This is a genomic window from Affinirhizobium straminoryzae (genome assembly GCF_007004135.1).
GTDB lineage: Bacteria > Pseudomonadota > Alphaproteobacteria > Rhizobiales > Rhizobiaceae > Neorhizobium > Neorhizobium straminoryzae.
Genome location: NZ_VJMG01000028.1, coordinates 1 through 57,234 on the forward strand (window position 1 = coordinate 1; position 57,234 = coordinate 57,234).

At 64.1% G+C, this 57,234-nt stretch carries 51 protein-coding genes and 1 pseudogene (1 of these 52 only partly in view); 22 read left to right on the plus strand and 30 right to left on the minus strand.

Annotated elements, in window-relative coordinates:
• From FNA46_RS11330 to FNA46_RS11350, 5 genes and pseudogenes are all read right to left on the minus strand, one after another.
• Window positions 1-261: pseudogene (locus tag FNA46_RS11330) on the minus strand (ABC transporter permease); the annotation flags it as partial.
• A 17-nt stretch (window positions 262-278) separates the two neighbouring features.
• Window positions 279-1,919 carry an ABC transporter substrate-binding protein gene (locus FNA46_RS11335; protein WP_143125311.1) on the minus strand — a complete coding sequence of 547 codons (1,641 nt, stop codon included), beginning with the start codon at window positions 1,917-1,919 and terminating at the stop codon, window positions 279-281.
• Between the two features lie 52 nt (window positions 1,920-1,971).
• On the minus strand, window positions 1,972-3,027 hold the full coding sequence (locus FNA46_RS11340; protein WP_143125312.1) for a dipeptidase: 1,056 nt from the start codon (window positions 3,025-3,027) through the stop codon (window positions 1,972-1,974).
• A gap of 115 nt (window positions 3,028-3,142) precedes the next feature.
• A complete protein-coding gene (locus FNA46_RS11345; RefSeq protein WP_143125313.1) occupies window positions 3,143-3,856 on the minus strand; it encodes a phosphoribosyltransferase in 714 nt (237 codons plus the stop codon).
• Between the two features lie 15 nt (window positions 3,857-3,871).
• The gene (locus FNA46_RS11350; protein ID WP_143125314.1) at window positions 3,872-4,789 is read right to left on the minus strand and encodes a LysR family transcriptional regulator; all 918 of its coding nucleotides are present in this window, start codon (window positions 4,787-4,789) and stop codon (window positions 3,872-3,874) included.
• Between the two features lie 86 nt (window positions 4,790-4,875).
• Between FNA46_RS11350 and FNA46_RS11355 the strand changes: the two genes are divergently transcribed.
• Complete coding sequence (locus tag FNA46_RS11355; RefSeq protein WP_185969812.1) at window positions 4,876-6,078, plus strand: acyl-CoA dehydrogenase; 1,203 nt, start codon at window positions 4,876-4,878, stop codon at window positions 6,076-6,078.
• Between the two features lie 193 nt (window positions 6,079-6,271).
• Complete coding sequence (locus FNA46_RS11360; protein ID WP_143125316.1) at window positions 6,272-7,708, plus strand: NAD-dependent succinate-semialdehyde dehydrogenase; 1,437 nt, start codon at window positions 6,272-6,274, stop codon at window positions 7,706-7,708.
• A 282-nt stretch (window positions 7,709-7,990) separates the two neighbouring features.
• Here FNA46_RS11360 and FNA46_RS11365 read toward each other — a convergent pair whose 3' ends face one another.
• The 7 genes from FNA46_RS11365 to FNA46_RS11395 all read right to left on the minus strand — a co-directional run bounded on the left by FNA46_RS11365 (window position 7,991) and on the right by FNA46_RS11395 (window position 17,061).
• Entirely contained in the window at window positions 7,991-9,013 is a 1,023-nt protein-coding gene (locus FNA46_RS11365) for a sulfate/molybdate ABC transporter ATP-binding protein (RefSeq protein WP_143125317.1), read from the minus strand.
• Window positions 9,010-9,897 carry a sulfate ABC transporter permease subunit CysW gene (cysW, locus tag FNA46_RS11370; protein ID WP_143125318.1) on the minus strand — a complete coding sequence of 296 codons (888 nt, stop codon included), beginning with the start codon at window positions 9,895-9,897 and terminating at the stop codon, window positions 9,010-9,012. Before cysW ends, FNA46_RS11365 begins: the two co-directional genes overlap by 4 nt.
• A gap of 3 nt (window positions 9,898-9,900) precedes the next feature.
• Window positions 9,901-10,722 carry a sulfate ABC transporter permease subunit CysT gene (cysT, locus tag FNA46_RS11375; RefSeq protein WP_244617896.1) on the minus strand — a complete coding sequence of 274 codons (822 nt, stop codon included), beginning with the start codon at window positions 10,720-10,722 and terminating at the stop codon, window positions 9,901-9,903.
• A gap of 79 nt (window positions 10,723-10,801) precedes the next feature.
• Entirely contained in the window at window positions 10,802-11,788 is a 987-nt protein-coding gene (cysP, locus tag FNA46_RS11380; RefSeq protein ID WP_143125320.1) for a thiosulfate ABC transporter substrate-binding protein CysP, read from the minus strand.
• A gap of 200 nt (window positions 11,789-11,988) precedes the next feature.
• Window positions 11,989-15,141, minus strand: a complete 3,153-nt coding sequence (locus FNA46_RS11385) for an efflux RND transporter permease subunit (RefSeq protein ID WP_143125321.1) — start codon at window positions 15,139-15,141, stop codon at window positions 11,989-11,991.
• 30 nt (window positions 15,142-15,171) lie between these two features.
• On the minus strand, window positions 15,172-16,308 hold the full coding sequence (locus tag FNA46_RS11390) for an efflux RND transporter periplasmic adaptor subunit (RefSeq protein ID WP_143125322.1): 1,137 nt from the start codon (window positions 16,306-16,308) through the stop codon (window positions 15,172-15,174).
• 147 nt (window positions 16,309-16,455) lie between these two features.
• Complete coding sequence (locus FNA46_RS11395) at window positions 16,456-17,061, minus strand: TetR/AcrR family transcriptional regulator (protein WP_143125323.1); 606 nt, start codon at window positions 17,059-17,061, stop codon at window positions 16,456-16,458.
• A gap of 164 nt (window positions 17,062-17,225) precedes the next feature.
• On the opposite strand from FNA46_RS11395, the gene FNA46_RS11400 reads away from it, so the two are divergent.
• Window positions 17,226-18,782, plus strand: a complete 1,557-nt coding sequence (locus tag FNA46_RS11400; protein ID WP_143125324.1) for a PAS domain-containing sensor histidine kinase — start codon at window positions 17,226-17,228, stop codon at window positions 18,780-18,782.
• Between the two features lie 65 nt (window positions 18,783-18,847).
• The gene (locus tag FNA46_RS11405) at window positions 18,848-19,123 is read left to right on the plus strand and encodes a BON domain-containing protein (protein ID WP_143125325.1); all 276 of its coding nucleotides are present in this window, start codon (window positions 18,848-18,850) and stop codon (window positions 19,121-19,123) included.
• A 138-nt stretch (window positions 19,124-19,261) separates the two neighbouring features.
• On the opposite strand, the gene FNA46_RS11410 is transcribed toward FNA46_RS11405, so the two are convergent.
• Entirely contained in the window at window positions 19,262-21,607 is a 2,346-nt protein-coding gene (locus tag FNA46_RS11410; protein WP_143125326.1) for a glucose/quinate/shikimate family membrane-bound PQQ-dependent dehydrogenase, read from the minus strand.
• 179 nt (window positions 21,608-21,786) lie between these two features.
• Window positions 21,787-22,272: a sigma-70 family RNA polymerase sigma factor gene (locus tag FNA46_RS11415; RefSeq protein WP_244617895.1), complete on the minus strand. Its 486-nt coding sequence runs from the start codon at window positions 22,270-22,272 to the stop codon at window positions 21,787-21,789.
• 207 nt (window positions 22,273-22,479) lie between these two features.
• Here FNA46_RS11415 and FNA46_RS11420 point away from each other — a divergent pair, with 207 nt between their 5' ends.
• From FNA46_RS11420 to FNA46_RS11430, 4 genes are all read left to right on the plus strand, one after another.
• Window positions 22,480-22,857 carry a hypothetical protein gene (locus tag FNA46_RS11420; protein ID WP_143125328.1) on the plus strand — a complete coding sequence of 126 codons (378 nt, stop codon included), beginning with the start codon at window positions 22,480-22,482 and terminating at the stop codon, window positions 22,855-22,857.
• Window positions 22,858-23,043: 186 nt separating this feature from the next.
• Entirely contained in the window at window positions 23,044-23,232 is a 189-nt protein-coding gene (locus FNA46_RS11425) for a hypothetical protein (protein WP_143125329.1), read from the plus strand.
• Window positions 23,233-23,691: 459 nt separating this feature from the next.
• Complete coding sequence (locus FNA46_RS26010) at window positions 23,692-23,862, plus strand: hypothetical protein (RefSeq protein ID WP_185969813.1); 171 nt, start codon at window positions 23,692-23,694, stop codon at window positions 23,860-23,862.
• A gap of 104 nt (window positions 23,863-23,966) precedes the next feature.
• Window positions 23,967-24,464, plus strand: coding sequence for a YciE/YciF ferroxidase family protein (locus FNA46_RS11430; RefSeq protein WP_143125330.1), 498 nt, complete (start codon window positions 23,967-23,969; stop codon window positions 24,462-24,464).
• 138 nt (window positions 24,465-24,602) lie between these two features.
• Here FNA46_RS11430 and FNA46_RS11435 read toward each other — a convergent pair whose 3' ends face one another.
• Window positions 24,603-24,824, minus strand: coding sequence for a hypothetical protein (locus FNA46_RS11435; protein ID WP_143125331.1), 222 nt, complete (start codon window positions 24,822-24,824; stop codon window positions 24,603-24,605).
• Window positions 24,825-25,000: 176 nt separating this feature from the next.
• On the opposite strand from FNA46_RS11435, the gene FNA46_RS11440 reads away from it, so the two are divergent.
• Together FNA46_RS11440 and glgA are read left to right on the plus strand one after the other, a co-directional pair.
• Window positions 25,001-25,351, plus strand: coding sequence for a DUF2934 domain-containing protein (locus FNA46_RS11440; protein ID WP_143125332.1), 351 nt, complete (start codon window positions 25,001-25,003; stop codon window positions 25,349-25,351).
• A gap of 345 nt (window positions 25,352-25,696) precedes the next feature.
• Entirely contained in the window at window positions 25,697-27,148 is a 1,452-nt protein-coding gene (gene glgA, locus FNA46_RS11445) for a glycogen synthase GlgA (RefSeq protein ID WP_185969821.1), read from the plus strand.
• Window positions 27,149-27,359: 211 nt separating this feature from the next.
• Here glgA and glgX read toward each other — a convergent pair whose 3' ends face one another.
• Complete coding sequence (gene glgX, locus FNA46_RS11450) at window positions 27,360-29,441, minus strand: glycogen debranching protein GlgX (RefSeq protein WP_143125334.1); 2,082 nt, start codon at window positions 29,439-29,441, stop codon at window positions 27,360-27,362.
• A gap of 200 nt (window positions 29,442-29,641) precedes the next feature.
• Here glgX and FNA46_RS11455 point away from each other — a divergent pair, with 200 nt between their 5' ends.
• The 3 genes from FNA46_RS11455 to FNA46_RS11465 all read left to right on the plus strand — a co-directional run bounded on the left by FNA46_RS11455 (window position 29,642) and on the right by FNA46_RS11465 (window position 31,444).
• Complete coding sequence (locus tag FNA46_RS11455) at window positions 29,642-29,923, plus strand: hypothetical protein (protein WP_143125335.1); 282 nt, start codon at window positions 29,642-29,644, stop codon at window positions 29,921-29,923.
• A 702-nt stretch (window positions 29,924-30,625) separates the two neighbouring features.
• Window positions 30,626-30,823: a hypothetical protein gene (locus tag FNA46_RS11460; protein WP_143125336.1), complete on the plus strand. Its 198-nt coding sequence runs from the start codon at window positions 30,626-30,628 to the stop codon at window positions 30,821-30,823.
• Between the two features lie 60 nt (window positions 30,824-30,883).
• A complete protein-coding gene (locus FNA46_RS11465) occupies window positions 30,884-31,444 on the plus strand; it encodes a type 1 glutamine amidotransferase domain-containing protein (RefSeq protein WP_143125337.1) in 561 nt (186 codons plus the stop codon).
• A 76-nt stretch (window positions 31,445-31,520) separates the two neighbouring features.
• On the opposite strand, the gene FNA46_RS11470 is transcribed toward FNA46_RS11465, so the two are convergent.
• The 3 genes from FNA46_RS11470 to FNA46_RS11480 form a co-directional block, all read right to left on the minus strand.
• Window positions 31,521-32,576 carry a DNA topoisomerase IB gene (locus tag FNA46_RS11470; protein ID WP_143125338.1) on the minus strand — a complete coding sequence of 352 codons (1,056 nt, stop codon included), beginning with the start codon at window positions 32,574-32,576 and terminating at the stop codon, window positions 31,521-31,523.
• Between the two features lie 119 nt (window positions 32,577-32,695).
• Window positions 32,696-34,384, minus strand: coding sequence for a sensor histidine kinase (locus FNA46_RS11475; protein WP_143125339.1), 1,689 nt, complete (start codon window positions 34,382-34,384; stop codon window positions 32,696-32,698).
• A 168-nt stretch (window positions 34,385-34,552) separates the two neighbouring features.
• A complete protein-coding gene (locus FNA46_RS11480; RefSeq protein ID WP_246103026.1) occupies window positions 34,553-34,786 on the minus strand; it encodes a hypothetical protein in 234 nt (77 codons plus the stop codon).
• Between the two features lie 359 nt (window positions 34,787-35,145).
• On the opposite strand from FNA46_RS11480, the gene FNA46_RS11485 reads away from it, so the two are divergent.
• On the plus strand, window positions 35,146-36,204 hold the full coding sequence (locus FNA46_RS11485) for a LacI family transcriptional regulator (RefSeq protein WP_143125340.1): 1,059 nt from the start codon (window positions 35,146-35,148) through the stop codon (window positions 36,202-36,204).
• 29 nt (window positions 36,205-36,233) lie between these two features.
• On the opposite strand, the gene FNA46_RS11490 is transcribed toward FNA46_RS11485, so the two are convergent.
• The 5 genes from FNA46_RS11490 to FNA46_RS11510 all read right to left on the minus strand — a co-directional run bounded on the left by FNA46_RS11490 (window position 36,234) and on the right by FNA46_RS11510 (window position 42,753).
• Window positions 36,234-37,739, minus strand: a complete 1,506-nt coding sequence (locus FNA46_RS11490; RefSeq protein WP_143125341.1) for a tripartite tricarboxylate transporter permease — start codon at window positions 37,737-37,739, stop codon at window positions 36,234-36,236.
• Window positions 37,740-37,749: 10 nt separating this feature from the next.
• Window positions 37,750-38,211 (minus strand): tripartite tricarboxylate transporter TctB family protein, encoded by a 462-nt coding sequence (locus FNA46_RS11495; protein ID WP_143125342.1) that lies wholly within the window; start codon window positions 38,209-38,211, stop codon window positions 37,750-37,752.
• Between the two features lie 158 nt (window positions 38,212-38,369).
• A complete protein-coding gene (locus FNA46_RS11500; RefSeq protein ID WP_143125343.1) occupies window positions 38,370-39,353 on the minus strand; it encodes a tripartite tricarboxylate transporter substrate-binding protein in 984 nt (327 codons plus the stop codon).
• A gap of 209 nt (window positions 39,354-39,562) precedes the next feature.
• On the minus strand, window positions 39,563-40,924 hold the full coding sequence (locus tag FNA46_RS11505; RefSeq protein WP_143125344.1) for a sigma-54-dependent transcriptional regulator: 1,362 nt from the start codon (window positions 40,922-40,924) through the stop codon (window positions 39,563-39,565).
• 2 nt (window positions 40,925-40,926) lie between these two features.
• Window positions 40,927-42,753, minus strand: coding sequence for a sensor histidine kinase (locus FNA46_RS11510; protein WP_246103028.1), 1,827 nt, complete (start codon window positions 42,751-42,753; stop codon window positions 40,927-40,929).
• A gap of 199 nt (window positions 42,754-42,952) precedes the next feature.
• Between FNA46_RS11510 and FNA46_RS11515 the strand changes: the two genes are divergently transcribed.
• Window positions 42,953-44,539, plus strand: a complete 1,587-nt coding sequence (locus FNA46_RS11515) for a GumC family protein (RefSeq protein ID WP_246103030.1) — start codon at window positions 42,953-42,955, stop codon at window positions 44,537-44,539.
• Window positions 44,540-44,588: 49 nt separating this feature from the next.
• On the opposite strand, the gene FNA46_RS11520 is transcribed toward FNA46_RS11515, so the two are convergent.
• Entirely contained in the window at window positions 44,589-45,095 is a 507-nt protein-coding gene (locus FNA46_RS11520; protein ID WP_143125345.1) for a ferritin-like domain-containing protein, read from the minus strand.
• Window positions 45,096-45,310: 215 nt separating this feature from the next.
• Between FNA46_RS11520 and FNA46_RS26015 the strand changes: the two genes are divergently transcribed.
• Both FNA46_RS26015 and FNA46_RS11525 read left to right on the plus strand, forming a co-directional pair.
• Window positions 45,311-45,478 carry a hypothetical protein gene (locus FNA46_RS26015; protein ID WP_185969814.1) on the plus strand — a complete coding sequence of 56 codons (168 nt, stop codon included), beginning with the start codon at window positions 45,311-45,313 and terminating at the stop codon, window positions 45,476-45,478.
• Between the two features lie 120 nt (window positions 45,479-45,598).
• On the plus strand, window positions 45,599-47,080 hold the full coding sequence (locus FNA46_RS11525) for a phospholipase D-like domain-containing protein (protein ID WP_143125346.1): 1,482 nt from the start codon (window positions 45,599-45,601) through the stop codon (window positions 47,078-47,080).
• On the opposite strand, the gene FNA46_RS11530 is transcribed toward FNA46_RS11525, so the two are convergent.
• Window positions 47,054-48,001: a putative bifunctional lysylphosphatidylglycerol flippase/synthetase gene (locus tag FNA46_RS11530; RefSeq protein WP_143125347.1), complete on the minus strand. Its 948-nt coding sequence runs from the start codon at window positions 47,999-48,001 to the stop codon at window positions 47,054-47,056. The genes FNA46_RS11525 and FNA46_RS11530 overlap by 27 nt on opposite strands.
• Before the next feature lie 93 nt (window positions 48,002-48,094).
• Here FNA46_RS11530 and FNA46_RS11535 point away from each other — a divergent pair, with 93 nt between their 5' ends.
• The 3 genes from FNA46_RS11535 (at window position 48,095) to cydB (ending at window position 51,570) form a co-directional block, all read left to right on the plus strand.
• Window positions 48,095-48,850: an endonuclease/exonuclease/phosphatase family protein gene (locus FNA46_RS11535; RefSeq protein ID WP_143125348.1), complete on the plus strand. Its 756-nt coding sequence runs from the start codon at window positions 48,095-48,097 to the stop codon at window positions 48,848-48,850.
• A gap of 277 nt (window positions 48,851-49,127) precedes the next feature.
• Window positions 49,128-50,576, plus strand: a complete 1,449-nt coding sequence (locus FNA46_RS11540) for a cytochrome ubiquinol oxidase subunit I (protein ID WP_143125349.1) — start codon at window positions 49,128-49,130, stop codon at window positions 50,574-50,576.
• Entirely contained in the window at window positions 50,566-51,570 is a 1,005-nt protein-coding gene (gene cydB / locus FNA46_RS11545) for a cytochrome d ubiquinol oxidase subunit II (protein WP_143125350.1), read from the plus strand. Before FNA46_RS11540 ends, cydB begins: the two co-directional genes overlap by 11 nt.
• Window positions 51,571-51,691: 121 nt before the next feature.
• On the opposite strand, the gene FNA46_RS11550 is transcribed toward cydB, so the two are convergent.
• A complete protein-coding gene (locus FNA46_RS11550) occupies window positions 51,692-52,246 on the minus strand; it encodes a helix-turn-helix domain-containing protein (protein WP_143125351.1) in 555 nt (184 codons plus the stop codon).
• 100 nt (window positions 52,247-52,346) lie between these two features.
• On the opposite strand from FNA46_RS11550, the gene FNA46_RS11555 reads away from it, so the two are divergent.
• Entirely contained in the window at window positions 52,347-53,711 is a 1,365-nt protein-coding gene (locus FNA46_RS11555) for an LLM class flavin-dependent oxidoreductase (RefSeq protein WP_143125352.1), read from the plus strand.
• Between the two features lies 1 nt (window position 53,712).
• A complete protein-coding gene (locus FNA46_RS11560; RefSeq protein ID WP_185969815.1) occupies window positions 53,713-54,912 on the plus strand; it encodes an MFS transporter in 1,200 nt (399 codons plus the stop codon).
• A gap of 24 nt (window positions 54,913-54,936) precedes the next feature.
• Here the strand turns inward: FNA46_RS11560 and FNA46_RS11565 are convergent, their stop codons facing one another.
• From FNA46_RS11565 to FNA46_RS11575, 3 genes are all read right to left on the minus strand, one after another.
• Window positions 54,937-55,749: an ABC transporter permease gene (locus tag FNA46_RS11565; protein ID WP_143125353.1), complete on the minus strand. Its 813-nt coding sequence runs from the start codon at window positions 55,747-55,749 to the stop codon at window positions 54,937-54,939.
• Entirely contained in the window at window positions 55,746-56,468 is a 723-nt protein-coding gene (locus tag FNA46_RS11570; protein WP_143125354.1) for an ABC transporter permease, read from the minus strand. The genes FNA46_RS11565 and FNA46_RS11570 overlap by 4 nt, the downstream gene beginning before the upstream one ends.
• Before the next feature lie 86 nt (window positions 56,469-56,554).
• Window positions 56,555-57,234, minus strand: the 3' portion of a protein-coding gene (locus FNA46_RS11575) for a transporter substrate-binding domain-containing protein (RefSeq protein ID WP_143125355.1). Its footprint extends 103 nt past the window's final position; only the last 680 of its 783 coding nucleotides appear in the window; its start codon lies off the right edge, out of view — the gene reads right to left on this strand; it ends in the stop codon at window positions 56,555-56,557.

Genomic DNA, 57,234 nt, shown 5'->3' on the forward strand with positions numbered 1-57,234 from the left:
GAGCTTGGCCTCAACCTGCCGCTCTGGCAGGTTGAGGCCAAGCTCCTCGCGCACACGCTCCACGACATGCGCAGGCGCGCGGTCGCCGACGATGGCAAGCGCCGGATCGATCGGGATCACGCGGCCGATGAAGAAGGTAACCGCCATCAGCCCCAGAAAGGTGGTGAGGACGGTCACGACGAAACCGAGGGTCGCGCGCAGGCGCGCATGGGCGCGACGTTTGCCGCGCCCTGCCCTCATCTGTGTCTCAAGGGTGCTCACCGGGATACCTGACCCGATCAGTCCTTGGAGATCGTGGAGACGAAGTTGGTGTCGAAGCTCGGACCGAGCTTCAGACCCTTCAGCTTCTTCGAATAGCCGGCCACTTCCGTCTGCTGGAAGATGATCACGAAGGGACCGCTCGACAGAACCTTCTTCTGCAGGTCCTGATAGATCTCGGCGCGCTTGGCGCTATCCTTTTCGAGGAGCGCCGCCTGCGTTTCCTTCGTCAGTTCCGGCACATCCCAGGCATTGCGCCAGGCCAGCGTCTTGTTCTTGCCGGCATCGGAATTGTCGTAGTTGATGGTGAAAGTCTCGGCATTCGAGTTCGGGTCGAAATAGTCCGAACCCCACTGGCCGATATAGATGTCATGCGTGCGGGCGCGGTACTTGGTCAGCGTCTGCTTGCCGTCACCCGGAATGATCTGCAGCTTGATGCCGGCCTGCGCCAGCGTCTGCTGCACGCTTTCGGCAATGCCCGTCACAGGCTGCGTGTTGCGCACGTCCATGGTCACGGTGAAGCCGTCCTTCAGGCCGGCCTTGGCCAGCAGTTCCTTGGCCTTGGCAACATCCAGCTTGTAGGGGTTGGAATCGAGCGCACCGAGCTGGCCCTTGGGCAGGAAGGTCTGGTGAATGTCGCCGATACCCTTGATCAGCGTTGCGCCGATCGCATCGTAATCCACGAGATATTTGAAGGCTTCCACCACTTCCGGCTTGGCGAGGTTCGGGTTCTTCTGGTTGAGGCTGAAGTAATAGACGGTGCCCTTCGGCGCCGAGGTGATGGCAAAGCCATCCTTCTTGGAGACGGCGTCCATATCGCCGGGCTCGAGGTTGCGGGCGATGTCGATATCGCCGTTTTCAAGCGCCAGACGCTGGCCGGAGCTTTCCTTCATATGGCGGTAGACCACGCGCTTCAGCTTCGGCTTTTCGCCGTAATAGTTGGGGTTGGCTTCGAGGATCACCGCCTCGTTGGCCTTCCAGCCGAGGATCTTGTAGGGGCCGGAGCCGGCATAGCCGGTCTTCAGGAACTCGTTGCCGAAATCGGTGTCGTACTTGTAGTCCGCCGTCGGCGTCACCGCCTTGGCCTTGGCCATGACCGCCTTCTTCTCGACCACGGAGGCAACGGTGGCGGTCAGCACGTTGAGCACGAAGCTCGGCGCATAGGGCTTGTCGACCGTCAGCGAGAAGGTTTGGGCATCGACCGCCTTCGCCTTGTCGGCCACATTGTCACCCTTCAGGCCGAACTGCGTCAGCAGGAAGGCCGGCGACTTGTCGAGCTTGACCGCACGCTCGAAGGAGAATGCAACATCCTCGGCGGTTACCGGGCTGCCGGAGGCAAACTTCACGCCCGGCTTCAGCTTGAAGGTGTAGGTCAGGCCGTCGGCGGAGGTCGTCCAGCTCTCGGCGAGGTCGCCGACCACCTTGGAGGTGTCGTTGATATCGATGGAGACCAGCTTGCTGTAGGTGTTGCCGGTCACTTCCGCCGTCGACAGCTCGAAGGCTTCGCCCGGGTCCAGCGAAATGATGTCGTCGATGGCAAAACCTTCCACCAGCGTGTCGGCCGGCGTCGCGGCAAAGGCCTGCGGAGCCGAAATCATCACCAGCGAAAGGGCGGCGCTGGTGGCCAGGATACGAAGGCTGCGATTGAACGCGTTGATCATGATGGTCCCCTGATTATTATCTGTCTGAGAGCAGTTCGGTCGGAAGGATTCGTCAGCTTGCTTCGTGCCAAGTCTGAGAAAGCACTCTCAGCCAGTTTTCCCGGCACAGCTTGGCGAGATCGTCGGGAGCGTATCCCGCGTTTTTGAGGGCCGCAACCAGTTTCTGGTTGCCGGCGGCATCGGCGATATCCTGCGGCACGGTGGCGCCATCGAAGTCGGAGCCGAGCGCCACGCAGTCGATGCCCATACGCTCCACCATATAGTCGATGTGCTTCACCATCAGGTCGAGGCTGGTATTGGCATCGTCGCGCGCATCCGGCCGCAGCATGGTCACGGCATAGTTCAGGCCGACAAGACCCTGCCGCTCGCGGATCGCATCCATCTGCCGGTCGGTGAGATTGCGGGCAACGGCGGTCAGCGCATGCGCGTTGGAATGACTGGCGATCAGCGGCTTGTCGGAGGTCTTCGCCACGTCCCAGAAGCCCTTTTCGGTGATGTGGGCGAGATCGATGGCAATTCCCATCTGGTCGCAGAGCTTCACCAGCTCGAAGCCGAGATCGGTAAGACCAGGCCCCGTATCGGGCGAAACGGGATAGGCGAAGGGCGCGCCGTGGCCAAAACTGTTGTGGCGGCTCCAGACCGGTCCGAGCGAGCGCAGGCCGGCCGCATAAAACACTTCGAGCGCCGAAAAATCGGGATCGATTGCCTCGCAGCCCTCCATGTGCAGCACGGCGGCGAAATCGCCATCCGCAACTGCCTCGCGAATGGCATCGGTGGAGCGGCAGATGCGCCAGGCACCGGCCGCGTCGAGCCTGAGCGCCAGCGCGAGTTTTTCCATCGCGATGTCGAGCGAGGGCGAACGCTCCAGGGGGGCGGCGAGCGGCGTGTAGTAATGGCCGCTGGCATCCGGCTCCTTCAGGATCAGGTCGCCGGAGGGAATGTAGATGGCGCAGAGCCCGCCGACGAGGCCGCCGGCCCGTGCACGCGGCCCGTCGATATGGCCCTCATGCGTCCCCTTGACGAATTCGGTGACGGGATCGGCACCGTTGCGCATGTTGCGCCACAGCCGCAGGAGAACGTCGTTGTGGCCGTCGAAGATGGGTTCCATCAGCAATTTCCGAACTTGCGAATACACATGATCGCGATCCTAGGCCGATCCGGAAAGCGCGGGCAAGACGGAAAGTGCCGCAGCGCACAAGATCCGTGCAGACTACGCAACGGCGCTAGATCCGCCAGCCTTCCTCCCCTGCACGACTGAGCAGAGGGGTTGCGAAAACGCCATGGGTGCGGCCCGGCCACGGCGCGCCAAACGTTTCCAGCGCGGCGCGCCAGCGATCCGATTGCAGCATGGCCGCACCGATCGCCACCGGCTCCACCCCGACGGCCTGCAGGAGCCTCAGCCCCGCCACGATGGAGGCGCCGCTCGAGATCACGTCATCGATCAGCACGACACGTCGTCCGTCGAGCAGCGGCAGCATGCGCGGATCGACATAGAGGCGTTTCACCTGTTCCGGCGTGGTGATCGAGGACATCGGCACCGAAAGCGCCTCGTCGTACCAGAACTTGCGCGAGGTGCCGCAGGGCACATAGCGCGCATGGCCGAGATGGCGGGCAACGGTAGCGGCCAATGTCAGGCCGAGCGTCGGCAGACCGACCACCACATCCGGTTCAAGGGCGCAGAGCCGGGCCGCGAGATCCGCGGCGAGCGCTTCCACGACGGAGAAACTCGCCTGGTTGATGATCAGCGACGCCAGGGCATGCTGCCCGTCCGAGAGCGGCCGGATGGGAAGGCACAGCTGCCGTCCATCGCCAAGCTCTGCCGGATAAAAGCCGGAAAACGGGCCGTTCGTCGAAAAGCTGCCGGGCGGGTGAAGCGCCTGCCAGAACTCATGGGGTCTCAGCTCATGGGAGGGCAGCTCATGCGGGGAAAAGGTCACGCGAAAACTCCGGCATCAGGCATAGAAGGGCTCGTCCCGCCAGCGGCCGACTTCCTCGATCAGCCAGTTGCGGAACAGGGCAACGGGGCGAAACGCCATGCGGGTGATAGGCGCCACGACATAATAGGAGCTGGGGCTTCTCACCTGCATCGGCAGTGCCTGCACCAGATCGCCCGCCTGCAACTCCGCCTCGATGAGGAAGAGCGGCATCAGCGCCACGCCGAGGCCGGCACTGCAGGCCTGCCCGACACTTGCGAACTGTTCGAAGCGCATGCCGGGGGACGGCGTGCCGGCCACGCCCTGTGTCTCGAAGAAATGGTCCCAGGCCCCGGGACGCGAAGCCATGTGCAGCAGGGGCAGCGACAGGAGATCCTGCGGCGCCGCAACCGGGTTCTGCCGCAGGAAGGCGGGGCTCGCCACGGGGGCCACCATCTCGTCCATCAGGAAGGTGCAGTCGGCGCCCGGCCAGTTCGGCTGGCCGATATGGATTGCCACATCCAGCCCGTCCTGCTCGAAATCGAAGATGCCGATGCGGGTGGCGAAGTTCAGTGTGATGTCGGGATGGGCGGCCACGAAGCGCGGGATGCGCGGCAGAAGCCAGCGGGTGCCGAAGGTAGGCAGCATGGCGAGATTGAGCGTATCGCCATGCCGTTTAGTCATGGCCTTCAGCGAGGCGTCGCGGATCTGCGACAGCGCGGCGCCGATCGCCTTTGCATAGGCACGGCCCGGTTCCGTCAGCGAAACACCCCGGCTGCTGCGATCGAAGAGCAACAGGCCAAGCTGTTCTTCCAGCCCTGAAATCTGGCGGCTGATCGCTCCTTGCGTCAGTGACAGCTCGTCGGCCGCAGCCGAAAAACTACCCAACCGCGCCACGGATTCGAAGGCGGCCAGCGCACTGGTGGAGGGAAGAAGTCGGCGGCTCAGATTGCTCATGGCGCATTCCTATAGCTCATATCGCCGTGAGTAAACGGCGCTTTACGCGGGGACCTGCCTGCCCGATAGTCCGCTCTACAGTTCCGATGGAGGATTTCGACGTGAGCGACCGTGCCGCCTTTTCCTGGGAAGACCCTTTCCTGCTCGACGACCAGCTGACCGAGGACGAGCGGATGATCCGCGAGGCGGCGGCCGCCTTCGCCAAGGCCGAGCTTCTGCCGCGCATCAACGAGGCCTATCTTTCGGAAACCAGCGCGCCGGAACTGTTTCCGCTGATGGGCCAGGCCGGCCTTCTCGGCGTGACCCTGCCGGAAGAGTATGGCGCGGCCAACGCTTCCTACGTCGCCTACGGTCTGGTGGCACGCGAGGTGGAGCGTATCGACAGCGGTTATCGCTCGATGATGAGCGTGCAGTCCTCGCTCGTCATCTACCCCATCTTCGCCTATGGCTCCGATGCGCAGAAGCAGAAATACCTGCCGGGCCTCGTTTCGGGCGAACTCATCGGCTGCTTCGGCCTGACCGAGCCGGATGCCGGCTCCGATCCGGGCGGCATGAAGACGCGCGCCGAAAAGATCGAGGGCGGCTATCGCCTGCGCGGCTCGAAGATGTGGATTTCCAATGCACCGATCGCCGATGTCTTCGTCGTCTGGGCGAAATCGGAAGCGCACAACAACGAGATCCGCGGCTTCGTGCTGGAAAAGGGCATGAAGGGCCTTTCCGCCCCGAAGATCGGCGGCAAGCTGTCGCTGCGCGCCTCGATCACCGGCGAAATCGTCATGGATGGCGTGGAGGTATCAGAAGACGCGCTGCTGCCGAACGTCTCGGGCCTCAAAGGGCCGTTCGGCTGCCTCAACCGCGCCCGCTACGGCATTTCCTGGGGCGTGATGGGGGCGGCGGAAGATTGCTGGCTGCGCGCCCGACAGTATGGCCTCGACCGCAAGCAGTTCGGCAAGCCGCTCGCCGGCACGCAGCTCTACCAGAAGAAGCTTGCCGACATGCAGACCGAGATCGCGCTCGGGCTTCAGGGCTCGCTTCGCGTCGGCCGGCTGATGGACGAGCACAGGATGGCGCCGGAAATGATCTCCATCGTCAAGCGCAACAATTGCGGCAAGGCGCTCGACATCGCACGTCAGGCCCGCGACATGCATGGCGGCAACGGCATCCAGATCGAATATCACGTGATGCGCCACGCCCAGAACCTGGAAACGGTCAACACCTACGAGGGCACGCATGATGTGCATGCGCTGATCCTCGGCCGCGCCCAGACCGGCATCCAGGCTTTCTTCTGAGGGCACAGCGAGACTCGCGCCATCTGTGACGGCAGCTCACCCTGCCGTCATATTTATTTAATCATACTTTTTCCGGCTGCCGTTGATTGTCGGTTCCAATTGTCCTACGTCAGGGACCGAACCATCCGTCGCGGCGCTGCCTCTCCCAGGCCATCCTCCCGGTCCGCGACTTTTAGAGCCTAACGAGGTCATCATGCACAGCTATCCCGACGTCCAACTTTTCATCGCAGGCGAATGGCGCGACGCCATCGGCGGCAAGACCATTCCCGTGGAAGATCCCGCGACGCAGGAGATCATCGGCAAGATCGCCCATGCGGAAAAGGCTGACCTCGACCTCGCGCTGGAAGCCGCCGACAAGGGCTTCAAGATCTGGCGTGATACCTCTGCCTTCGAACGCTCGAAGATCATGCGCAAGGCGGCGGACCTGCTGCGCGAGCGCATCGACTACATCGCCTGGCTGATGACCCGTGAACAGGGCAAGCCGATCGCCCAGTCGAAGGGCGAAATCAACAATGCGGCCGACACCATCGACTGGTTCGCCGAAGAAGCTCGCCGCACCTATGGACAGATCATTCCGGCCCGCTTCGGCGGTGTCTCCAACATGGCGATCAAGCTGCCGGTCGGCCCGGTTGCCGCGTTTACGCCGTGGAACTTCCCAATCAACCAGATCGTGCGCAAGCTTTCGGCTGCCGTCTCCGTCGGCTGCTCCATCATCATCAAGGCGCCTGAAGAAACCCCGGCTTCGCCGGCCGAACTCATCCGCGTCTTCGCCGATGCCGGCATCCCGGCCGGCGTCGTCAACCTGGTCTATGGTGTTCCGGCCGAAATTTCCGAGTACCTGATCCCGCATCCGGTCATTCGCAAGATCTCGTTCACCGGCTCGACCCCGGTCGGCAAGCATCTGGCAGCGCTTGCCGGCAAGCACATGAAGCGCGCCACGATGGAACTCGGCGGCCATGCCCCGGTCGTCGTCTTCAACGATGCCGATCTGGACAAGGCGATCGAAGTGTCGGCGGCAGCGAAGTTCCGCAATGCCGGCCAGGTCTGCGTCGCTCCGACCCGCTTCCTGATCCAGGACGGCGTTGCCGACCAGTTCATCGAAGGCATCGTGAAGTATGCCGAGAACATCAAGGTCGGCAACGGCCTCGAGGCTGACGTGACCATGGGCCCGCTCGCCAACGAGCGCCGCATCCCGGCCATGGAAGACATGATCAACGACGCCGTCTCGAAGGGTGCTGTTCTCCGGACCGGCGGCAAGCGCATCGGCAACAAGGGCCATTTCTTCGAGCCGACCGTGCTGACCGACGTTCCGACCTCGGCCAAGATGATGAACGAAGAGCCGTTTGGCCCGATCGCGATCGTCAACCGGTTCTCGACGCTGGACGAGGCGATGGACGAATCGAACCGCCTGCCCTTCGGCCTCGCATCCTATGCCTTCACCTCGTCAGTGAAGACCGCGCATGCGCTCGGCCAGCGTATGGAAGCCGGCATGCTGACCATCAACCACAATGGCTTCGCCATTCCGGAAGTGCCGTTCGGCGGCGTGAAGGATTCGGGCTACGGCACCGAAGGCGGCTCGGAAGCCGTCGACGCCTACCTCGAAACCCGTTTCGTCAGCCAGATGAGCTGATCCTTCCGCTTCGGACCGAAAGAAAGGGCGTCGGGCAACCGGCGCCTTTTTTGTTGGTCGCGTATTGAGAAGAAAGCCCCTTCTGGCTGCCGCCATCTCCCCCACAAGGGGGGAGAGCGCAGGTGGCTGGGGCCTGCACCAATCATTGAGCTACAGTCAATTCTGTCCCCCATCTGCTGTCACGGCCAGGAGCGCGTTGGCGGAAGGGCAGGGCTTTGCCACATGGTGTCTCCCCCCTTGTGGGAGAGATGGCGGCAGCCAGAGGGGGACTTTTGCCAGATATCACGCCAGCGAAAACACCTTGGCCCGCCGCAGCGTGACGAAGCCAGCCTCGCCGGCGACAATCGCCCGCTCCGGCTCCACGTCGAACTCCAGCGGTTCGCCGGTGCCAGCCAGCGCGATGACGCGGCGCTCGCCGGGACGATCGAGAACGCGGGTCACGGTTGCGGCCACACCCGGCCCGCTTTCCGACCAGTCGAGATCGCGCGGCCGGGCAAAGATTTCAGCCGGACCATCGGCCACACCGGGCGCCGCGATCTCGGCGCCGCCGGCAATGGCCCGCCCCGCCCTGACCTCGCCCGTCAGCCGGTTGGCATCGCCCAGGAATTTCAGCACGAAGGGATCGCGGGGATCGCGGCACACTTCCTGCGGCGTACCCTGCTGCACGATGCGGCCTTCCTTCAGGATCACCACGCGATCGGCGAGATCCAGCGCCTCTTCCTGATCGTGGGTGACGAAGATGGTGGTGATGCCGAGTTCCTGATGGATCTCGCGCAGCCATCGGCGCAGATCGTGGCGCACATTGGCATCGAGCGCGCCAAAGGGTTCGTCGAGCAGCAGCACCTTCGGATCGACGGCCAGTGCACGGGCAAGCGCCACGCGCTGGCGCTGGCCGCCGGAGATCTGGCCGGGAAAGCGGTCACCGAGCCCGTCCAGCCGGACCAGCGCCAGAAGCTGTCGAACGCGGGCAGCGATCTCCGCCTTGCTACGCTTAACCTTCGACACGCTCATGCCGAAGCCGATGTTTTCCGCCACCGTCATGTGCGGGAACAGCGCGTAATGCTGGAAGACGAAGCCGACACCCCTGTTGCGCACCGGGATGTCGGTTGCATCCTGATCGCCGAAATGGATGTGGCCGCCATCGGCATATTCGAGGCCGGCCACCATGCGCAGGATCGTCGTCTTGCCGGAACCGGAGGGACCAAGCAGCGCGACCAGTTCGCCGCTTTCGATCTCCAGCGAAACGCCGTGCACGGCGCGAAACGTGTCGAAGGTCTTGATGACGTTGTCGAGGCGGATCTTCATGGACGGGTTCCTTCGGAGGCCGGCGGGCTCGCCAGCACCTTGCGGCGACCGGCACCGCGGCGTTCGAGCGCGACCTTGGCAATGATGGTGAAGACGGCAATGACCGCCAGAATGGAGGCGGAGGCGAAGGCGCCGGCCGCCTGATAATCGTGATAGAGCAGCTCGATATGCAGCGGCAGCGTGTTGGTCTGGCCGCGAATATTGCCGGAGACGATGGAGACCGCGCCAAACTCGCCCATCACGCGGGCGTTGCAGAGCACGACGCCGTAGAGCAGCGCCCACTTGATGTTGGGCAGCGTCACGGCCAGGAAGGTGCGCCAGCCGGAAGCCCCGAGCGAGGTTGCAGCCTCTTCCAGATCGCGGCCCTGCGCCTGCATCAGCGGGATCAGCTCGCGCGCCACGAAGGGGGCGGTCACGAACATGGAGGCGAGCACGATGCCGGGCAAGGCAAACAGGATCTTGATGTCATGCTGGTCGAGCCAGGGGCCGAACAGGCCCTGCAGGCCGTAGACGAAGAGATAGGCCACACCCGCCACAATGGGCGAGACGGAAAAGGGGATCTCGATCACCACCAGCAGCAGGCGCTTGCCGGGGAAATCGAACTTGGTGATCGACCAGGCGGCGGCGATCCCGAAGGCGGTGTTGACCGGCACGGCGATCAGCGCGGTGACGACCGTCATCATGATGGCGTGGCGGGTGTCGGGATGGGCAAGCGTGGCGATATAGGCCTGCCAGCCCTGCCGGAAGGCCTCGACACCGATAACGATCAGCGGCGCCAGGATCAGCAGCGCGCCTAGCACCAGCACGATGCCGATCAGGCTGCGGCGAAACAGCGGATGATCGCCGACGCGCGGCGGCTTGCGGCCATGACGGGTGTGGCTCATGGTCTATCCCTTCACCGTATAGCGCAGCGCCCGCGCCTGCAGCGCATTCGTCACCGCCAGCATCAGGAAGGCAGCGATCAGCAGCACGGAAGCAATCGCCGCGGCCGCCTGATAGTCATATTCCTCCAGCCGGATGAAGATCAGCAGCGCGGTGATTTCCGTCTTCATCGGCTGGTTGCCGGCAATGAAGATGATCGCACCGAATTCACCGAGCGAGCGGGCAAAGGACAGCGAGGTGCCGGCAAGCAGCGCGGGGCTCAGCAGCGGCAGGATGACCTTGCGGAAGATCGTAAAATCGGAACCGCCGAGCGACTGGGCCGCCTCCTCCAGCGCCGGATCGAGATCCTCCAGCACCGGCTGGACCGTGCGCACGATGAAGGGCAGGCTGGTGAAGGTCATGGCGACCAGGATGCCGAGCGGCGTATAGGCAACGGAAATGCCGAGCGGCGCAAGGGCGGCGCCGAACCAGCCATGGACGGAAAACAGCGCGGTCAGCGAGATGCCGGCGACCGCCGTCGGCAGCGCAAAGGGCAGATCCACCATGGCATCGACGATGCGCCGGCCGGGAAAACGGTAGCGGGTCAGCACCCAGGCGAGCGCCAGCCCGAAGAACAGGTTGAAGACGGTGGCCCCCAGCGCCGCCAGAACGGTGACACGGTAGCTCGCCACCGCGCGCGGCGACGAGACGATCGACCAGTAATCCGCCGGACCGAGGCTGGCCGCCTTCACCGCCAGCGCCGCTAGCGGCAGCACCACGATCAGGCCGACATAAAAGAGAGTGAGCCCGAGCGACAGGCGCAGCCCGGGCAGGACATGGCGTTTCACGTTCCGCTTCCCGTATTCTCGCAGGAAACCCGGCAGGTTTCCCTGCCGGGTTTCGACCCTTGGGAGGTGATGATTATGCTCAACGGTTGCCGTACAGCTGGTCGAGCACCGCGCCGGAAGCGAAGTGATCCTTCTGGACCTTGTCCCAGCCGCCGAAGACATCCTCGACCTTCACGAGGCGGACGGCGGGGAAATCGGCGGCGAATTCGGCCTTGACCTTCGGATCCTGCACGCGGTGTCCGAACTGGGCCGCCACACGCTGGCCCTCCTCGCTGTAGAGGAAGGAGAGGTACTTTTTCGCCAGTTCCTCGGTCCCGTGCTTCTTGGCAACCTTGTCAACCACGGCGACGGGGAATTCGGCGAGCAGCGAGACGGACGGGATGACGCTTTCCACCTTGTCGGCGCCATACTGCTTGGCGATGCCGCGCGTTTCGGCCTCGAAGGTGATCAGCACGTCGCCGATCTGGCGCTCCACAAAGGTGGTGGTGGCGGCGCGTCCGCCGGTATCGAAGACCGGAACGTTGTCGAAGATCTTCTTCACGAAGGCTTCCACCTTCTTCTCGTCGCCGCCGAATGCTTCCTTCGCATAGGCGGTGGCGGCCAGATAGGTGTAACGGGCGTTGCCCGAGGTCTTCGGGTTGGGGAAGACAACCTTCACGTCATCGCGTGCGAGATCGTTCCAGTCCTTGATCTTCTTCGGATTGCCGGCGCGCACCAGGAAGGAGGGGAAGGAATAGAAGGGCGAGGCCGCATTGGGGAAGTTCTTCTGCCAGTCCTTCGAGACAAAGCCCTGCTTCACCAGAAAATCGATGTCTGTCACCTGGTTGAAGGTGACGACGTCGGCTTCCAGGCCCTCCACGATGGCACGGGCCTGCTTGGAGGTGCCGGCGTGCGACTGGTCGATGGTGACGCCCGGATTCTGCTTGATGAAAGCTTCGTTTTCGGCAGCAAACAGTTCGCGGGCCACATCGTAGGAGGCGTTCAGCAGCTTGTTCGGCTGTTCAGCCAGCGCCGGCGCGGCAAGAAGGGCGGCGAGCGCGGTGCCGAGGATCAGAAGGCGGTTCATGCAGGTCTCCGGTCATGTTCAGTGACCCGGACTCTAGCCGTTCGCCTCTGCTGAAACGAGAAACCGCCAACCTGCCGTTGACCGCGGAAGAGGAAATTTCCACTCATTCGGCAACCAAACGGCGATGCCCGTTCCAGCGGGTCGGAACGGGCATCGCCGATATCTCCGGGCGGCAGGGGTGCGCCGCCCGGAAGATCGCATCACTCGGCAGCAGGGCTCAGGCCGAGCGAGAGCTGATCCTCCCGCCGGTCATCATTGTCGCCCCGGGCGTGTCCCGACGAAGAAGGCTCGCGGCCGAAGAACAGGGCATAGCCGGCCGGCAGCACGAGGATGGTGAGCAGCGTCGCGACCAGGATGCCGCCCATCATCGCATAGGCGAGCGGACCCCAGAACAGGCCGCGCGAGATCGGAATCAGCGCCAGCACCGCAACCAGCGCCGTCAGCATGATCGGCCGGAAGCGCCGCACGGCGGAGCCGACGATCGCCTCGCGCCGCGGCATGCCGCTCGCAATATCCTGGTCGATCTGGTCGACGAGGATGATCGAGTTGCGGATAATGATGCCGAGCAGCGCGATGACGCCGAGGATCGCCACGAAGCCGAACGGCGCGCCGGTGATCAACAGGGCGGCAGCCGCCCCGATGATGCCGAGCGGCCCGGTCGCCAGCACCAGCATGGCCTTGCCGAAATGCTGCAGCTGGATCATAAGCAGCACCAGGATGACGAACAGCATCACCGGCGCCTTGGCGGCAATCGACATCTGGCTTTCGGCGGCATCTTCCGCCCCACCCTGGATCTCGATCTTGTAGCCGGCCGGCAGCTTTTCGCGCAAATCCGCCATGCCCTGATACATCTTCATCGAGAGGTCGTTGGGCTCGATCCCGTCCGGCACGGTCGCCTTGACGGTAATCGTCGGCAGGCGATCGCGCCGCCATTCGATGCCGTTCTCCTGCACGGGCACCACATGGGCGATCTGCGAGACGGGCACGAAGGCACCGCTGTCGGTCGGAATGTAGACGCTCTCCACGGCATCCAGCAGGCTGCGGGTGGCGGCCGGTTCGCGGGCCACGATGGAGACGGTTTCCTCGCCATCGCGGAACTGGCCAAGCTCGGCTCCGGTCACGGAGGCATACAGCATCTGGCGGACGCGCTGCGAGGAGACGCCGAGCGCCCGGGCGCGGTCCTGATCGATGACAAGCTTCATCGTCGTCACAGGCTCCAGCCAGTCGTCATGGATGGTGCCGAGCAGCGGGTTGTCGTGGAAGCGCTGCGTCACCTGATCGGCGATCTTCTGCACCTCGGCACGGTCCGGACCGGTGACGCGCATCTGCACGGCCCAGCCGACCGGCGGCCCGAGGAAAAGACGATCCACCTTGCCGCGCACCGTCGGGAAATCCTCCGCCAGGATCTTGCGCAGCTTCAGGATCAGCCGCTCCCGCTGTTCCAGCCCGTTCGACATCACGAGCAACTGGGCGAAGTTCGGGTTGCGCAGCTGCTGGTCGAGCGGCAGGAAGAAGCGCGGCGCGCCTTCGCCGATGAAGGTGGCGACGAACTTCTTGTCGGGATCGTCCATGATCTTCTCTTCGAGCGCCTTGGCCTGACGCTCCACCTCACCGATCGCAGTTCCTTCCGGCAGCCACATGTCGACCAGGATTTCCGGGCGCGAGGACTGCGGGAAGAAGCTCTGCGGAATGAACTGGAAGGCCCAGAGGCTGGTGCCGAAGGTGAGGAAGGTCGCCATCAGCACGATCAGCCGGTGGCGCACGCACCAGGCCACCGTGGCGCGCAGGCCGCGATAGAAGCGCGTGTCGTAGACATCGTGATGCGTGCCGGCATGCGCCCGTTGCTTCAGGATCATGTAGCCGAGCCAGGGCGTGAAATAGACCGCGACGAACCACGAGGTGACGAGCGCGATGCCGACCACGTAGAACAGCGAGCGGACATATTCGCCGGCAGTGGAATCCGCGAAACCGACCGGGATGAAGCCCGCGGTGGTGATCAGCGTGCCGGTCAGCATGGGAAAGGCCGTGGAGGAATAGGCGAAGGTCGCCGCATCGAGCTTTTCCAGCCCCTCCTCCAGCTTGCGCTCCATCATCTCGACCACGATCATGGCATCATCGACCAGAAGGCCGAGCGCGATGATGAGCGCACCAAGCGAGATGCGCTGCAACTCGATGCCCAGTTCGTACATGATGGCAAGCGTGGCGGCGAGCACCAGCGGAATGGAGATGGCGATCACGATGCCGGAGCGCCAGCCGATCGACAGCAGCGAGACGACGAGAACGATCACCAGCGCTTCCAGGAGCGCCTGCGTGAATTCGCCGATCGCCTCATGCACGACCTCCGGCTGGTTGGCGATCTGCTCGACAGACACACCGACCGGCAGTGCGACCTCGAAGCGCTTGTAGGTCTCGTCCACCCAGGTTCCGACATCGGTCACCTTGTAGCCGTTCTGCATGACGACGCCGACTTCCACCGCATCCTTGCCGTTGAAGCGGAACTTGCGATCGTAAGGATCGACGAGACCACGGGAAACGGTGGCGATATCACCCAGACGGAACACCTGCGCGCCGCTGCGGATGCGCAGTTCCCGCACGTCTTCCGGTGTGCGCACGCCGCCTTCCACGGTGATGCGCACCGAGCGGCTCGCGGTCTGCACCGTGCCGGCCGGATCCATGTCGTTCTGGCCGGCCAGCGCGCTCTTGACGTCGTTCAGCGTCAGCTGACGCTCGGCGAGCGCTTTCGACGAGATATCGATATAGATCCGCTCCGGCTGGTCGCCGAGGATCGACACCTTCTCGACGCCCCTGGTGGCGAGCAGCATGTCGCGCGCCTGGATGGCGAACTGCTTCAGTTCCGGATAGGAATAGCCGTCGCCGGTGATGGCATGCAGCGTCACATAGGTATCGCCGAACTCATCGTTGAAATAGGGGCCGAGAAGGCCGCTCGGAAGATCCTGCTCGATGTCGCCTATCTTCTTGCGCACCTGATAGAAGGCATCCTTCACCTGGGCCGCGTTGGTGTTGCCCTTGATCTGGATGGTGGTGATGGAGAAGCCCGCGCGGGTATAGGATTTCACCCAGTCGAGATGCGGGGTTTCCTGCAGCTTGCGCTCGATCTTGTTGACCACCTGATCCTGCATTTCCTCGATGGAGGCGCCCGGCCAGACGGCCTGCACCACCATGACGCGGAAGGTGAAATCGGGATCTTCCTTCTGGCCCATGTTCATGATGCCAAGACCACCGATGATGATGATCAGGCCGAACAGGAAGCGGCCGATGCTCGGATGGGCAATCGCCCAGCGAGACAGGTTGAATGGCTTCTTGCCGGAAGCCGTCGTGCGAGAGGCGCTCATGGTGTGCGTTTCCTGGTGTGGACGGCGGGATCAGGATTGCTGCGGCTGGCCGGCGGCGGCCGGCTCCTGCGCGTTCTCGACCTCTCCTTCGGAAAGGCGCACCTTCATGTCCTCACGCATGAACTGCGTGCCGGCGGCCACCACCAGATCGCCGGCGGCAATGCCATCGGTGACGCGGACGCCATCTCCGGCAAAGCCGGCCACGGTGACGGCACGTGGATGCACCGTCTGCGTCTTGCGGTCCACCAGCCAGACCACGGCGCGGTCGGACTGGCGCGACAGGGCGGCAAGCGGCAGCACATAGGCGGGCTTGGCATCATCCGCCCTGACGCTGACCGTCGCCGTCATCCCGAGGCGGACGTTCGGGTCGTCCGGCAGGCTGACCCGCACGGCAAAGGTGCGCGACTGGCTGTCGGCACTGCCGGCAACCTCGCGGACCTTGCCCTCCAGCGACAGCCCGCTGTTCGACCAGAAACCGGCCTTTACCACCTTGCCCGGCCGGAATTCGGCAATGTCGTTTTCCGGCACGGCAATCGCCACTTCCTTGGCGCCGTCGCGGGCGAGCGTGACCACCGGCGAACCGGCGGCCAGCACCTGCCCGGCCTCGGCGCTGGTGGCCGTCACGATACCATCCACATCGGCGGTGAGCGTCGTGTAGGCCACGCGGTTCTGCGCCTGTTCCAGCGCGGATTTCGCCGCATCGCGGGAGGCGACCGCCTGCTCGTGCGACAGCTGGCTCTGCTCCAGCGTCGATTGCGAGGTGATGCTCTTTTCCTGCAGCACCTGGGCACGGTTCAGAGCCAGGCGGGAAATTTCCACCTGCTTTTCGGCGGAGGCGAGCTGGGCCTCGGCCTGGCGGACGGAAAGCTCGTAATCGACGGGATCGAGGCGGGCGAGCACATCGCCCGGCTTGACGCGCTGTCCGACATCGACCAGCCGCTGGGTGACCTTGCCATCGACGCGGAAGCCCATGGCGATCTCGGTGCGGGCCCGCACGGCGCCGGAATACTGCATCTGGCGGCCTTCGTCGGGCTTTGCCACCTCGACCACCTTGACCGGGCGGATGATCGTTTCCGTCTCCGCCTTCTGCTGATTGCAGCCTGCCAGTCCGACAAGGACGAGGCCAAGCCCGATATTCTTCCAGTTCGCCAGTCCCCTGATCGACATGTTCGGCTCCTACCGACGAAATGACCCCCCTGCGGGTCGAGATGACCTGAGCCGGACCGACAGAGGGGCATCATGCCCGCCTCCGGAACGGCGTGAAACACATGCAACAATCCCATCGGGCGGGTCTGGTACGGACCCGCCACGGCATCACTTCAATGCACGGATCATGTATTCGGCGAGCACCAGAGGTTCGACCTCATCCTCACCCCTGCCTTTCTTGGCCACCAGTTGCGGATGGCACAGGGTGACGCCGAAACAGATGAAACATTCGGCGGCAACCATGGGGTCCTGCGTGCGAAACTCGCCGGCATCGATCCCCTCGCGAATAAGCCCGGCCAGAAGATGCCGGATACGCGTCAGATGCTCCTCGATGACCGGCCATTGCTGGTCGAGCGCGACCAGCACCATTTCATGGACCCGCTCCTCTTCCAGCATCGTCTCGACGGTGATGCGATGCATCAGGATCAAGTGACTCTTCAGCCGCTCCTCGACCGAGCCGGGGCCTGCGGCATTGGCCTTCAGCGCCTCGTACTGCACGCTCAGCATGCGCCTTGCGAGCGCCTGATGGATCTCGGCCTTGGAGGAAAAGAAGCGATAGATATTGGCCGGCGACATCGACAGGTCGCGCGCAATGTCAGCCACATTGGTCTTCGAGTAGCCGTAATGCTTGAAGAGGCGCTCCGCCGTATCGAGGATCTTCTCGACATTCTCCTGGCGCAACGCGTCAACGACCTGACTGGAAAGATCACTCATGATAGACACCGAATGATGACTGACGAATTTTGAATTTCGTCAGTTATAACGTCTTATACCTTTCTGTCAATCATCCGGATTTTTTCGATCTGTGATGGAACCTTCCGCACTGCCGGCAGTTCGCAAGAGCCGCGGGGTGGGTGATATGCGGAGGGGACCTGATCATGGCCGATGGCCAAACGCTGCGACTGGAGACAGACGACCACTACCGGCTTCTTATCAATGCCTTGACCGACCATGCGATCTACATGGTGGACCCGCTGGGCTATGTGGCGAGCTGGAACCCGGGGGCTGAGCGCGTGAAGGGCTATAGCGCGCACGAAATCATCGGGCAGCATTTCTCCACCTTTTATACGCCGGAGGACCGTGCAGCGGGAGAACCACAGCGCGGGCTTCAAGCCGCCCGGCGGGATGGGCGCTTCGAGAAGGAAGGCTGGCGGGTACGCAAGAATGGTGAACGTTTCTGGGCCAATGTCGTTATCGACGCCATTCACGACGATCAGGGCATGCTTCTCGGCTTTGCCAAGATCACCCGTGACATCAGCGACAAGCACGCCGCCCAGATCCAGCTGTCGCAGGCGCGCGAAGAGCTGTTCCAGGCGCAGAAGATGGAGGCCATCGGCCAGTTGACCGGCGGCATCGCCCACGACTTCAACAATCTCCTGACCGCTATTCTCGGTAGCCTGCAGATGCTGCAGAAGCGCCTGCCACCGGACCCGCAGACCACGCCGCTGGTCACCAATGCGATCCGTGGCGCGGAGCGCGGCGCAGCGCTGACTCAACGCCTGCTCGCCTTTGCCCGCCGGCAGGAACTGGACGTGCGCCCCGTCGATGTGCGCGACCTTGTGGAGGGCATGGTGGAGCTTGCCCGCCGCTCGCTGCCGCCGAATGTGATGATCGACATCGACTGCGACGCAGGGCTGCCGGCCGTCATGACCGATGTCAACCAGCTGGAAACGGCCCTTCTCAACCTCATCGTCAACGCACGCGATGCCATGCCGGGTGGCGGCCTCATCCGCGTGACCGCCCGCGCGCAAGAGATCACCAGATGCGCGGGAAAGCTTACGCCCGGCCTTTATGTGGCCCTCTGCGTCATCGATGATGGCGAAGGCATGGATGCAGAGACACTGGCGCGGGCGTCCACGCCGTTTTTTACCACGAAAGGCGTCGGCAAGGGCACCGGGCTCGGCCTTTCCATGGTACAAGGCCTGACGGAGCAATCCGGCGGAGAACTCAGGCTGACCAGCCTGCCGGGCGCCGGCACGACGGTCACGCTGATGATGCCCGGGCTGGAGAGAGCCGCGGAAGCGACCATGAGGACGGAAGACGCAAGGACGATGATGCAGGATACACCGGACGCCGGACGCGCACTGACCGTGCTGGCCGTGGATGATGACGCCCTGGTGCTGATGAATACGGGGATGATGCTGGAGGATCTCGGCCATACGGTGATCGAGGCCTATAATGGCGCCGATGCGCTGGCTGTCGTGGAAAGCGGGCGGGAGATCGACGTTGTCATCACCGACCATTCCATGCCGCGCATGACGGGCGCCGAACTGGCCGGTCGCATCCGGCAGCTGCGTCCGCACCTGCCGATCGTACTGGCAACCGGCTATGCGGAGCTTCCCTCCGGCGAGGGAACCCATCTGCCGCGGCTGCCGAAGCCCTTCACGCAACAGCAGCTGCGCGAACTTCTGGCAAACCTGGCAGCACCCGGCTGAGCGAGCCTGTGCGAACATTTGCGCCTCCCGGCTGTTGGGTCTTCCTACAGCCAGGAGGACAGACAATGGTGTTCAAACCCCAGACCTTTCACGCGGAACAACCGGTGGTGACGGCGGAAAATCCGCCGGATGCCCAACTTGAAACGCGGGTGGCCGAGGCGCTGGCGAGCGCAGGCGGCCTCGACCCGACCAATCTTGCTGTAACGGTTGAGGGAACGACCGTGATCCTGACGGGCAGCGTTCTGCTGCCGGGCGAGAGCGATCGTGCGGCAGAGGTTGCACTCTCGGTGGCTGGCGTCACCTCGGTGACCAACCATCTGCGGGCAAGCGGCACATTCTGACGACCGCAACCGCGAACATGGAAAAGCCCGGAGCGTGACCGTCACGTTCCGGGCTTCCTTCTGCGTTTCCGTCTTTATGCCCGGGACCGCCCGCGGATCCCGTCGGGCGGGCGAAGGTCGCCCGCCCCGCAGGACACCTTATCGCGGCAGGGCGTAGGCGATCACATAGTCGCCGGCCTTGGTGCCGACCGAGCCGTGGCCGCCCGCCACCATCACCACGAACTGGCGCCCGTCCTCCACCGAATAGGTCATCGGGGTGGCCTGTCCGCCAGCCGGAAGGCGTGCCTCCCACAGCTGCTTGCCGGTGGTCAGTTCATAGGCCCGCAGGTAGTTGTCGACGGCCGCACCGAGGAAGGCAACGCCGCCCTTGGTGATCATCGGGCCGCCGATGCCGGGGACACCGAGCTTGAAGGGCAAGGGCAGCGGCGTCATGTCGTAGACTGTGCCGTTCTTCAGCTTGTAGGCGGTCTCGCCGGTGCGCAGATTGGCGCCGGCCACATAACCCCATGGCGGAGCCTGGCAGGGAATCTGCAGCGGGCCGAGGAAGGGCCCCATCTTGACGGCATAGGGTGCGCCGTCATTGCGGTTCAGCCCCTGTTCCGATCCCTTTTCGTCAGATCCCTTCGGCGGCACATCGGCGCGCGGCACAAGCTGCGAGGTGAAGGCGAGATAGGTCGGCATGCCGAACATCACCATGCGTTCCGGATCGACCGCGACCGAACCCCAGTTGAAGGTGCCGAAATTGCCGGGATAGACCAGCGTGCCCTGCAGTGAGGGCGGCGTGTACTGCCCCTCGTATTTCAGCTGCTTCAGCCGGATGCGGCAGACCATCTGGTCGAACATGGTGACACCCCACATGTCGCGCCCTTCGAGTGCGCGCGGCCGGAAGGTGAGCGCGGTGACCGGCTGGGTCGGCGCGCTGTGATCCTCGGGGATCGCGCCGCCCGGCGCCGGGATCTCGCGGATCGGCTGCAGCGGCTCGCCGGTGCGCCGGTCGAGCACATAGATGTCCCCCTGCTTGGTAGGACCGACCAGGGCCGGAACCGGCGTGCCATCCGGCTTGGTGATGTCGACCAGCACCGGCTGGGCGGGCACGTCCATGTCCCAGAGATCGTGATGCACGGTCTGGCGCACCCAGCGGTCCTGCCCGGTATTGATGTCGAGGGCGACGATGGAGGAGGAGTATTTTTCCACGCTGTCCGAGCGGTTCATGCCGAGCTGGTCGGGCACCTGGTTGCCGAGCGGAATATAGACGAGGCCCAGCTTTTCATCGACGCTGAACACCGACCAGCTGTTGGGTGAATTGGCCGTATAGGTCTGGCCCTGCGGCAGGGGCTGCGTCTGCGTCGGATTGCCGGAATCCCAGTTCCAGACGAGCTGACCGGACTTCACGTCGAAGGCGCGGATGACGCCGGACTGTTCCTGCGTCGAATAGTTGTCGTTGACGGCACCGCCGATGATGATCTTGCCTGCCGCGATCACCGGCGGCGAGGTGGAGTAATAATAGCCGGCCGGATTGTAGGGCATGCCCTGTTCCAGATGCAGGACGCCCTTGTCGGCAAAGCCGGTGCAGACCTGCCCGTTGGCGGCATCAAGCGCGATCAGGCGCGCATCGGAGGTGGGCAGATAGACGCGGGTGGCGCAAGCGGTGCCGGGCTGAGCGGCCGGATCGGCGTAATAGGTCACGCCGCGGCAGGTCTGGTGCTGGCGGTCGGGGTTCAGCCCGACATTCGGATCATATTTCCACTGCTGCTTGCCGGTTGTCGCGTCGATGGCGATCGCCCAGTTGTGCGGTGTGCAGAGATAGAGGGAATTGCCGACCTTCAGCGGCGTCACCTGATAGGTCGTCTCGCCAACATCGTCCGGCAGCTTCACATCGCCGGTCTGGTAGCGCCAGACCTCCTTGAGGTTTGCCACGTTCTGGACATTGACCTGGTCGAGCGGCGAGTAGCGCTGGCCATAGGGCGTGCGTCCGTACTGGTGCCATTCGCCGGGCGGCACATTGCCCCCGAGATCGGGCGCAGCAGCAATCTTGTCTTCCGGCAGCCGGCCTTCCATGTCGGTGGAATTGGTGAGCATCGAAAAGATCGCGACGGCGATCGCCAGAACGACGGCAACAGCAAGCGGACCGGCGCCGGCGCCATAGCGTGCGCCGGTGTTGGGGCTTGTAAAGCCGAGCGGGCGACGGATCCACGGCGTCAGCAGCCAGAGGCCGAGCACGATGACGACGCCACCGCGCGGCCCGAGCTGCCACCAGTCGAAGCCGACCTCCCAGATGGCCCAGATCAGCGAGCCGATGATGATGAGGGAATAAAGAAGAAGCGCTGTGGAACGGCGCAGGAAAAGCAGGATGGCCGTCACCAGAAAGGCGATGCCGGTGATGAGGTAATAGGCGCTGCCGCCCAGCATCAGAAGCTGAGCGCCACCGCCTGCCAAGGCAATCCCTATCAAGGCGAACAGGATCGCAGTGATCGTAACAGACATATGAGAAATCCCGAAAGTGCGAAGGGCGAACAAGGCTTTTTTGGGGCCCTACCCGGCCAGTCAACTTCCGGAGGCGCGGAAGGTTCCATCCAACAACGAGGCTTCGCCCTGCCGTATGCGGCAGACGATCGGCCCGCTCGTCTTTGCATGAATCCGGCCCGTTGCGGCGACGGACGGGATCAGTCCTCGCCCAGTTCCTGCAGGATCTGGTGGCGCGCGCGGTTCAGCCGGCTCTTGACCGTGCCGATGGCACACTCGCAGATCTCGGCGGCCGACTCGTAGCTCTCGCCCAGAATGGCCACCAAGGTGAGGACCTCCCGATAATGGGGCGGAAGCTTGGCGAGTGCGCGCTGCACCTCCCGGACGCGCGCCTGCACCTCCTGCGTTGCCTCCATCGGCGTATCGCCGGACACGGCCTCCTCCAGGCCCGGCGCCTCGCGGCCAAGCACCTTGGCGCGGGTATAGAAGGTGTTGCGCATGATGGTGAAGAGCCAGGATTTCAGCTTGGTTCCCGGCTCGAACTTGTCGAGGTTGGCCAGCGCCTTCATCAGGGTCTCCTGCACCAGATCGTCCGCATCCGAGGGATTGCGGCAGAAGGTACGGGCAAAGGCACGCAGGGCGGGGATGAGTCTGACAATGTCTGCGCGTGCAGGATCGCGACTCAACTGTGATTCGGACACCGTTGCAAACCTCTCCAATAAGGGGGTGGGATCGAGGTGGCAAACGTCGCGCATGCGCATTTAGTTCCGCCCGCCTCCACCATTCGCGGTTGTCGACCGCACCAGCCCGGAACACGCCTGACTGCAGGAACAAAGACCTTGCCTCTTCCGTTTGCACGAGGACCCAGACAACAAACCGGAAAGGGAGACCCCATGAGCATTGTTGGCACACAGGTGATCACCGAAGGCAGCGGCAATGACGGCTTTACGGTGGAATTCATCGAGCAGAGCGGCGATGTCATCTCCGTCAGCCTGCGCTCGCAGGGTGAGGCGGTGAATCGTACCAATGCAGTGGCAAGGGCAAAGGCATTGCTTGCACGCGTCATCCATGACGACGACCTGCCCGAGGAAATGATGGAAGGCAAGGACCAGGACGGACGCACCGCGACCCTTGCCGGAGACAGCGGTCGGCAGGGCAAGGCGCAGAAACTGGAGGAGCAATTGCAGGAAGGGCTGGAAGATACATTCCCCGCAAGCGACCCGGTTTCGGCTTCGATCACCTCCATTCCCGGCCGTCATGGTCGCGGGTGACGGCGACCGGGATACAACGCCCGGGCGACAAGCGATCGGCCGGGCTTCCTCCCTCGCTCCAATACCATTGACAAACGGGACCTTTCCGCGCTTTCCAATAGTTTGACAGGAATGCTTCTTTCAACCGGCGGCGATGCGTCGCCAGAGGAGGCAGTCTTCAGACACAGGTTTCGCCGAGGGGTCGCAATGAACGAGACTACCGACAAGACTGCGACCGGCCTGAAGTCCGGGCCGTCCGAGCTTGGCGCCAGCGTCAGTCGCAAGGTTGCCGGTCTGCTTGCCGAAATCGAAAAGGAACCGGTTCCCGACAGGCTGATGGAACTGGCGCTGGAACTGCAGAAGGCGCTGAACGACAAGCAAAACCTCAAGGCGTAAACCGGCCGGTCATCGCCTTTCATGGCGCGTCTCTCCGCGGCACGTGATCTCAGGCCATGCTGATCCGGCCGTGTCCCGATCACGTCACCGGATAGAAGGCGGACGTCTTTCCGGCGGTCATATCCTTCGGGAGGCTTTCGCACCGGGCCTTCTTCGTCGCCACCGCCCTCCCTGCCATGGCCGTTTCATCTCCTCGTCCCCGAGCGTGGATGGCGCCCCTCCTTTCAAGACACCGTCAGCCCGCCCAAACGGCTGCGGTATGGAGGCAGGAGCGCGCAACCAGCCAGCCTCTGCCGGCACGGAACAATCTGCCCATTCATCGGTTGGTCACGCTGAACGCGATGCAAGCAAGAGGAGGCAGGTCATGTATGATGACCCCAAATCCCGCAATATCCCGCGCGAACAGTCTGCCCGGGCACGCCCGGGCGACCCGAGTGGAACGACGGCCGGAGAGCCGGCATGATCAGCAATTTCTGGTTTGCAGCCGTCGCCATCGGCCCCGTGCTGATCGGCAGCGTCATCGTGTCGGCGATGGTCCGGCAGCGTCGCATGAGATCTCTCACCAGGACGCCAAGCCGTACCACCGCCTCCGATCGGTGGGACGAGGATGCCTCGCACCAAAACCGTTGAGATTTCGCAGGAACATTCGCAGCGCGCCCCGGTTAGACCCGTGCAATCTGCGGCCATCGCAACGGTCGGCAGAGAGACACCCCACCACCGAGGAGAGACGCATCATGGCCGACAAGACCCTTGAGGATCTGTTCTACGAAACGCTGAAGGACATCTACTACGCAGAGCGCAAGATTTCGAAGGCGCTGCCGAAGATGGCGCGTGGCGCCACCGACCCGAAGCTGAAGCAGGCCTTCCTGAAGCACAAGGAGGAAACCGACGGGCAGATCGAGCGCCTGCAGCAGGTCTTCGAGCTGATCGGCAAGCGCGCCCGCGGCAAGACCTGCCCCGCCATTGACGGCATCATCGAGGAAGGAGAGGAAATCCTCGACGAATTCAAGGGTACGCCCGCCCTTGATGCCGGCCTGCTGGCAGCGGCCCAGGCTGTCGAGCATTACGAGATCAGCCGTTATGGCACCCTGCGCTCCTGGGCGATGCAGCTCGGCCTCAAGGACGCCGTCGCCCTGCTCGAGGCAACGCTCGCCGAAGAGAGCAAGACCGACGACACGCTGACACAGCTTGCCGAAAGCGCCGTCAACAGCGCCGCCCGCAAGGCGGCCTGAACCGCGCATCGTCGAAGCAGTCCGCCGTCTCCGGAAACGGGGGCGGCGCATGTCTTCCGGCATGCCGCCCCGCATGAAAAACCCGCGAAGAGTCGATGTCTCCGCGGGCCTTGCCGGCAAAATAGCGGCGTGACCGCCTCAGTGCGGCAGATGCTGCGTATGGTGCACGATGCTGCTGAATTCGCCGCTGACTTCCTGCCTGCGAAAGACGGTGCGGCGCAGTGTCTGCACATCGCGTGCGGCATGCGCACGGGCCGCCTTCAAGGCAAGCGCATAGCTCGGAAAGGATGCAGAGGGCTGGCCGTCGAAGACGTAGATCCAGCCTGTGGCATGTGGCACGATATCAAGACATTTTTCCATCAGATGGCTCCTCCTTGCCCGCGCACCGAACCCGCGAGAGACGAAGAAGTTCCGCTCATCCCGCATTTTGCAGATTTAGAGGATTGCCAGCAGCCGCTGCAGCGCACAAAATTCGACGGACGCGGGAACTTTAGTCAGTTTCGCGTGTTCTGACGGTTGGGCGAATGGAGAGGAAGATGGCGGACTCACACGAGTGGATCAGAAACCGGGCCTACGCGCTCTGGGAAGAAGAGGGGCGTCCGCACGGCAAGGATGCCGAGCACTGGACGCGCGCCTGCGAGGAATTTGAAGCGCAGGCCAGCACCACAGCGAAACCGGCAGTCACGCGTGCCAAGAAGGTGGGAAGTCCGGCACAATCTGCCCCCACAACGGAAGCCACACCGAAGTCGGTAAAGGCAACCTCGGCAAAGACAAAAGTCCCGGCCGCGAAAGCGGCAGCCAAGACGCCTGCCGCCACGGAAGCCAAAGCCATCGAGCCGGTTGCGGCACCGGCCAGGAAACGCAGCGCCAAGACACCCGTCGCCTGAGATCGTCCTCCCCTCATTTCCAAGTTTTACACCGTCGCGGATCACTTCGCGGCGCTGGAACATCGTTGTCCTTATCGTCGAGTGCGGCATGCAGGTCCAGTTTTGCGAACCCTCCGTTTTCGGGGCTTACCCCTTTTGCACAAAGCGAGGGAACGCCCAGGGTGGGCGCAGCGTTCATCAGGACGCGACAACGGCACGTCCCCATCCGGGGGCGCGTCACGGGTATGGCGCGCGGAGAATTGTTCCATGATGAATGCGCCCTTCACTCTGGATGACCGCCGTGAGCGACGAGGGGGCCGTGACCGGCTTCCCGAGCCGCCACGCATCGGAAGGGCAATGCCGACGATGAAGATCCTCTCGGTGACGTCAGAACTCTTTCCCGTGATCAAGACTGGCGGCCTTGCCGATGTGACGGGCTCATTGCCCAAGGCGCTGGCCACTCTTGGAATCGCCACCACGACGCTGCTTCCGGGTTATCCGGTGGTGCTGCGCCAGATCGGCCAGAGCGGCGTTCCGCTGATGACCTTCGATGACCTGCTTGGAAAGCGCGCGACCCTGCTGCATGCAAGAGTCGAGGATCTCGATCTTCTGGTGCTCGACGCGCCCGCGCTGTTTGACCGACCGGGCGGCCCCTATGTGGATGAAGCAGGCAACGATCATCCCGACAACTGGCTGCGCTTTGCAGCCCTGTCGCGCGCGGCGGCGGAAATCGCTGCCGGAGCGCTGCCCGGCTGGCAGCCGGATCTTGTGCATACCCATGACTGGCAGTCGGCCCTGACCTCGGTCTACATGCGCGACATGGGCTGCCGGGTGCCTGTCGTGCTGACCATTCACAACATCGCCTTCCAGGGCCAGTTCGGCGCCGACCGGTTGGCAGCGATCGGCCTTCCGGATCGTCTCAACACCACCGACTGCCTCGAATATTTCGGCGATATCAGCTATCTGAAAGGCGGGCTGCAGACGGCCGACATCATCACCACGGTAAGCCCCACCTATGCCCGCGAAATCCTCACCCCGCGCTTCGGCATGGGGCTCGATGGCGTGCTGAACGAGCGGGTGATGGCGCTGCGCGGCATCGTCAACGGCATCGATCTCGACATCTGGAATCCGGCCACCGATCCGCATCTGCCGCGCAATTACGATGCCACGAGCCTGAGACGCAAGCGGGAGAACCGCGAGGTGCTGCTGGAGCGCTTCGGACTCGATCAGGACGAGGGACCGGTGTTTTCAGCCGTCACTCGCCTCACCTGGCAGAAGGGCATGGACATGTTCGCCGATGCCGCCGACGAGGTTCTGCGCCAGGGCGGCAAGGTGATCGTGTTCGGCAAAGGCGATCACGCGATCGAACAGGCGCTGCGCGTGACCGCCGCCCGCTTCCCCGGCCGCATGGCCGTGCATATCGGCTATGACGAGCCGACCGCACACCTGATCCACGGCGGATCGGACGCGATCGTCCAGCCGTCGCGCTTCGAACCCTGCGGCCTGACGCAGCTCTATGCGTTGCGCTATGGCTGCGTGCCGGTGGTGTCGCGCACCGGCGGGCTTTCGGAAACCATCATCGACGCCAATGATGCGGCGATGTCGGCGCGCGTTGCCACCGGCTTCCAGTTCCATCCGGTCAACACGGACGGGTTGCGGCTCGCGCTCCGCCGTGCGCTCGACACCTATGCCGACCCCCGCCAATGGGCAAGGCTGCAGAACCAGGGCATGAAGACCCGCTTTTCCTGGGAGCGCAGCGCGGAGAAATATGCGGCGATCTACACCAATCTGGTCAGTCGGCGCGCCGCTGCCTCCTGATGTCAGGCCTGGATCAGCCAACGAAACTTCCTGCCATGGAATACCAAAAGCGCCCGCCTTCCGATGAGAAGGCGGGCGCTTTGCAATGTGGCGAACACGATCGGTTCCGCGCCTGCGGCGATGCACGCAGAAGAAAGTGACACCGCACACGAAAACGCGCCCCCTGCCGGTGATGGCAGAGAGCGCGCGCCCGGGGAAACGGGTGGGGCGATCAGCCGCGGCGGAACACGGCGAGGCTGCGGCCTTCCAGTTCGAAATCCTCGTCCTGATCGATCTCCTGGCCGCGAATGGTGACATCCGCCGTCGTCAGTTCGAGGATCCACTTGCCCTTGTTGAGCGGCGGGATCTTGAACGGCACCTGCCCTTCGAACGGGTTGAACAGCATCAGCACATCCGACCAGATGCCCTTCTGTCCCTCGAGATCGCGCCGGCCGAGATGCAGGCCGAGCGTCGTGCCTTCCAGCCACTGCTCCGGCTGCTGGTAGCCGCCACCGGCATTGAACCAGTTGACTTCCATGCCGTCGCGCCAGCTCTCGCGGCGGAAGATCGGCTGGGTGTGACGCAGCGTGATCAGGTGACGCGTGAAATTGCGCAGCGCCTCGTTGGTCTCCGGCAGGTCCTCCCACTGGACCCACGAAATCTCGCTGTCCTGGCAGTAGCCGTTGTTGTTGCCCATCTGGCTGCGACCGAATTCGTCGCCGGCCAGCAGCATCGGCGTGCCATGCGAGAGAAACAGCGTGGCGAGGAAGTTGCGCTTCTGGCGCTCGCGCACCGCATTGATGCCCTCGTCCTCGGTCGGGCCTTCCGCACCGTAATTATAGCTGCGGTTGTCGTTGTGGCCGTCGTTGTTGTCCTCGCCATTATCCGCATTGTGCTTCTCGTTGTAGGAAACGAGGTCGTTCAGCGTAAAACCGTCATGGGCGGCGAGGAAGTTGACGCTTGCCCAGGGACGGCGTCCACGCAGGTCGTAAATGTCGCCGGAGCCGAGCAGGCGCGCGGCAAAATCCGGCGCGGTGTTCTGGTCGCCCTTCCAGTATTCGCGCGTGGTATCGCGATACTTGTCGTTCCATTCGGCCCAGCCGGGGGGAAAGCCACCGACCTGATAGCCGCCCGGCCCGATGTCCCAGGGCTCGCCGATCAGCTTGACGCGCGACAGGATCGGGCATTGCGTGATGGCGTCGAAGAAGCCGCCGCGCTGGTCGAAGCCTTCCGGCTCACGGCCGAGAATGGTGCCGAGGTCGAAGCGGAAGCCGTCGACATGCATGTGCTCCACCCAGTAGCGCAGCGAATCCATCACCATCTGCAGCACGCGCGGATGCGAGGTGTTCACCGTGTTTCCGGTGCCGGTATCGTTGATGTAGTAGCGGTGATTGTCCGGCAGGGTGCGGTAGTAGGAAAAGTTGTCGATACCCTTGAAGGAGAGCGTCGGCCCCAGCTCGTTGCCCTCGGCGGTATGGTTGTAGACCACGTCGAGAATGACTTCGATGCCGGCATCGTGGTAGGCGCGCACCATGTCGCGAAAGCCCTGGATGCCGCGCGGGCCATAATAGCGCGAGGCCGGCGCGAAAAAGCCGATGGTGTTGTAGCCCCAGAAATTGTGCAGGCCCCTGTCCAGCAGGTGCTGGTCATCGGGAAACTCGTGCACCGGCATCAGTTCCACCGAGGTGATGCCGAGGCTCTTGATGTAATCCACCGACCCCCTGTGCCCCATGCCGTCGAAGGTGCCGCGCAGATCCTGCGGGATGGCCGGGTTGAGCTTGGTGAACCCCTTCACATGCGTCTCGTAGACGATCGTGGAGGGCCAGGGCACGTTCGGACGGTTGTCCGGCGTCCAGTCGAAATCCTTCGGGTCGATCACGCGGCACTTCGGGGTGAACGGCGCGCTGTCGCGCTCGTCGAAGGTGAGATCCTTGTCGTCGTGATAGATGTCATAGGCGAAATGCGCGTCGTTCCAGTCGAAGGTTCCGACCAGTTCGCGGGCATAAGGATCGATCAGCAGCTTGTTCGGATTGAAGCGGTGGCCGTTTTCCGGATCGAAGGGGCCGTGCACGCGGTAGCCGTACAACTGCCCCGGCTTCACGCCCGGCAGATAGCCGTGCCAGATCTCGTGGGTGTATTCCGGCAGCGTGACGTGGGCGATCTCCCGCTTGCCGCTCTCATCGAAGAGGCAAAGCTCCACGCGCTCCGCATGGGCCGAAAAAATGGCGAAGTTCGTGCCTTCGCCATCGAAGTTCGCACCAAGCTCCAGCCAGGAACCGGGTTCAACGCTGACCGTTCGAAGATTGCTGTCCATGCCGCACCTTGTTGTGAGTGTGCGCCAACAAAGCGCGACCGGGGGAATCGTTCCCTTGCGTGTCGAAGATGCCGCAGGATCACGCTGCACCGCAGCAGAAGCCCGGTTTTTGCCGGTCGCGCGTAACTTTTCGCCCCCCTTGCGCGTTGGACAGGCATCGGCCGCAGAGACGGCGGCAACGGAACACCGGGAGATGAATCATGAACCACCTGACGCATGAGGAACTGGAGGGGCGTCTCAACGCCCATCGCGAACTGATGATCGATTTCATTGCTGCCCTGCTCTCCGGCGAGGAACGTGTCCAGGACTTCGCCCGCCGTCTGACGGAAGAGGCAAGCTTTCAGGACCATCAGGAGGATCCCGGCGTCCTTTCCGAAGACGATGCAGGGCTTGCTGCCGCAACGACGGCCGCCGATGAGGTTCGCTCCATTCTAGAGGCGGCACGCGCCCGGGCAGACGCTTTGCAGAATCGCCACGGGTGATGCCGTTGCCTCCCGCATTGCAGCAACGAAAGAGGCGTCGCCTGCCATGTTTCAGCCAGACTCATGTCGCGATATTAAGAAGTGTGGCGGTTCTGTGGAACCGGAACAAGGGCATAGTCGTTCTGGTGGCACAGACCGCAAGGAGGATCCGATGTCTCGCGAATGGCTTGAAGCTGCCACTGTGATGATGGTTATTGCCACATGCTACATGATGGTGGTCCCCGTCTGACCTGCCGCCGGGCAGAGAAAAAGACGGCACTCCGTCCGCCGGCGGCGCAAATGGCCTCCGGAGAGTTTCTTATGGTGTTCGCCAGCCAGTGGGATGAACCGGACAAGACAGTCGCGAGATCCCTGGCGAACATCCACGGCCTCACCCGCCTGTGCAGCCAATGAGGCGATGTAGCCTTTGGCAAGCCCATGCATCACGCACAACGTCTCCTCATATCTTTGCCATGTGACTTCTGAAAGGTGCATACCGGCGCTGCATGCGTCTGCCGCACATAAACGCAAGTCACCTGCTCACCTGCGCGACGGATTTGCGCACATTCCGGCCATCTCTCATCCACCTCGACGCCGCGATCGGCGCAAATCCCGTCTCGGATGGAACTTGCACGCCCCGCACGGGTTAGAACATCAGGTCCGGCACGCCGCCGGACAGTGCCTCTCGCCGTCACTCGGGAGACCAAGGACAGGAGGAGTGAGATGCGCAAGGTCGAAGAGGTGATCCTCAGCCTGATCAGCCGGTTTCAACGCCGCGCCATCAGGCATGGGTCAGCCCCGCAGGGGCGTCAGGTGATGGTGCCGGCGAAAGTGGAACTGCCGCTACCCCGCACCCCACAGGAGGAAATGCTCGTGCCCGCCTCCATCAACGGGCGCGACCTTTCGAGCGGCCGCCTCTGACGAAGGTCAGATAACACGCGGCCAGCCGGTTTCGGCACGAACAGAAAAAGGAGACCAAGCATGACAGACATCACATCCGCACGCATTCTGATCCTCGCCACGGATGGCTATGAGCGTTCCGAACTGCACGTGCCGCTGGAAGAGCTGCGCAAGCGTGGCGCCACCGTCAAGATCGCCTCGCTGAAGCCCGGCGAGATCAGGAGCTGGGACGACAAGGACTGGGGCGACAGCGTCACCGTCGATCTGACGGTCGGCGAAGCCAAGCTGGATGACTACCACGCGCTGGTCATTCCGGGCGGCCAGATCAATCCGGACATCCTGCGCACCAGCGAGGATGCGGTGCGTCTGGTGCGCGCCTTCGTCGACAGCGGCAAGCCCGTAGCGGCAGTCTGCCACGGCCCCTGGCTGCTGGTGGAAGCCGATGCCCTGCGCGGCCGAAAGGCCACCTCCTATCATTCGATCCGCACCGACGTGAAGAATGCCGGCGCGATCTGGGAGGACAAGGAGGTCGTGGTGGACCAGGGCATCATCACCTCGCGCTCCCCGCAGGATCTGCAGGCCTTTGTCAGCAAGATCGTCGAGGAAGTGCAGGAGGGCAAGCACGCCCGTCGTGCCGCCTGACGCCGGTTCCTCTTGAGCAACACGAAGAACAACATCGAAAGGTCGCCCCGCAGGCGGCCTTTCTTCTGTGGCAGGATCACGCCGTGGTTTTGGCTGCCTGCATCAGGAAGGAAAGAAGCCGCCGTTCCTCCGCCCGCAGGCCGGCGAGATCGGCCCCGGCCTTGAGCGGCATTGCGCTTGCTGCATCGAGCGGTGCCACATCCTCCGCCAGCGACAAGATCGCCGGATGGATATAGCTGCTGCGGCAGACTGCCGGGGTATTCTGCAATTCTTCCGAGGCGGCCCTGGTCAGAAGCTTCACCCGGATTGTCTCGCCATCGAGGCGTGCCCGACGCGCCGCCCCGAAGGCCGCGAGGCTGCCGCCCCAGGTGCGGAAGGTTTTCGCCGAAATGGCAAGGCCCGCCGCCTCCGCCAGATAGGCGTTGAGCCGGCCGGAATCGACGGGATGCGGCACGCCCTCCTCGTCCGGCCAGGAGAACAGCTGGCGACCGGGCAGGTCGGCGATCTCCTCGAAGATGCGTTGCAGACGCGGGTGACGGATGGTGTGACGCACGCGCTTGCCGCCCTTGGCGGTGAAGCGGAGCTGTACGCCGTCCTTGCCGAGCCGCATGTGGCGCTTCAGCAGGGTGGTGGCGCCATAGGTCCTGTTTTCCTTTGCATAGGCGCGGTTGCCGACACGCAGATGTGTGGCGTCGAGCAGCGCCACCAGCGCAGCGATCACCGCTTCCGGCTGGTCGAGGCCGAGCGACAGATCCCGCTGGACGCGCCGGCGGATGCGGGGCAGCGCCTCGCCGAAGCGGATCATCTGGTCGTATTTGAGCTCGCTGCGAAAGCTCTGCCAGTCGGCGTGATAGCGGTACTGCTTGCGGCCGCGCGCATCGTAGCCGGTGGCCTGCAGATGGCCGCGCGGATCGAGACAGATCCAGACATTCTGATAGGCCGGCGGCAGGCCGAGCGAGAGGATGCGGGACTTGTCTGCCCCTTCGCACAGAAGCGTGCCATCCGGCATGCGAAAACAGAAACCGCGGCCGCGGCGCTCGCGGCGAATGCCGGGTTCCGTGTCGTTGACATAGGTGAGCCCGACCTTGGAGAGGGCAAGCGGATCGGGCGCGGCGGTTTGCGTGATATCCATGGCCGCCAAACGCTGCGGCTCGTTCGTTCGTTCCCTGCCGCCTGCCCGTTCAAACCTCTGCCGTAGAGCAGCATGACCACCTGCATCCCTGATGCGGAACCCACACGACAAAGGCAATGTCAGCGGTGATGGATATCGCGGCCAACCTCCGCCGGCGGGCGTTCGAAGTGCCGCAGCGGCGCAGTCAGGCGCCAGACAAACCCCTCGATCGCATAGTCCACCTCGACCTGGCCGCTGAAGGAGGCTGCCGCATGCCGCTTGATGATCGTGGTGCCGAAGCCTGTTGCGGACGGAGCGGCGACCGACGGACCATTCCGCTCCTGCCACGAAATGATCAGTTCCGGCTCCTCGCCCTCGGTCTTCATCCAGACGAGATCGACACGACCCTCCGGCGCGGATAGAGCACCGTATTTGACGGAATTCGTCGCGAGTTCATGCAGAACAAGGCCGAGATTCTGCACTGCCTCAGCCCGCAGCACGAAATCCGGCCCCTGCACACGCACACGATTGCGGGTTTCGAGGAAGGTTTCGAGGTGCATGGCGACAACACGGGTGATCGGCACACCCGCCCATTGTTCCTGCGCCAGCATCTCGATGGACTTGCCGAGCCCTTGCAGCCGCTCGCCGATGGCCTGCTGAAAAGCCTCGATCGAGGTTTCCCGCCGGGCCAGCTGTCGCATCATGGCCTGCACCAGCGTCATGATGTTCTTCGTCCGATGCACCAGCTCATGCATGATGAGATGAACGCGGTCCTCCGCCTCGCTGCGGTCGAAGGAAGCGTTCGACAGGGCAACCGCAATATGGTTCGCCTCGGTGATGCGCGTCTCCACCGGCGAGACGATCTCGCCGCGACCGATCCGGTCGGCCATGGCGGCAATCTCGCGGATAGGACCACGCATCTGACGCGCCACAAGATAGGCCACCATCAGCCCCGCCGCGAGAATGAGAAGGCTGCCGATGATCAGGTAACGGGAGGTCCGCAGGATATCCATCTGCGCCTCGGCGATCGGCCCCCACACGACCACCCGCCAGGGCCAGTCCGGCAGGGTGGCATAGCCATACATCTGGCCCTGTCCACGTCCGACGTCCTCGATCGTGCCGCTGACGCCGGACATCAGGGCGAGCGTTTCCGGCGCGATCGGCGCCGGTTCACCCGGTGCCGCCCTGGTGGAGGCCACCACGAGGTTCGTCTGGTCAAGCACGGCCATGGACCAGCCTTTCGGAAGACTGGTGGCCCCCATCAGCCGATGCAGGTCCTCCGCATTCTGCGTGATGATCAGGGCAGCACCGGCCGGGGCAAGCTCCGGCGGAAGCGGCATCAGCACATTGAACACCCAGCGCTTGCTGGTAACGCCGAAGAAGATGCTGGACACCTCGATCCTGCGGCTTTGCAGCACGGAGCGAAGACCGTCGAGATTGGCCATGCGCTGCAGCGGCTCGCCATAGGGCACGCGGGTATTCAGCTTCTGATTGCCGTCTCTATCGACCAGCAGCACGTAGCGCTGACTGTCCATCAGGCTGGCCTGGGTGCGGTGATGGAAGGCAGCGAGATCACCCGTACGCAGTTCCGGAGAGGTCGCGATCAGGCGCAGGGTGGTTGCGGCATCGCGCAGCTCGCGCTCGATGGTGCCGGCCATCATCATCGCATCTTCCTGCGTATCCTCGTTGAGGCTGTCGCGCTGCTGAGCCTCGAGTTGCAGCATCAGGAAGATCACGAAGGCGATCAGGGGCAAGGCAATGACGGCAGCCAGCGCCACGAGATAGACGCTGATCGAGGCCGTTGGAAAGATCCGCGTCGGGAATTTCATGTCAGCCGGTCCGTGCGGGCAGGAATGCCCCGAAATCGGGCAAGGCCGATGCCTTCATGACGTTCCGCCCCTTCTCCACACGTCGATGCATGCACGCTTCTATCTGATTTCCGATATGGAACCAAGCGGTGATCTGACGGCAGTCCGTCACGCCGACACGGCACCGTGTCAGTCGGAGCGTTCCGATCGGCTCCAGCGGCGCTCACCGGGCTCCGGCTGCGAGGGATTGTCCGCGCCAGGGGGCACATTGTGGGCCGTGCTGTCCTCGGAATGCGTGATGACGGTCGGTTTGGCGGCCGCAACGCCGCTTGCCCGGCGGTCCGCCTGGCTTTCGGCAAACTGTCCGGCCGCGTCCCTTTTCGGCTGCCCGGCTTCGGGCCCCTTCGGCATATCCTTGCGCATGATTGCCTCCCTGGTTTGTGGCGCGGCCCGGAGGGTCCGTATCCCGACAACAGGCCGGATACGGGAATGTTCCCGCCCGCGGCGCGAGACATCGTCCCGCCGCGCGAGGGTCGATAGAGCAAATGTTCGTTGAGAAACCTCCTGAAGATCAGGGCGTTTCTCCGGAGATGGAATTTATAACGATACAAATCGACACGACGCCAACGCGGCCATGGAATATTTTTCATGCGCCACACCGTCAGGTAGAGTGCTGAAATAATTATGGAAAATCCTCTGAAAGGGATTCCGCCGGACGCGAAAATGTGGTGTGTATCGATTTATGTCGCAAGGTGGGGAGACCTCGCGGGGAGGCATGATCGATGACGCGTGAGGAGAGCGGGCCCGGCAAGGGCACGTCCGGGCATGAGGCCATGATGGGACCGCCCGGCAGGGCCAAGCCAACACTGAGAACGATTGCCGGGCTGACGGGCCTTGCCGTGACCACCGTGTCGCGCGCCCTGTCAGGCGACGTGCAGATCGCGCTGGAGACCCGCATGCGGGTGTCGCAGGTGGCACGCGAGATCGGCTATATGCCGGATCGCGCCGCCCAGCGCCTGCGCACCGGGCGCACCAATGTGATCAGTCTCATTCTCGATCCGCACGAAGAAATCCTCGGCTATGCCACCTCGATGATCAACGGGGTGACGGAGGCGCTGCGCGACACGCCCTACCATCTGGTCATCACGCCGCATTTCTCCGATCGGCCGCAGGTCGAGCCCGTGGCGCACATCCTGCGCAATCGCACCGCTGACGGGGTGATCTTCACCCGCACCGAACCGCTGGACGAACGGGTGAAGATGCTGCTGGAAAGCGATTTTCCCTTCATCTGCCATGGTCGTACGGAGCTTGCGACGCCGCATCCCTACGTGGATTACGACAACTATGCCTTCGCCTATCATGCCGCGCGCCGGCTGACGGCGAATGGATGCCGCAAGCTCGCGATCATCCTGCCGCCGCCCGTCTTCACCTTTGCTCATCACATGCGCCACGGCTTCATGACCGCGATCCGCGAGGAGGGCCTGGCTTATTCGATCCCGCAGGACGTGACGCTGGACAGCAAGTCGGATGCAATCCGCGACCGCTTTTTCGATCTGTTTTCCCGACCGGACCGGCCGGACGGCGTCGTCTGCGGTGGCGAGGTGATCGCCATGGCCGTGATGGCCGCCGCCTATGACCACGGCCTTCAACTTGGGCAGGATGTGCATATCGTGACCAAGCAGACGTCCGGCCTGTTCGATCAGGTAAGGCCACGCATCCCGACGATCAGCGAGGATCTGACTGAGGCTGGCCGCCTGCTGGGCGAACTCCTGCTGAAGCGCATTGCGGAAAAAAAGCCGGTCACGGAACTGCAATATCTGCAGACCGTGACCGGCTTCTGAGACGTCCCCCAACGTCTCCGCGACGAGGATTACTCCTCGTCCTGGAACACTTCCTCGCGCTTGGCGCGGATGCTGGGCAAAAGCACCACAACGAGCACGACGAGGGCAATCGCCAGAAGAGTGGCGCTGATCGGGCGCGTCACAAAGGTGGACGGATCGCCGCGTGACAGGATCATGGCGCGGCGCAGGTTTTCCTCCAGCAGCGGCCCGAGCACAAAGCCGAGCAGAAGCGGCGCCGGCTCACAGCGCAACTTCACCAGCGCGTAGCCGAGGAAGCCGAAGAAGGCGACCGCATAGAGATCATAGACGTTGGAGTTGACGCTGTAGACCCCGATCGAGCAGAAGGCCATGATGATCGGGAAGAGAACGTAGTAGGGGATCGTCAGCAGCTTCACCCACAGCCCGATCAGCGGCAGGTTGAGAACGACCAGCATCAGATTGCCGATCCACATCGAGGCGATGATACCCCAGAACAGCGCCGGCTGCTCGGTCGCGACGTTCGGCCCCGGCACGATGCCCTGAATGATCATCGCGCCGACCATCAGCGCCATGACGGGATTGGCGGGAATGCCGAGCGTCAGAAGCGGGATGAACGAGGTCTGCGCGCCGGCATTGTTGGCCGATTCAGGCCCCGCAACACCAGCGATCGCCCCATGGCCGAATTCCTGCGGGGTCTTGGAGACGCGCTTCTCCACGGTGTAGGAGGCGAAGGCCGCCAGAATGGCGCCGCCACCCGGCAGGATACCGAGCGCCGAACCGATGATGGTGCCGCGGACCACAGGCGCAAACATCTTGCGGAAGTCGTCGCGGGTCGGCAGAAGGCCGGTGACCTTGGTGATGAGAACGGTACGGTTCTTCTCGCCCTCGAGGTTGCGCAGGATTTCGGCGATGCCGAACACGCCGACGGCGACTGCCACGAAGTTCAAGCCGTCGGCATATTCACGGATGCCGAGCGTGAAGCGCGGTGCACCGGAATAGATATCGGTACCGACAAGACCAAGGAGCAGGCCGAGCACCACCATGGCAAGCGCTTTCACGATGGAACCGGAGGCGAGTGCAATGGAAGAGACGAGGCCGACCACCATCAGCGAGAAATATTCGGCAGCCCCGAATTCCAGCGCGATCTTGGTGAGCGGCGGCGCGAAAACGGCAACCAGGAAGGTCGAGACCGTGCCGGCAAAGAAGGAGCCGAGTGCGGCAATGGCAAGGGCTGCTCCTGCCCTGCCCTTGCGGGCCATCTGGTATCCGTCGATGGCGGTGACGGCGGACGAGCTTTCACCGGGCATGTTGATGAGGATGGCCGTGGTCGAACCACCATACTGGGCGCCGTAATAGATCCCGGCCAGCATGATGAGCGAGGAGACCGGCTCCAGCTGGAAGGTGATCGGCAGCAGCATGGCAATGGTGGCCGTCGCGCCGATACCGGGCAGAACGCCGATCAGCGTGCCGAGCAGCACCCCGATCAGGCAGAAGAACAGGTTGGCGAGTGACGAAGCCGTGGAAAAGCCAAGCGCGAGATTGTGAAAAAGTTCCATGATCGACCTCCTAGAAACCGAGCCAGGGGCCAAAACTGCGGAAGGGCAGGCCGAGACCGTAGCTGAACACTGCGACGGAGAAAACCGTCAGACCGGCAGACAACAGGGCCGCCATCAGCGGCGTCATGCGCGACGAGGCGAAGGAGGCGATGAAAGCCGTCGCAAACAGCGCCGGCACAAAACCCAGACCGCGCACCGTCATGCCGAAGAAGATGGCAGAAGGCAGGATGAAGAGGAGGCCGCGCCAGGCGATCGGCCCCACGCCTTCATGCAGGCTGCGGAACGCCTGCACGATGATGATCACCCCAAGCAGGATCAGAACGCCCGCCAGCACCAGCGGAAAATAGCCCGGCCCCATGCGGAAGGCAGTGCCGATCGTCAGATCGAGCGACTGGAGCGCAAAGAATATGCCGAACAGAACAAAGATCGCGCCGCAGAGCGCATTGGTCTTGTCGATTGTGATCGATTTCATGGTTCCCCTCGAAAATGTCTGAGGTGCGGCCCCTCGCCGCCTGCGCCGTGACCAAGGCTTGGTTGCACGGTTTCCGCCGCAATCCGCTGTTTGCCGCAGGGTGCGGCAGCAGATACGGAAAGGGCCCGCATCCCGTGATGCAGGCCCTGAGGCATGGCTCAGTCGGCGTACTGGCCAGCGGACTGGATCACCGGCTTCCAGCGGGCGATCTCGCTTTCCAGCTTGGCCTTCAGCGCAGCCGGAGTGGCATCGGCTTCCGGCGAGGGTGCGGTGCCAAGTTCGGCAAAGCGGGCAGCGACATTCGGATCCTTCAGTGCCACCTTCAGCGCCTTGGAGAGGCGTTCGGTCACGGCCGCCGGCGTGCCCTTCGGCGCGTAGATGCCATGCCAGATGCCGACCTCGAAGCCGGCCAAGCCGGCCTCGACGGCCGTCGGCACATCCTTCAGCACATCGAGGCGCTTCGGCGAGGTGACCGCATAGGCCTTGATCGTGCCGCCCTGGATCTGCTTGGTGGTGTTGGTGGTCTGGTCGCACATGATGTCCACCTGCCCGCCGAGAAGATCGGTCATGGCAGGCCCCGTACCCTTGTAGGGAACGGTGACGAGCGCGGTCTGGATGGCGCTCATGAACAGCATGCCGCACAGATGCGAGGCCGCACCGATGCCGGCATTGGCCACCGTCACTGTGTCCTTGTGGGTCTTGGCATAGTCGATCAGACCCTTGAGGTCCTTGGCTTCCATGTCCTTGCGTGCCACGATCGTCATCGGCACGTCGGTAACGAGACCGACATATTCGAAGGACTTCAGCGTGTCATAGGCAAGCTTGCGATAGAGCGTGGCGCTGGTGGCCATGCCGATATGGTGCAGCAGCACCGTGTAGCCATCCGGTTCCGCATTGGCGACGCGACCGGCCCCCAGCGTGCCGCCGGCACCGCCGACATTTTCAATGATGATCTGCTGGCCGAGATCCTTCGACATGGCTTCGGCCACGAGGCGGGACACCGTATCTGTGGGGCCACCCGCCGAGAAGGGAACGATCATGGTGATCGAACGCTCGGGATAGCCGGCGGCGGACGCCACCGTGGACGAAAGGGCAACGGCTGCGACGGCGGTCGCGCAGGCAAGAGCCTTGAAGAATTTCATCGACATCCTCCTCAGATGAAACCAAGCCGGTCGCCGCGGCTCCTCCCGGGCAACCTGGTGGGTTCATCTGTCTCGGGCGCCCGCGTTTTCGCAATCACGCCGGAACCATGACGAGGCGAGACCTGCGGCTTTTGCGGTGCACATGGGTGGATTTCGAAACATCGCGCAGCCGGAGCGGGTGGAATTCCACCCATTTCAAAATCCGATACTTACTCCTCCAGCTCCCGCAGGCTTTCCGGCGACAGGAGCTTCTTGTCGAGACCGTATTTCTGCATCTTTTCGTAGAGCGTCTTGCGGCTGATTCCCAACTGTTCGTAGACGGGCTTCAGGGCACCACCATGGGCGGCGATGGCACTCGCGATGATGTTGCGCTCGAAGGCCGCAACGCGGTCCGCCAGGCGGCCGCTTTCGGGCTTGACCAGCGCGCCGCCATCGCCCGGGCGCATGTCGAGGCCGAGCACCAGGCGGTCGGCAGCATTGCGCAGCTCGCGCACATTGCCCGGCCAGTCCTTCTGGGCCACCGAAGCCACCACCTCCTGCGGCACCTCGATATCGTCGCGGCCATAGCGCGCGCACGCTTCCCTGACCAGCTGCAGGAAGAGCAGCGGAATATCCGCCCGCCTTTGGGCAAGCGAAGGCACGCGCAGTGTCGCGACGTTCAGACGGTAGAGCAGGTCGGCGCGGAACCGGCCGGCCTGAACCTCGGCCTCGAGATCCACCTTGCTGGTGGCGATGAAGCGCACGTCGAGACCGACCGTCTCGTTGGAGCCGAGCCGCGTGATCACCCGCTCCTGCAGCACGCGCAGGAACTTTGCCTGCAGGTCGAACGGCAGCGAGCCGATCTCGTCGAGCAGAATGGTGCCGCCACGGCCGTGCTCGAACTTGCCGTAGCGCGGCCGCAGCGCGCCGGGAAAGGCGCCGGCCTCGTGACCGAACAGCTCGCTTTCGATCAGGTTTTCCGGCAGCGCCGCGCAGTTGATGGCGATGAAGGGCCGGTTGGCACGCGGGCTCACATCATGCAGGGCACGCGCCACCACCTCCTTGCCGACGCCGGTTTCGCCGATGACAAGCGTATCGGCGTCCGCTGCGCCAATCGCCCGGATCTGGTAGCGCAGGTCGACCATCAGCTGGGTGCGGCCGGGCAGCCGGCTTTCCACGTCGTCGCGCTTGCCGGCGACGGCTCTCAGGCGCCGGTTTTCCAGCACCAGCCCGCGCCGGTCGAGCGCGCGGCGGATGACCCCGGCCAGATGCGGCATGGTGAAGGGTTTTTCGATGAAGTCATAGGCGCCCTCGCGCATGGCCTTGACGGCCAGCTGCACATCGCCATGACCGGTGACGAGAATGACCGGGATCTCCGCATCCAGCTCGCGGATGCGCTGCATCAGAGTCATGCCATCGATGCCGGGCATGCGGATATCGCTGACCACGACGCCATCGAAAGCATAACCGATCAGTTCCAGCACATGGTCGGCGCTGGCCAGCGTCTGCACCGACAGGCCGGACAGCTCCAGCGCCTGCGCCGTGGAGCGCCGCAGCTCCTCCTCGTCATCCACCAAAAGAACCCGCTGCATGCCTACTCCGCCGCCTGCCCCACCTCGGCTGCAACCTCTTCCAGTTCGATCCGGAACAGGGCGCCCCCCTCCGGATGCTCATCGACACTGAGGCTGCCGCCGAAATCCTTGACGATGTTATAGGAGATGGAGAGGCCGAGACCCAAGCCCTTGCCGATACCTTTGGTGGTGAAGAAGGGATCGAAGATGCGTTCCCGGATGGCAGCCGGCACGCCGGGGCCGCGATCGCGGACCAGAAGCACGACGCGCCCCGCTTCGCGACGCACGGCAAGATCGATGCGGCGCTCCGGCAGCCCCTCGACGGCATCGGCGGCATTGGTGATAATATTGACCAGCACCTGCTGCAGTCGCACGGAACCGGCCTTCACCAAAGGCGGCGGCTCCTCCATCGCGATGACCAGATCGGCATCGGCCGTCTTGAGGCGCGCCGCGACGATCTCCAGCGTATCGCGGATCACCTCGTCCAGCGCCACCGGCCCCAGTTTTTCGTTGGGCTTGCGGGCGAAATTGCGCAGGTGGCGGGAGATCGAGGCCATGCGATCGATCAGCGCGGAAATGCGCCGCACATTGTCACTCGCCTCCTCCAGCCGGCCACGCTCCATCAGCACGGCGGCACTGTCGGCATAGGTCTTGGCGGCAGCGAGCGGCTGGTTGAACTCATGCGACAGTGCCGCCGACATCTGGCCGAGACCGGCAAGCTTGCCAGCCTGGATGAGGTCGGCCTGGGTCTGGCGCAGTTGCTGCTCCGTCAGGCGCCGCTCGGCGATCTCCTCCTCGATGCGATGGTTGACGCGGGCAAGGTCGGCGGTACGCTCCTCCACGCGTCGCTCCAGCTCCTCGCGCGCCTCCGCCTGCAGGTGCAGCCGCTCGGCGAGACGCGCGCGCCGCTGCATCAGGATTGCAAGACCAAGGCCGGCAAGGCAGAGGGAAAGGAGCGCAACAACGACGGCCGTCTGGGCCTGGGCACGGGCGGAGACCGTGTCCGTCAGCACCGTCACCGTCCAGCCTGCCTGCGGCATCGGCTGCGACGTCGCCAGATATTCGCGCGCGCCGCCCGGATCCGTCACCGTCAGCAGGCGGTGGCCGTCATCCTGCCGCTCGGCCACCGGCAGCTCGCGCAGAATGGCATCGGAATAGCGGCGCGAGGCGCGGGTGCGCGTCAGCCTCTCCGGCGTCAGCGGCAGGATGGCGCTGTAGAGCCATTCCGGCGTGCCGGTCATGAAGATGATGCCTTCCGGATCGGAGACGAAGATGCGGGAATCGCCGCCGACCCAGGAAGCCTCGATCGTGTCGATATCCACCTTGAAGACGATCACCCCGAGGATGCGACCGCCGATCTCGATGGGCGAGGAGAAATAGTAGCCGCGTCGGGCCGAAGTGGTTCCGAGTGCATAGAACCGCGCCTGCGCGCCGGCCGCCGCCTCCTGGAAATAGGGGCGGTAGCTGAAATTCTGGCCGATGAAACTGGTCGGCAGATCGTAATTGCTGGCGGCGATCGTCTCGCCATCCATCGTCATCATGTAGATGTCGGAGGATTTCAGAAGCGCGTTGATGCCGCTCAGATAGAGGTTGGTCGCATGACGCAGCACCGGATCATCGGGTGACTGGATCAGTGCCTCGATGGCCGGCTGGTCGGCAATCAGTGCCGGCAGCGGTTCGAAACGCCGCAGATGGCCGTCGAGAGCGGCGACTGCAAGGCGCAGCGTGGTGGCACCCTGCACCTCTGCTTCCTTCAGGTAACGCCGCTCGATGATGGGGCTGCCATAGACGGCAAACAGGATGCCGATGACGACCAGACTGCCCAAAGCTGTGAGAAACTGCTTTTTCACCCGCGGCGCTCCTCCCCCGAGGCCGCCGCCAGTTGATCCGATCTCGCCGCACAACTCAAGAGCCAGCGAAGGATCCCCCAAGCTCTCTCAGGCATCGATTAACCGAACCTTCATGCGCAAGACCTAATGCTGCGGGACCTGGTGCGCATGGCCTGCCCTGCGGGTGGTGTGAGGGCAGCGGACTGCCAAGGAGGAACGGATGTATCGGCCCGTGGAGCCTGCAAGACTGGCGGATGCCCCGGCTTCCGGTGGCGTCCGTGCGATGCGTTCGCTGCTCGACCACACGCTTGAACCGCCCGAAGCGACAGCGCGCAGCCAAGCCCCCGGTGTATCGGGCGCAGCTGCCACGTCGTCGCCCTCAGGCCTGCATGCCGCACGTCCTGCCGCCGATCCGCTGGAGGTCCGGCTTGCCGGGGCCTTTCAGCGCCTCTCCTCCATCGGCGCTGCCGATCTCCTCAGCATGCTGCATCGCGGCCAGCGCCTGATTGCCATCTGTGCCGTGCTTGGTCTGGTCACGGCCCTTGCCTATGCCCTGACGACGCCGGCCCGCTTCACGGCCTCCACCGAGATCGTCATCAACCCCTCGAACCTCAACCTGGTGGCCGACGACGTGTTTGCCGCCAGCCCGCAACGCGACACCCAGCAGATGGAGGTGGAGAGCAAGCTGCGCATGCTGACCTCCGGCAAGGTGCTGCAGCAGGTGATCCAGGATCGTAACCTCACGCAGGATCCGGACTTCTTCAGGCCAGGCATCCTGTCTGGCCTGCTCTCGTCGCAGCCCACGGCAGAAGACCGAGAGCTTGCGGTGCTCAGGACGCTGGAGCGGCGCGTGACGGCAACGCGCGATGCGACCTCCTTCGTGGTGACGGTGTCCGTCTGGAGCGGCAATCCGGAAAAATCCGTCGAACTCGCGAAGGCCGTCGTCCGGGCCTTCGAGGCAAAACTGTTCGAAAGTGCGGCCGACAGCGCGGGGCGGCTGGCATCCACCATCAATGGCCGGCTGGAAGAACTGCGCCGCTCCGTCACGCAAGCAGAAGAGCGTGTCGAAAGCTTCAAACGCCAGAAGGGCCTTCAGGAGGCGCAGGGCGAACTGACCTCTACCCGCAAGGCAAGCACGCTGGATGCGCAGGTGCTGGACGCCCAGCAGCGCCTGATCCAGGCGGAGGCACGGGCTGACCAGATGCGGGCGGCTCTGGCCGCGCGTCGTCTCGCCAGCGACGCCCTCTTCGATTCCGCGACCATGACGGCGCTGCGGGCGAGCTATACGGGGCTCGACCAGCAGGTCAGTGCGCTGTCGCTCATCTATGGCGCGCGCCATCCCCGGCTGGTCAGCCTTCAGACTGAACGCGCCACCGTGGAACGGGCCATGACCGAAGAAGCGCAGCGCATTCTTGCCGCCGCCACGGCCGAGGCCGATCAGGCTCGCAGCAGCCTGAATGGGCTCAAGGGCAAGGCGAATGACGAGCGCGCGACCGTCTTCACCGACAATGATGCGCAGGTGACGCTACGGGAACTGGAACGCGACGCCCGCGCCCGCGCCTCCGTCTACGAAACCTATCTGGCCCGCACCCACCAGATCGCCGAGCGTCAGCAGATCGATACCAGCAATGTGCAGGTTATCTCAGAGGCCGTGCCGCCGCAGACGAAGAGCTGGCCACCGGGGGCGGCAATCCTCGCTCCGGCCGGCCTCGTGATCGGGGCACTGCTCGGTCTGATGCTGGCACTCACGCTCGGACTCTGGCGCCACGCGCTGCCGGCCCCGCCGATGGCCGCAAACCGGCAGTGAACAAGCGCAGGCCCGCGCCTTTCGGCCGACTGGATCCGGACCTTCGTTTTCAGCGCTTTGACAGAAGGTCCCGTTCATCCCGCACCAGATAGAGCCGGGTCACCACGTCGAGATGCAGGGCAAGCCAGTCCGCCATGGCCTGCTCTTCCGCCAGAATCCTCCGGAAGACGTCGACCGCCTCCGTGTCACCCAATTCGTCGGCTGCGGCAATCAGGACGAGATAACGCGCGATTTCGGCGTGTTCGAAGCCATAGGCGGCGATGGTTGCCTTCACCACCTCGTCGGAGGCCATGATGCCGCTCATGCCCTGGGCCGCAGCCGTGACCCGTCCTGCGACGTCGCGAAGCATCGAGGGGGAGTCCTGCGCACGCTCCAAAAGGGACTGCAATGCCGATGCATGCCCTTCCGTTTGCGCAAGATGCAGCTCCAGTCGCTCCCGAAGCTCGGGATAGTTCTCGATGCGTGCGATCTGTGCGCTCAGAAGTGCGATGGCTTGAACCTCCATGGCATGCGCATCACGCAGCCAGTCCCGGAAATGAACGATCGCATGGGTCATGGTGATGGCTCCTTCCGTCAGCGGTTCGGCCTGTCCTGCGACACCGGCCGTAAGTGACTGAAAACGGACCGGTCGGCCCCACGGTTCCCTGTCGCGCAGGATCCTGCGCTGCTCGCACGAACCTGCCTTGACCTGGCTCATCATCCGCATCGGGCGGGAACGTTTCCTGCCTGTACCGGTTGGATCGTTACCGGCAGAGACCACAGGAGCCCCCGATGTCCGATCCCCGCGATCCGAGCGAACAGCCGCCCATGCCCTCTCCCGTCTGGCGACCCGAGCCGCCGGTCGAGGAACCGGAACCGGACCTTTTGCCGGACGAGATGCCGGTGCCGAACCCCGACGAGACGCGCGAGCCGCCAGCGCATTTCCTCCCCGACGCCTGACAGCGATCCCTGACCCTTGATGAGACCACGTGGGCGGGTGGGAACCCGACGCACGCTTTGGCGTTTTCCGGGCTCAACCGACACGGAAAGGCGACAGGCGTGGACGCACACGGGGCAGCAATGGCAACGAGCACGACGGCTGGTATCGGCGCGCGCATCATCCAGCCGGGCCGCAATGCGTGGCGCGAGGCAGTTGCAGACAAGGCCACATTCCTGATCGATGGCGCAGCATATTATCGAAGACTGGAGCAGGTGCTGCTTGAGGCGAGAAGCTCCATTTTCATCGTCGGCTGGGATTTCAACCCGGACATCCGCCTTCGGCCGGACGATACGGGCAGCCCGACACTCGGCGAGATCCTGCGCGCGCGCGTGGAGGCCGAGCCGGCGCTGACGGTACGCATACTCGTCTGGGGCATGGGACCGGTCTATTCCGGCAAAAGCCTGCGCCTGTTCCGCAAGAGCGGCTGGAACGATCATCCGCGCATCCATCTCCACTTCGATTTCGAACATCCGGTGCGGGCAAGCCACCATCAGAAGATGGTCGCGGTCGATGATGTCGTCGCCTTTCTCGGCGGGATCGATCTTACCGCACGCCGCTGGGACGACCGGCGTCATGCAGTGTCAAATCCCCTGCGCTGCTCGCCGGATGGCACCTGCTACGGTCCGGTGCATGACGTGCAGTCGATCATATCCGGCGATGCCGCCCGGCTGGTCGGCGATGCCTGCCGCAAACGCTGGAAGCGTGCCACGAAGCAGGAACTTTTCGCGACGACCGGCGATCCGGAGCGCCTGTGGCCGCAGGATCTGGCGCCGCAGCTGACCCGCTGCCCCGTCGCCCTCGCCCTGACAGAGCCCCTGTTGTGGAACGGCAAGCGCGGACGGCGCGAAGCGGTGCAGCTGACCCATGATGCGCTGCGCGCCGCCCACAGCCATATCTATCTGGAATCGCAATATCTTGCCTCCTTCTCCGTGGCACGCACGCTGATCGAGCGTCTGCAGCAGCGGGACGGGCCGGAAATCGTCATTCTGGTCACGCAGGAATCACACGGCTTTCTCGAAAAGCTGATGATGGGGCACAACCGCGACCGCCTGATCCGCCGGCTGAAACGGCATGACCGCTATGGCCGGCTGCGCGTCTTCTATGCCGTGACGGAGGACGAAAACGGCGCGGAGCGGGAGATCATCGTGCATGCCAAGCTTGCGATCATCGACAGCCGTTTCATTCGCATCGGCTCCTCCAACTTGAACAACCGGTCGGAGGGACTGGATACCGAATCCGATCTGGCATTCGAACCCGGAACCGAGGAGGGCTATGCCGCAATCGCTGCGCTGCGCGACGACCTGCTGGCCGAGCATCTCGATGCCGAACCCGCGCAGATTGCCCGCTCGATGGCCGAAACGGGGTCGCTGATCCGCACCATCGAGCGCTTCAATCACAGGCCGCGGGGCCTGCGTCCCTTCCGCATCAGGCTGACGGAAGGAGAGACAAATTCACTTCCGGGCACGGCACTTGCCGATCCGCGCCGGCCCTTCTGGCCGTTTCGCCAGTTGAAGGTCGGCACCCGTTGGGCAATGTCACGCCTGATGCGCACGCTTTCCTGAGATGAGTGGTTCCGGTACCCGCCGGCGCCACCACACCTCCACGGCAATCAGCAGCGGCACGCCGATGCAGAGCGGCAGGAAATAGTAGAGCACGCGGAAGGCCACGAGCGCGCCGATCGAGGCGCTGGCCGGCAAGAGCAGCAGCATGGTGGCCTCCAGCACGCCGAGCCCGCCCGGCACGTGGCTCAGCATCGCGGCAATCGTTGCCGTGACATAGGAGGCCGCGACCTGCAGATAGCCGGCATCCGTGAAGGTTGCCAGCAACTGGTGCAGGGCCGCCGCCACGCAGCCGAAATTCACCGTGCCGACCACCACCTGCGCCACGCACATCGGCATGGTCGGCATCTCCATGCGAAACGAGCGGATTTTCAGCGGCGGCCGGCCCCAGACCGAGCAGACGACATAGGCCACCGGATAGGAGAGGAAGGCAAGCCCCAGCCAGAAGCGCGCCTGCGGCCCGAGCTGCAACAGAGTCTCGCCCGTCTGCGGCATGAAGAGAAGAGTGATCGCCGCCAGCATCGAAAGCCCCAGCAGAACGGTTGCACCGCAGAACAGGATGACCTTGGCCACCTCGTCCGCCGTCAGCCCCCAGCGCGTGTAGAAGCGATAGCGCACGGCACCGCTGGAAAGCGCCGCACCGCCGACATTGTGGCCGATGGAGAGCGCCGTGAAGGAGGCAAGTGCTGCCTTCGGATAGGCCTGCGGCTTGCCGACATAGCGCAGCGCCAGATAATCGAACAGCGACAGGCAGACATAGGAGGCGGCGACGAAACCCGCTGCCGCCAGAAGCCGAATGGGCGGGATGAGCGAGAGCGAAGACCGGATGTCGTCAAGACTGTAACGGCTGAGGCTGCGATAGACCAGCACGGCCGCGATACAGATGATGGCCGCCACGGCAAGCCGGATGATGATGCGCCTCACTTTAGCCCCCAGATGTTCAGGCCGGCACGGCGCCGGCAATGGTTAGGTCAGGGTGAAGGGAACGAAACGCGGGAGGTAGGGGTTCCCTGCGTCATGACCGAACCCGCTTCTGATACGCTCTCACGCTCGCCGCGGATCCTCCGCATTCTCAGCTACAATGTTCACGGTTGCGTGGGCACCGACCGCCGGCTGGACCCCGGCCGCATCGCCGACGTGATCGCCGAGATCGGCCCCGACATCATCGGCCTGCAGGAACTGGATGTGGGGCGACGGCGCAGTGGTGGTATCGACCAGGCGGAAGAGATCGCACGGCGGCTGAAGATGGATTTCCAGTTCCATCCGGCACTGCGCGTGGAAGACGAGCATTATGGCGATGCTCTCCTGACGAGCCTGCCGATGCGGCTTCGCAAGGCCGAAGCCCTGCCCTCCATCGGCGAGCCGCGCGGCGCACTCTGGGCCGAGATCGCGGTGGGGGAAAAAACCATCCATGTGCTGAACACCCATCTGGGGCTTTTGAGCCGCGACCGCCGCCAGCAGGTGGAGCATCTCTGCGGTCCCGGCTGGCTGGGCCACCCGGACCTCGCGGACCAGCCGGTGATCCTCATTGGGGATTTCAACTCCATCCCCTCCTCAAGGCCCTATCGTCTGCTCGCCGAGCGTCTTCGCGACACGAAAGAAGAGACCGGGCAGATGCCGCCGGCAACCTTCCCCTCCCGCTGGCCGCTGCTGCGGCTCGACCACATCTTCGTGGCCGGCGGCCCAACGATCCTGAAGACGGCGACCGTGACCTTTCCGCAGGCCCGTCGCGCCTCCGACCATCTGCCGCTGCTCTCCCTCGTGGAGATCTGAGCCGCAGAAGGCTGGAACCTTTTGCCGCGCCATGCGTTGGGGGATGGTCGCTCCCTGAGCGACAGCGTCATAGAACCTCCCCCTTTTGGGGCGCTTCCCCGTTCAGGAAGCGCCCTTTTCTTGTGTGGCCCCGTGAATTCGCCTGTGACAATTCGCCGGCCCGGATGAGCCGGCCTGCGGCAAAGGCGCTCATTGTGCACTGCAAGAGGGGCAGCCAAATTGCGTTTCATCAAGGCTGCGCGGCTTCGCGGGGTCTGACACGAAAAGCGAGTGCGCCATGTTCGACCAATTCGACGCCCTTCTTCTGGCCCGCATCCAGTTTGCCTTTACCGTTTCCTTCCACATCATCTTTCCGGCCTTTTCGATCGGGCTCGCCAGCTATCTGGCGGTGCTGGAGGGCCTGCATCTGTGGACGAAGAGGCCGGTCTACATCGAGCTTTTCGATTTCTGGAAGACGATCTTCGCGCTCGCCTTCGGCATGGGTGTCGTCTCCGGCATCGTGATGTCCTACCAGTTCGGCACGAACTGGAGCGTGTTTTCCGACAAGGCCGGGCCGATCGTCGGGCCGTTGATGGGCTATGAGGTTCTCTCCGCCTTCTTCCTGGAGGCGGGCTTCCTCGGCGTGATGCTGTTCGGCCGCAAGCGCGTCGGTCCCGGTCTGCACTTCTTCGCCACCCTGATGGTCGCCTTCGGCACGCTCATGTCGGCCACATGGATTCTTGCGGTCAATTCCTGGATGCAGACGCCCGCCGGCTTTGCCATGAACGCGGCCGGCCAGTTCGTGCCGACGGACTGGTGGGCGGTGATCTTCAACCCCTCCTTCCCCTATCGCTTCACGCATATGGTGCTGGCCGCCTATCTGACGACGGCGCTGGTGGTGGGGTCGGTCGGCGCCTTTCACCTGCTGCGCCGCACCGCGCCTCTGAGGGCCGGCACCATGTTTTCGATGGCGATGGGCATGATCTCCGTCGTTGCCCCGTTGCAGATCCTGGCGGGCGACGCGCACGGCCTCAACACGCTGGAGCACCAGCCGGTGAAGGTGATGGCGATGGAGGGCCATTTCGAAAGCCACCCGGACGGCGCGCCGCTGATCCTGTTCGGGCTGCCGAACCAGGTAGAGAAGCGCGTGGATTACGCGATCGAGGTGCCGAAGCTGTCGAGCCTCATCCTGAAGCACGACCTCAATGCGCCCCTGAACGGTCTGGACACCGTGCCGGACGAACTGGAGCCGCCGGTGGAAATCCTCTTCTTTTCCTTCCGCGTGATGGTGGCGCTCGGCTTTGCCATGCTGGGGCTTGGCCTGTGGAGCCTCATCTGTCGCTGGAAGGGAACGCTTTACAGCAGCGAATGGCTGCACCGGCTGGCCGTTCTCATGGGGCCTGCCGGCTTCGTGGCGGTGCTGGCCGGCTGGATCACCACCGAGGTCGGTCGTCAGCCCTACACGGTCTACGGCCACTTGCTGACGGCTCAATCGCTGTCGCCGATCGCCGCCCCGGCCGTGGCGGGCTCGTTGATCGCCTTCATCATCGTCTATTTCCTCGTCTTCGGCGCCGGTACCTTCTACATCCTGCGCCTGATGGGCCGGCTGCCGCGCGATCCGCAGGGGCATCTGGGGCTCGGCCCGATCCGTAGCGCCGGCATCACGCCGGCCGCCGGCATGCCGGAGGGCGCCGGCCATTCCCATCCGCGACACGGCAATTCCGGAGGTATCCGTCATGGCGCTTGACCTTCCCTTCATCTGGGCGGCGCTGATCGCCTTTGCCGTTCTCGCCTATGTGGTTCTCGACGGTTTCGACCTCGGCGTCGGCATCCTGTTTCCCTTCTTCCGCCACAAGCACGAGCGCGACGTGATGATGAACTCAGTGGCCCCCGTGTGGGACGGTAACGAGACCTGGCTGGTGCTGGGCGGCGGCGGGCTGATGGCGGTCTTTCCGCTCGCCTATGCCACCATCCTGCCGGCCCTTTATGCGCCAATCATTGCCATGCTGCTGGCGCTGATCTTCCGCGGCGTCGCCTTCGAATATCGCTGGCGCACGAAGCGCGCCGAACGTCTGTGGGACTGGGCCTTTGCCGGCGGCTCCGCCGTCGCCGCCCTCATGCAGGGCATTGCGCTCGGTGCGCTGGTGCAGGGCATCGATGTTGCCAACCGCGCCTATGCCGGCGGCTGGTGGGACTGGCTGACGCCCTTCTCGCTGCTGACAGGCGTTGCGGTGCTGGTGGGCTATGCTCTGCTGGGGGCCACCTGGCTGGTGATGCGAACGAGCGGAGAACTGGCCGAACGCGCCCGCCACATCGCGCTCCTCACCGCCGTGGCGACGGTCGCGGCCATGGGCATCGTCAGCCTCTGGACGCCGTTCCTAAAGGCGGATTATCTCGACCGCTGGTTCCGCTATCCGACCGCTCTCTTCACCGTGCTTGTCCCGCTGCTGGTGATCGGCTGTTTCATCCTTTTGCTGAACGGTCTGCAGAAGAAGCACGATACCAGCCCCTTCCTCGCCGCACTCGGACTGTTCGTGCTCGCCTATGCCGGCATCGGCATCAGCTTCTATCCCTATATCGTGCCGACCTCGGTGACGATCTGGGAGGCGGCGGCACCGGAGGAGAGCCTGCGCTTCCTGCTGATCGGCGCAGCGGTGCTGATCCCGGCGATCCTTGCCTATACCAGCTATGCCTACTGGGTGTTCCGCGGCAAGGTGAACCCGGAAGAGGGCTATCACTGATGGCGGGAGCAAGGCTGCGGCAGATCGGCTGGTTTCTACTGCTCTGGCTGGCCGGCGTCGGCGCTGTCGGCTTCGTCGGATTGGTGATCAAGCTCTGGCTCGGAGCTTAAGGGCAAAATCCTTACCGGCGAGCCAGCGCCACCAGATAGCGCGCCGGCTCCGGGCCGGGATTGAAGAAGACGCAAGGCTGTGGCGCGCCAAGTTCCAGACAGTCGCCGGGCCTGAGCGCATGCACGACCTCGCCCTCCGTGAAATCGAGCCACCCCGAGAAAAGCAGGATCTGCTGGCGCTGGAAGGCGAAGGCGGATGCCGGATAGGGCACGCGCACGCCGGCAGGCAGCGTGACCTCGATCAGTTCCAGCCCGCTGCCATTGGCCGGCGAGACGGCGCGGCGGGTATAGCCGGTTTCCGGATCGGTCCAGAGCGGCTGGTCGGCGGCGCGCGCCAGCCGCTCCTCCGCCCGCTCCGCCAACGCCAGCAGCACCGACAGTGGCAGGCCGAAAGCGCCGGACAGACGGCCGAGAACGGTGGCGGTGGGGCTGGCCTCGCAGCGTTCGATCTTGCTGATCATCGCCTTGGAAACGCCGGAGCGGTCCGCAAGCTCCGAGAGCGACCAGCTGCGGTTCTCCCGCTCGATCCGGATCCGCCCCGCAATCGCATCGGCAATGATGTCCATTCTTGCAATTCCCGTTGATCGTCTCCTATAGTAGACGAAAAGACGCCCATAGGAAACATGTCCGTGGCGGCACCATAACCGGCAAAACCGGAGGGGAACAATGCGTCCGATTCACTTCAATGCCTTCGACATGAACTGCGTGGGGCATATCCAGCACGGGCTCTGGGCGCATCCGCGCGACCAGTCGCATCGATACGATGCGATCGATTACTGGACGGACTATGCGAAGCGGCTGGAGGCGGGCCTGTTCGACGGCATCTTCCTGGCCGATGTGGTGGGCGTCAACGATGTCTATGGCGGAACGGCCGATGCGGCGATCCGCGGTGCGGTGCAGGTGCCGGTCAACGATCCGATGCTGCTGGTCCCGGCCATGGCCGCAGTGACGACCCATCTCGGCTTCGGGGTCACCGCCAACCTGACCTACGAGACGCCCTTCCTGTTTGCCCGACGGATGTCGACCCTCGACCACCTGACCGGCGGCCGGATCGGCTGGAACATCGTCACCGGCTATCTCGACAGTGCCGCGCGCGCCATCGGCCTTGATGCGCAGGCCGCCCATGACGACCGCTACGATCTGGCGGACGAATATATGGAGGTGGTCTACCGGCTCTGGGAGGAAAGCTGGGCGGACGATGCGGTCATCTTCGACCGCGACCGCCACCGCTATGCCGATCCCGCCCGCGTGCGGCCGATCCATCATGCGGGAAAGCAGTACCGGATCGATGCAATGCATCTCTCCGCACCCTCGCCGCAGCGCACGCCGGTGCTCTATCAGGCCGGCTCCTCGCCGCGCGGGCGCCAGTTTGCCGCCACCCATGCCGAATGCGTCTTCGTCAACGGCCAGAAGATCGAGGGCGTGAAAGCCATCGTCGATGATATCAGGGCAAGGGCCGTGGCCGGCGGACGCGCGGCCGACGACATCAAGGTCTTCATGGGCGCTACCATCGTCACCGGGCGAACGGAGGCCGAAGCGCGCGAAAAATTCGAGGACTATCGGCGCTATGTCAGTTCCGAGGCGGCGCTCGTGCATGCCGCCGCCTCGCTCGGCATCGATTTTTCCCGGTATGATCTCGATCAGCCGATCGAGACCGGCAAGAGCAATGCCATTGTCTCCAATGTCGAGGCCGTCACCCGCAGCGCCGGGCCGCAATGGACGACGCGCAAGCTGCTGGAACAGATGGTGCTCGGCAGCCGGCAGGCGCCGATGATCGGTTCGGCGGAGCAGATCGCCGACCAGCTGATCGCCTGGAGCCGCGACGCCGGCATCGACGGTTTCAACCTGTCGCGCACCGTGGTGCCGGAATGCTTCGACGACATCATTTCGCTTGTCGTGCCAATCCTGCAGGAGCGCGGCCTCTACAAGACGCACTATGCCGAGGGGCCGCTGCGGCAGAAACTGTTTGGCCAGCCGCGCCTGCTGGCCCGCCATATCGCCGCCGGTTTCCGCCAGCAACCGGGCGCGTGACATGCACCGTTATCCGAACCGAGATGCCGGCCGCTGGCCGATGCTCGGCTGGCTTTGTCTTGCCGTGGTCCTCTCGCTGTCACCCTGGTTTTCCGCGACCGCCGTGGCGCCCGAGCTGATCCGCGATCTGGCGCTCGGCAGCGCGGCCGGCGCCTGGCTGACCAATGGCGTGCAGCTTGGCTTCGTCACCGGCGCGCTCGCCGCCAGCCTGTTCAACCTGCCGGATATCGTGCGGATGAACCGGCTGACCGCCCTCTCCGCCGGCGTGGCAGGACTTGCGAATGCCGCGCTGCTGCTGGAGCCCGGTTTTGCCGGGGCCGTCGCCTGCCGCGTGTTCACCGGCTTCGCGCTGGCGGGCGTCTATCCGCCGGCGATGAAGCTTGCCGCCACCTGGTTCGAGCGGGGTCGAGGGCTTGCGCTCGGCTTCGTCATCGGGGCGCTCACCGCAGGATCCTCCCTGCCGCATCTGTTTCGCGGGCTGACGAGCGGGCTCGACTGGCGGGTGGTGGTCAGCCTTGCCTCTCTTTCGGCCCTGGCTGGCGCGGCGCTTTTCCTGATGGTGGTGCGGGAAGGGCCTTTTCCGTTTTCGCGCGCCGTTTTCGATCCGCGCCAGATCGGCGCCGTGCTGCGAAACCGCAGCCTGATGCTGGTCAATATCGGCTATCTCGGCCACATGTGGGAGCTTTACGCGCTCTGGGCCTGGCTGCTCGCCTATCTGACGGCATCGCCGGTGGCCTTCGGCGGGGCCGCCGCCGGCTCGCTTGCCACCTTCGCGGCGCTGATGGCCGGTGTCCTCGGCTGCATCGCGGGCGGGCTTCTCTCGGACAGGTTCGGCCGGGCGCTGACCACGGCCGGCATGATGATCGTATCGGGCACCTCAGCCCTGCTGGTCGGTTTCGTCTTCTATGGCCCGCTGGTGCTTCTGATGGCGGTCGTGCTCGTGTGGGGGGCGAGCGTGATCGGGGATTCCGCGCAGTTCTCCGCCGCAGCGACCGAACTCTCGGAGCGCCATCTGGTCGGTACGGCACTGTCGCTGCAGATGGGTCTCGGCTTTGCGCTGACCACCGTCAGCATCTGGCTGATGCCGCAACTGGCCGGGCTGATGGGCAGCTGGCGCTGGTGCTTTCTTTTCCTCGCGCCCGGCCCCTTTCTCGGGGCCGCGGCCATGCTTCACCTGCGGCGCAGCGGGCAGCTGGCCTGAGGCGCTCTTCCCCGGTCGCTTGCCTTAAACGCCCTTGGTCGGGATGCGGTTTTCCAGCAGACGGAAGGCATAGACGAGAATGCCGGTGAGGCAGAGATAGATCAGCGCCAGCAGCAGCAGCGGCTCATAGGTCAGGTAGGTTTCCTGCCGCACGCGGGAAATGATCGCATAGACATCCACCACCGTGACGGTCGCCACCAGCGGCGTCGATTTCAGTTGCAGCACCGTTTCGCCGGTCAGCGTCGGCAGCGCCCGATGGATGGCGCGCGGCAGCCAGATGCGGCGAAACAGCGTGAAGCGGCCCATGCCGAAGGCGCGCGCCGCCTCCAGTTCGCCGCGCGGCACGCCGGCAAAGGCACCGCGCATCACCTCGCCCTCATAGGCGGCAAACGAAATCATCAGCGCCGTAAAGCCATAGGGCCAGGCCTGCCGCAGATAGGGCCAGAGGAAGGAGGAGCGGATTTCCGGGAATTGCGCGAACAGCGAGCCGACGCCGTAATAAAGCAGCCAGAGCTGCAGGAGAAGCGGCGTGCCGCGGATCAGCGTGCAGAAGCCGCGCGCCAGAAGCGCCAGCGGCTTCGGCCCCGTGACCTGCACGAGCCCGAGCGGCACCGCGAGCAGGAAGCCGACGATCGCGGTGGAAAACAGCATCAGCAGCGTCTGGCCGATGCCGTAGATCAGCCGGTCCTGGTAGCGCGGCAGCCAGTCCCAGCGCATGAACCAGGCAACGCAGAAGATCAGCCCGGCAAACACCAGCATCAGGAAGATGCGGTGCGGCTCGAACAGGCTGCGGCCCTTCGGGGCCACATAGGCGGAGGGGATCTGGACCTCGCTCATGCCGCACCTCCCGGCCGGGTCATGCCGCGCAGGGCCCGCTTCTCGATTGCGCGAATGACAAGGTTCGAGACGAGCGTGATGCCAAGATAGAGCACGCCGGCGGCGAGGAAAAAGGTCATGTAGGCCTTGGTGGTGCCGGCGGCCTGCCGGGTCACCAGCGTCAGTTCGGCAAAGCCGACGACGGCAAGCAGCGCCGTATCCTTGGTGGCGATCAGCCAGAGATTGGAAAGGCCGGGCAGCGCAAAGGGCAGCATGGCCGGCAGCGTGACGCGGCGCAGCGCCAGAAGCGGCGACATGCCGTAGGCGCGGGCCGCCTCGATCTGCCCCGGCGGGATCGACAGGATCGCACCGCGCAGCACCTCGGTGGAGTAGGCGCCCTGCACCACGCCGATGACGAAGATGCCGGCAGCCAGTCCGCTGATATCGACGGAGGGCAACCCGGCCAGCGCCATCAGCTGGTTCACCGCATCGGTGCCCGCGTAATAGAGAATGAGGATCAGCACCAGTTCCGGCACGCCGCGAACCACGGTGGTATAGACTTCCAGCAGATCACGCAGGATGGGCCCGCCCCACAGCTTGCCGGCAGCCCCCCCGGTGCCGATCAGAAGCCCCAGTAGATAGCCACCGAAGGCCACCTGCAGCGAGGCCACGAGGCCGCCCAGGAGAACGCCGCCCCAGCCGGGCGAAGTGAGGGAAAGAAGGTGAAGTGTGGCGTCCATCGACCAACGCTTTCAAGGCCGCACAGGACCGCCGGCCGGCCGCCGCAAGGACAGGCGACCGGCAGTCCCGCAATGTCAGGCGGGGCTTACTTGCCGTAGATGTCGAAGGTGAAATAGCTCTTCGAGATCTTGTCGTAGGTGCCGTTGGTGCGGATGGCCTTGATGGCGGCGTTGAACTTGTCCTTCAGTGCCGTGTCTTCCTTGCGAAGCCCGATGCCGACGCCAGCGCCGAGGATTTCCGGATCGTCCTTCACATTGCCCTTCACTTCGCAGCAGGCCTTGCCCTGGTCGCTGTCGAGGAAGGCCTGCAGCGTGATCAGGTCGGCCTGAACGGCGTCAAGGCGGCCGGAGGCCAGATCCTGGTTGGCTTCATCCTGGGTCTGGTATTCCTTGATTTCGGACACGACCGGGCCGAAATACTTCTTTGCGTAGTCGGCATGGATGGTGGACACCTGCACGCCGAGCACCTTGCCCTTGAGGCCTTCGGGCGTGGCGTCGAACTTCACGCCCTTCGGGCCGATGACGGCGGTCGGCGTGTTGTAATACTTGTCGGAGAAGGCAATCGTCTTGGAACGCTCCGGCGTGATCGACATGGAGCCCATGATGGCATCGATCTTCTTGGAGGTCAGCGCGGGAATGATGCCATCCCAGGCAACCGGGGTCAGAACGCACTTCACCTTGGCTTCGGCGCAGACGGCATTCATGAAATCGACTTCCCAGCCCACCCACTTGCCGCTGGCATCCGGCGAGGAGAAGGGCGGATAGG

Coding starts and splice junctions, on each gene's coding strand:
- FNA46_RS11335 (WP_143125311.1), bottom strand. CDS start 1,919: ATGATCAACGCGTTCAATCGCAGCCTTCGTATCCTGGCCACCAGCGCC.
- FNA46_RS11340 (WP_143125312.1), bottom strand. CDS start 3,027: ATGGAACCCATCTTCGACGGCCACAACGACGTTCTCCTGCGGCTGTGG.
- FNA46_RS11350 (WP_143125314.1), bottom strand. CDS start 4,789: ATGAGCAATCTGAGCCGCCGACTTCTTCCCTCCACCAGTGCGCTGGCC.
- FNA46_RS11355 (WP_185969812.1), top strand. CDS start 4,876: ATGGAGGATTTCGACGTGAGCGACCGTGCCGCCTTTTCCTGGGAAGAC.
- FNA46_RS11360 (WP_143125316.1), top strand. CDS start 6,272: ATGCACAGCTATCCCGACGTCCAACTTTTCATCGCAGGCGAATGGCGC.
- FNA46_RS11365 (WP_143125317.1), bottom strand. CDS start 9,013: ATGAAGATCCGCCTCGACAACGTCATCAAGACCTTCGACACGTTTCGC.
- cysW (WP_143125318.1), bottom strand. CDS start 9,897: ATGAGCCACACCCGTCATGGCCGCAAGCCGCCGCGCGTCGGCGATCAT.
- cysP (WP_143125320.1), bottom strand. CDS start 11,788: ATGAACCGCCTTCTGATCCTCGGCACCGCGCTCGCCGCCCTTCTTGCC.
- FNA46_RS11385 (WP_143125321.1), bottom strand. CDS start 15,141: ATGAGCGCCTCTCGCACGACGGCTTCCGGCAAGAAGCCATTCAACCTG.
- FNA46_RS11390 (WP_143125322.1), bottom strand. CDS start 16,308: ATGTCGATCAGGGGACTGGCGAACTGGAAGAATATCGGGCTTGGCCTC.
- FNA46_RS11395 (WP_143125323.1), bottom strand. CDS start 17,061: ATGAGTGATCTTTCCAGTCAGGTCGTTGACGCGTTGCGCCAGGAGAAT.
- FNA46_RS11400 (WP_143125324.1), top strand. CDS start 17,226: ATGGCCGATGGCCAAACGCTGCGACTGGAGACAGACGACCACTACCGG.
- FNA46_RS11405 (WP_143125325.1), top strand. CDS start 18,848: ATGGTGTTCAAACCCCAGACCTTTCACGCGGAACAACCGGTGGTGACG.
- FNA46_RS11410 (WP_143125326.1), bottom strand. CDS start 21,607: ATGTCTGTTACGATCACTGCGATCCTGTTCGCCTTGATAGGGATTGCC.
- FNA46_RS11420 (WP_143125328.1), top strand. CDS start 22,480: ATGAGCATTGTTGGCACACAGGTGATCACCGAAGGCAGCGGCAATGAC.
- FNA46_RS11425 (WP_143125329.1), top strand. CDS start 23,044: ATGAACGAGACTACCGACAAGACTGCGACCGGCCTGAAGTCCGGGCCG.
- FNA46_RS26010 (WP_185969813.1), top strand. CDS start 23,692: ATGATCAGCAATTTCTGGTTTGCAGCCGTCGCCATCGGCCCCGTGCTG.
- FNA46_RS11430 (WP_143125330.1), top strand. CDS start 23,967: ATGGCCGACAAGACCCTTGAGGATCTGTTCTACGAAACGCTGAAGGAC.
- FNA46_RS11435 (WP_143125331.1), bottom strand. CDS start 24,824: ATGGAAAAATGTCTTGATATCGTGCCACATGCCACAGGCTGGATCTAC.
- FNA46_RS11440 (WP_143125332.1), top strand. CDS start 25,001: ATGGCGGACTCACACGAGTGGATCAGAAACCGGGCCTACGCGCTCTGG.
- glgA (WP_185969821.1), top strand. CDS start 25,697: ATGAAGATCCTCTCGGTGACGTCAGAACTCTTTCCCGTGATCAAGACT.
- glgX (WP_143125334.1), bottom strand. CDS start 29,441: ATGGACAGCAATCTTCGAACGGTCAGCGTTGAACCCGGTTCCTGGCTG.
- FNA46_RS11455 (WP_143125335.1), top strand. CDS start 29,642: ATGAACCACCTGACGCATGAGGAACTGGAGGGGCGTCTCAACGCCCAT.
- FNA46_RS11460 (WP_143125336.1), top strand. CDS start 30,626: ATGCGCAAGGTCGAAGAGGTGATCCTCAGCCTGATCAGCCGGTTTCAA.
- FNA46_RS11465 (WP_143125337.1), top strand. CDS start 30,884: ATGACAGACATCACATCCGCACGCATTCTGATCCTCGCCACGGATGGC.
- FNA46_RS11470 (WP_143125338.1), bottom strand. CDS start 32,576: ATGGATATCACGCAAACCGCCGCGCCCGATCCGCTTGCCCTCTCCAAG.
- FNA46_RS11475 (WP_143125339.1), bottom strand. CDS start 34,384: ATGAAATTCCCGACGCGGATCTTTCCAACGGCCTCGATCAGCGTCTAT.
- FNA46_RS11480 (WP_246103026.1), bottom strand. CDS start 34,786: ATGCGCAAGGATATGCCGAAGGGGCCCGAAGCCGGGCAGCCGAAAAGG.
- FNA46_RS11485 (WP_143125340.1), top strand. CDS start 35,146: ATGACGCGTGAGGAGAGCGGGCCCGGCAAGGGCACGTCCGGGCATGAG.
- FNA46_RS11490 (WP_143125341.1), bottom strand. CDS start 37,739: ATGGAACTTTTTCACAATCTCGCGCTTGGCTTTTCCACGGCTTCGTCA.
- FNA46_RS11495 (WP_143125342.1), bottom strand. CDS start 38,211: ATGAAATCGATCACAATCGACAAGACCAATGCGCTCTGCGGCGCGATC.
- FNA46_RS11500 (WP_143125343.1), bottom strand. CDS start 39,353: ATGAAATTCTTCAAGGCTCTTGCCTGCGCGACCGCCGTCGCAGCCGTT.
- FNA46_RS11505 (WP_143125344.1), bottom strand. CDS start 40,924: ATGCAGCGGGTTCTTTTGGTGGATGACGAGGAGGAGCTGCGGCGCTCC.
- FNA46_RS11515 (WP_246103030.1), top strand. CDS start 42,953: ATGTATCGGCCCGTGGAGCCTGCAAGACTGGCGGATGCCCCGGCTTCC.
- FNA46_RS11520 (WP_143125345.1), bottom strand. CDS start 45,095: ATGACCCATGCGATCGTTCATTTCCGGGACTGGCTGCGTGATGCGCAT.
- FNA46_RS26015 (WP_185969814.1), top strand. CDS start 45,311: ATGTCCGATCCCCGCGATCCGAGCGAACAGCCGCCCATGCCCTCTCCC.
- FNA46_RS11525 (WP_143125346.1), top strand. CDS start 45,599: ATGGCAACGAGCACGACGGCTGGTATCGGCGCGCGCATCATCCAGCCG.
- FNA46_RS11535 (WP_143125348.1), top strand. CDS start 48,095: ATGACCGAACCCGCTTCTGATACGCTCTCACGCTCGCCGCGGATCCTC.
- FNA46_RS11540 (WP_143125349.1), top strand. CDS start 49,128: ATGTTCGACCAATTCGACGCCCTTCTTCTGGCCCGCATCCAGTTTGCC.
- cydB (WP_143125350.1), top strand. CDS start 50,566: ATGGCGCTTGACCTTCCCTTCATCTGGGCGGCGCTGATCGCCTTTGCC.
- FNA46_RS11550 (WP_143125351.1), bottom strand. CDS start 52,246: ATGGACATCATTGCCGATGCGATTGCGGGGCGGATCCGGATCGAGCGG.
- FNA46_RS11555 (WP_143125352.1), top strand. CDS start 52,347: ATGCGTCCGATTCACTTCAATGCCTTCGACATGAACTGCGTGGGGCAT.
- FNA46_RS11560 (WP_185969815.1), top strand. CDS start 53,713: ATGCACCGTTATCCGAACCGAGATGCCGGCCGCTGGCCGATGCTCGGC.
- FNA46_RS11565 (WP_143125353.1), bottom strand. CDS start 55,749: ATGAGCGAGGTCCAGATCCCCTCCGCCTATGTGGCCCCGAAGGGCCGC.
- FNA46_RS11570 (WP_143125354.1), bottom strand. CDS start 56,468: ATGGACGCCACACTTCACCTTCTTTCCCTCACTTCGCCCGGCTGGGGC.